The organism is Paraburkholderia sp. HP33-1, assembly GCF_021390595.1.
Classification (GTDB): domain Bacteria; phylum Pseudomonadota; class Gammaproteobacteria; order Burkholderiales; family Burkholderiaceae; genus Paraburkholderia.
The window spans coordinates 1,316,490-1,373,042 of record NZ_JAJEJR010000002.1 but is presented as its reverse complement, the minus strand read 5'-3'; the positions used below and the strand labels follow the sequence as shown (position 1 = coordinate 1,373,042).

50 protein-coding genes (1 of these 50 cut by a window edge) are annotated in these 56,553 nt (G+C 63.0%); 26 read left to right on the top strand and 24 right to left on the bottom strand.

The genetic code is table 11. The annotated features are described in order from the left end of the window. Positions 1-496: the 5' portion of a phosphoribosyltransferase gene (locus tag L0U81_RS22205; RefSeq protein WP_233805653.1), read on the bottom strand. Its footprint begins 452 nt before the window's first position; only the first 496 of its 948 coding nucleotides appear in the window; the start codon lies at positions 494-496; the stop codon falls past the left edge of the window. Positions 497-765: 269 nt separating this feature from the next. Here L0U81_RS22205 and L0U81_RS22200 point away from each other — a divergent pair, with 269 nt between their 5' ends. Further along, positions 766-1,335, top strand: a complete 570-nt coding sequence (locus tag L0U81_RS22200; RefSeq protein WP_233805652.1) for a molybdopterin-dependent oxidoreductase — start codon at positions 766-768, stop codon at positions 1,333-1,335. Further along, positions 1,305-3,143, top strand: coding sequence for an ATP-binding response regulator (locus L0U81_RS22195; protein WP_233805651.1), 1,839 nt, complete (start codon positions 1,305-1,307; stop codon positions 3,141-3,143). The genes L0U81_RS22200 and L0U81_RS22195 overlap by 31 nt, the downstream gene beginning before the upstream one ends. 42 nt (positions 3,144-3,185) lie before the next feature. On the opposite strand, the gene L0U81_RS22190 is transcribed toward L0U81_RS22195, so the two are convergent. From L0U81_RS22190 to L0U81_RS22180, 3 genes are all read right to left on the bottom strand, one after another. Further along, positions 3,186-4,040 carry a helix-turn-helix domain-containing protein gene (locus L0U81_RS22190; RefSeq protein ID WP_233805650.1) on the bottom strand — a complete coding sequence of 285 codons (855 nt, stop codon included), beginning with the start codon at positions 4,038-4,040 and terminating at the stop codon, positions 3,186-3,188. A gap of 331 nt (positions 4,041-4,371) precedes the next feature. After that, complete coding sequence (locus tag L0U81_RS22185) at positions 4,372-5,715, bottom strand: type II toxin-antitoxin system HipA family toxin (protein WP_233805649.1); 1,344 nt, start codon at positions 5,713-5,715, stop codon at positions 4,372-4,374. A gap of 1 nt (position 5,716) precedes the next feature. Further along, positions 5,717-5,971, bottom strand: a complete 255-nt coding sequence (locus tag L0U81_RS22180) for a helix-turn-helix domain-containing protein (protein ID WP_233805648.1) — start codon at positions 5,969-5,971, stop codon at positions 5,717-5,719. Positions 5,972-6,195: 224 nt separating this feature from the next. On the opposite strand from L0U81_RS22180, the gene L0U81_RS22175 reads away from it, so the two are divergent. The 4 genes from L0U81_RS22175 to L0U81_RS22160 all read left to right on the top strand — a co-directional run bounded on the left by L0U81_RS22175 (position 6,196) and on the right by L0U81_RS22160 (position 10,894). After that, a complete protein-coding gene (locus L0U81_RS22175) occupies positions 6,196-6,828 on the top strand; it encodes a C39 family peptidase (protein ID WP_233805647.1) in 633 nt (210 codons plus the stop codon). Between the two features lie 81 nt (positions 6,829-6,909). Continuing rightward, a complete protein-coding gene (lhpI, locus tag L0U81_RS22170) occupies positions 6,910-7,857 on the top strand; it encodes a bifunctional Delta(1)-pyrroline-2-carboxylate/Delta(1)-piperideine-2-carboxylate reductase (protein ID WP_233805646.1) in 948 nt (315 codons plus the stop codon). A gap of 236 nt (positions 7,858-8,093) precedes the next feature. Continuing rightward, on the top strand, positions 8,094-9,575 hold the full coding sequence (gene zwf / locus L0U81_RS22165; protein ID WP_233805645.1) for a glucose-6-phosphate dehydrogenase: 1,482 nt from the start codon (positions 8,094-8,096) through the stop codon (positions 9,573-9,575). A 170-nt stretch (positions 9,576-9,745) separates the two neighbouring features. Continuing rightward, positions 9,746-10,894 carry a nucleoside hydrolase gene (locus tag L0U81_RS22160; RefSeq protein WP_233805644.1) on the top strand — a complete coding sequence of 383 codons (1,149 nt, stop codon included), beginning with the start codon at positions 9,746-9,748 and terminating at the stop codon, positions 10,892-10,894. Positions 10,895-10,913: 19 nt separating this feature from the next. On the opposite strand, the gene L0U81_RS22155 is transcribed toward L0U81_RS22160, so the two are convergent. Together L0U81_RS22155 and L0U81_RS22145 are read right to left on the bottom strand one after the other, a co-directional pair. Beyond that, on the bottom strand, positions 10,914-11,870 hold the full coding sequence (locus L0U81_RS22155; RefSeq protein WP_326489849.1) for a LysR family transcriptional regulator: 957 nt from the start codon (positions 11,868-11,870) through the stop codon (positions 10,914-10,916). Between the two features lie 733 nt (positions 11,871-12,603). After that, complete coding sequence (locus L0U81_RS22145) at positions 12,604-13,656, bottom strand: NAD(P)-dependent alcohol dehydrogenase (RefSeq protein WP_233805643.1); 1,053 nt, start codon at positions 13,654-13,656, stop codon at positions 12,604-12,606. A 336-nt stretch (positions 13,657-13,992) separates the two neighbouring features. On the opposite strand from L0U81_RS22145, the gene L0U81_RS22140 reads away from it, so the two are divergent. Then, positions 13,993-14,961: an AraC family transcriptional regulator gene (locus tag L0U81_RS22140; protein WP_233805642.1), complete on the top strand. Its 969-nt coding sequence runs from the start codon at positions 13,993-13,995 to the stop codon at positions 14,959-14,961. Here the strand turns inward: L0U81_RS22140 and L0U81_RS22135 are convergent. From L0U81_RS22135 to L0U81_RS22125, 3 genes are read right to left on the bottom strand one after another with little or no spacing between them, the layout of a single operon-like run. Then, positions 14,958-15,710, bottom strand: coding sequence for a molybdopterin-dependent oxidoreductase (locus L0U81_RS22135; RefSeq protein WP_233805641.1), 753 nt, complete (start codon positions 15,708-15,710; stop codon positions 14,958-14,960). The genes L0U81_RS22140 and L0U81_RS22135 overlap by 4 nt on opposite strands. After that, entirely contained in the window at positions 15,707-16,357 is a 651-nt protein-coding gene (locus L0U81_RS22130; protein WP_233805640.1) for a cytochrome b/b6 domain-containing protein, read from the bottom strand. The genes L0U81_RS22135 and L0U81_RS22130 overlap by 4 nt, the downstream gene beginning before the upstream one ends. 43 nt (positions 16,358-16,400) lie before the next feature. Beyond that, positions 16,401-17,030 (bottom strand): DUF5666 domain-containing protein, encoded by a 630-nt coding sequence (locus tag L0U81_RS22125; RefSeq protein ID WP_233805639.1) that lies wholly within the window; start codon positions 17,028-17,030, stop codon positions 16,401-16,403. 232 nt (positions 17,031-17,262) lie between these two features. Between L0U81_RS22125 and L0U81_RS22120 the strand changes: the two genes are divergently transcribed. From L0U81_RS22120 to L0U81_RS22110, 3 genes are all read left to right on the top strand, one after another. Next, positions 17,263-17,934 carry a heavy metal response regulator transcription factor gene (locus L0U81_RS22120; RefSeq protein WP_233805638.1) on the top strand — a complete coding sequence of 224 codons (672 nt, stop codon included), beginning with the start codon at positions 17,263-17,265 and terminating at the stop codon, positions 17,932-17,934. Next, on the top strand, positions 17,931-19,331 hold the full coding sequence (locus L0U81_RS22115; RefSeq protein WP_233805637.1) for a heavy metal sensor histidine kinase: 1,401 nt from the start codon (positions 17,931-17,933) through the stop codon (positions 19,329-19,331). The genes L0U81_RS22120 and L0U81_RS22115 overlap by 4 nt, the downstream gene beginning before the upstream one ends. Before the next feature lie 104 nt (positions 19,332-19,435). Beyond that, the gene (locus tag L0U81_RS22110) at positions 19,436-19,738 is read left to right on the top strand and encodes a putative quinol monooxygenase (protein ID WP_233805636.1); all 303 of its coding nucleotides are present in this window, start codon (positions 19,436-19,438) and stop codon (positions 19,736-19,738) included. Between the two features lie 13 nt (positions 19,739-19,751). Here the strand turns inward: L0U81_RS22110 and L0U81_RS22105 are convergent, their stop codons facing one another. Both L0U81_RS22105 and L0U81_RS22100 read right to left on the bottom strand, forming a co-directional pair. After that, positions 19,752-21,230: a sensor domain-containing diguanylate cyclase gene (locus L0U81_RS22105; protein WP_233805635.1), complete on the bottom strand. Its 1,479-nt coding sequence runs from the start codon at positions 21,228-21,230 to the stop codon at positions 19,752-19,754. A 163-nt stretch (positions 21,231-21,393) separates the two neighbouring features. Further along, a complete protein-coding gene (locus tag L0U81_RS22100; RefSeq protein ID WP_233805634.1) occupies positions 21,394-22,152 on the bottom strand; it encodes a GntR family transcriptional regulator in 759 nt (252 codons plus the stop codon). A 270-nt stretch (positions 22,153-22,422) separates the two neighbouring features. Here L0U81_RS22100 and L0U81_RS22095 point away from each other — a divergent pair, with 270 nt between their 5' ends. The 6 genes from L0U81_RS22095 to L0U81_RS22070 all read left to right on the top strand — a co-directional run bounded on the left by L0U81_RS22095 (position 22,423) and on the right by L0U81_RS22070 (position 30,415). Beyond that, complete coding sequence (locus tag L0U81_RS22095) at positions 22,423-22,764, top strand: UxaA family hydrolase (RefSeq protein WP_233805633.1); 342 nt, start codon at positions 22,423-22,425, stop codon at positions 22,762-22,764. Positions 22,765-22,809: 45 nt separating this feature from the next. Continuing rightward, positions 22,810-23,985, top strand: a complete 1,176-nt coding sequence (locus tag L0U81_RS22090) for a UxaA family hydrolase (RefSeq protein ID WP_267957201.1) — start codon at positions 22,810-22,812, stop codon at positions 23,983-23,985. Positions 23,986-24,158: 173 nt separating this feature from the next. Continuing rightward, on the top strand, positions 24,159-25,508 hold the full coding sequence (gene dctA, locus L0U81_RS22085; protein WP_267957199.1) for a C4-dicarboxylate transporter DctA: 1,350 nt from the start codon (positions 24,159-24,161) through the stop codon (positions 25,506-25,508). A gap of 187 nt (positions 25,509-25,695) precedes the next feature. Continuing rightward, a complete protein-coding gene (locus L0U81_RS22080) occupies positions 25,696-28,647 on the top strand; it encodes a molybdopterin-dependent oxidoreductase (protein WP_233805632.1) in 2,952 nt (983 codons plus the stop codon). A 21-nt stretch (positions 28,648-28,668) separates the two neighbouring features. Beyond that, positions 28,669-29,439, top strand: coding sequence for a 4Fe-4S dicluster domain-containing protein (locus L0U81_RS22075; RefSeq protein ID WP_233805631.1), 771 nt, complete (start codon positions 28,669-28,671; stop codon positions 29,437-29,439). A gap of 19 nt (positions 29,440-29,458) precedes the next feature. Continuing rightward, positions 29,459-30,415 (top strand): dimethyl sulfoxide reductase anchor subunit family protein, encoded by a 957-nt coding sequence (locus L0U81_RS22070; RefSeq protein WP_233805630.1) that lies wholly within the window; start codon positions 29,459-29,461, stop codon positions 30,413-30,415. A 4-nt stretch (positions 30,416-30,419) separates the two neighbouring features. Here the strand turns inward: L0U81_RS22070 and L0U81_RS22065 are convergent, their stop codons facing one another. Next, positions 30,420-33,005: an adenosylcobalamin-dependent ribonucleoside-diphosphate reductase gene (locus tag L0U81_RS22065; RefSeq protein WP_233805629.1), complete on the bottom strand. Its 2,586-nt coding sequence runs from the start codon at positions 33,003-33,005 to the stop codon at positions 30,420-30,422. Positions 33,006-33,291: 286 nt separating this feature from the next. Beyond that, positions 33,292-33,579: a DUF3331 domain-containing protein gene (locus L0U81_RS22060; RefSeq protein ID WP_008918442.1), complete on the bottom strand. Its 288-nt coding sequence runs from the start codon at positions 33,577-33,579 to the stop codon at positions 33,292-33,294. Positions 33,580-33,918: 339 nt separating this feature from the next. Between L0U81_RS22060 and L0U81_RS22055 the strand changes: the two genes are divergently transcribed. Then, the gene (locus L0U81_RS22055) at positions 33,919-35,013 is read left to right on the top strand and encodes an AI-2E family transporter (protein ID WP_233805628.1); all 1,095 of its coding nucleotides are present in this window, start codon (positions 33,919-33,921) and stop codon (positions 35,011-35,013) included. 40 nt (positions 35,014-35,053) lie between these two features. Here L0U81_RS22055 and L0U81_RS22050 read toward each other — a convergent pair whose 3' ends face one another. Together L0U81_RS22050 and L0U81_RS22045 are read right to left on the bottom strand one after the other, a co-directional pair. Next, the gene (locus L0U81_RS22050; protein ID WP_233805627.1) at positions 35,054-35,926 is read right to left on the bottom strand and encodes an alpha/beta hydrolase; all 873 of its coding nucleotides are present in this window, start codon (positions 35,924-35,926) and stop codon (positions 35,054-35,056) included. Positions 35,927-36,079: 153 nt separating this feature from the next. Beyond that, positions 36,080-37,189 (bottom strand): OpgC domain-containing protein, encoded by a 1,110-nt coding sequence (locus tag L0U81_RS22045; protein ID WP_233805626.1) that lies wholly within the window; start codon positions 37,187-37,189, stop codon positions 36,080-36,082. Positions 37,190-37,404: 215 nt separating this feature from the next. On the opposite strand from L0U81_RS22045, the gene L0U81_RS22040 reads away from it, so the two are divergent. Together L0U81_RS22040 and L0U81_RS22035 are read left to right on the top strand one after the other, a co-directional pair. Further along, positions 37,405-37,575 carry a hypothetical protein gene (locus tag L0U81_RS22040; RefSeq protein WP_233805625.1) on the top strand — a complete coding sequence of 57 codons (171 nt, stop codon included), beginning with the start codon at positions 37,405-37,407 and terminating at the stop codon, positions 37,573-37,575. A gap of 140 nt (positions 37,576-37,715) precedes the next feature. Further along, a complete protein-coding gene (locus L0U81_RS22035) occupies positions 37,716-38,894 on the top strand; it encodes a porin (protein WP_233805624.1) in 1,179 nt (392 codons plus the stop codon). Between the two features lie 700 nt (positions 38,895-39,594). Here L0U81_RS22035 and L0U81_RS22030 read toward each other — a convergent pair. Next, a complete protein-coding gene (locus tag L0U81_RS22030) occupies positions 39,595-39,966 on the bottom strand; it encodes a DUF1493 family protein (protein ID WP_233805623.1) in 372 nt (123 codons plus the stop codon). Next, entirely contained in the window at positions 39,966-40,397 is a 432-nt protein-coding gene (locus tag L0U81_RS22025) for an STM2901 family protein (RefSeq protein WP_233805622.1), read from the bottom strand. The genes L0U81_RS22030 and L0U81_RS22025 overlap by 1 nt, the downstream gene beginning before the upstream one ends. Positions 40,398-41,164: 767 nt before the next feature. On the opposite strand from L0U81_RS22025, the gene L0U81_RS22020 reads away from it, so the two are divergent. After that, positions 41,165-42,112 (top strand): peptidoglycan DD-metalloendopeptidase family protein, encoded by a 948-nt coding sequence (locus L0U81_RS22020; RefSeq protein ID WP_233805621.1) that lies wholly within the window; start codon positions 41,165-41,167, stop codon positions 42,110-42,112. Positions 42,113-42,276: 164 nt separating this feature from the next. On the opposite strand, the gene L0U81_RS22015 is transcribed toward L0U81_RS22020, so the two are convergent. Beyond that, entirely contained in the window at positions 42,277-42,675 is a 399-nt protein-coding gene (locus L0U81_RS22015) for a hypothetical protein (RefSeq protein WP_233805620.1), read from the bottom strand. 354 nt (positions 42,676-43,029) lie between these two features. On the opposite strand from L0U81_RS22015, the gene L0U81_RS22010 reads away from it, so the two are divergent. The 3 genes from L0U81_RS22010 to L0U81_RS22000 are packed head-to-tail and all read left to right on the top strand — an operon-like array spanning position 43,030 to position 47,061. Continuing rightward, the gene (locus L0U81_RS22010) at positions 43,030-43,485 is read left to right on the top strand and encodes a (2Fe-2S)-binding protein (RefSeq protein WP_233805619.1); all 456 of its coding nucleotides are present in this window, start codon (positions 43,030-43,032) and stop codon (positions 43,483-43,485) included. Between the two features lies 1 nt (position 43,486). Further along, positions 43,487-45,739 (top strand): xanthine dehydrogenase family protein molybdopterin-binding subunit, encoded by a 2,253-nt coding sequence (locus L0U81_RS22005; RefSeq protein ID WP_233805618.1) that lies wholly within the window; start codon positions 43,487-43,489, stop codon positions 45,737-45,739. A gap of 17 nt (positions 45,740-45,756) precedes the next feature. Continuing rightward, positions 45,757-47,061: a c-type cytochrome gene (locus L0U81_RS22000; RefSeq protein WP_233805617.1), complete on the top strand. Its 1,305-nt coding sequence runs from the start codon at positions 45,757-45,759 to the stop codon at positions 47,059-47,061. A 125-nt stretch (positions 47,062-47,186) separates the two neighbouring features. On the opposite strand, the gene L0U81_RS21995 is transcribed toward L0U81_RS22000, so the two are convergent. Next, positions 47,187-48,140 (bottom strand): LysR family transcriptional regulator, encoded by a 954-nt coding sequence (locus L0U81_RS21995; RefSeq protein WP_233805616.1) that lies wholly within the window; start codon positions 48,138-48,140, stop codon positions 47,187-47,189. 117 nt (positions 48,141-48,257) lie between these two features. On the opposite strand from L0U81_RS21995, the gene L0U81_RS21990 reads away from it, so the two are divergent. Beyond that, positions 48,258-49,115: an oxidoreductase gene (locus L0U81_RS21990; RefSeq protein ID WP_233805615.1), complete on the top strand. Its 858-nt coding sequence runs from the start codon at positions 48,258-48,260 to the stop codon at positions 49,113-49,115. A 104-nt stretch (positions 49,116-49,219) separates the two neighbouring features. On the opposite strand, the gene L0U81_RS21985 is transcribed toward L0U81_RS21990, so the two are convergent. The 5 genes from L0U81_RS21985 to L0U81_RS21965 form a co-directional block, all read right to left on the bottom strand. Continuing rightward, positions 49,220-49,768, bottom strand: coding sequence for a DUF2515 family protein (locus tag L0U81_RS21985; RefSeq protein WP_442793459.1), 549 nt, complete (start codon positions 49,766-49,768; stop codon positions 49,220-49,222). Between the two features lie 124 nt (positions 49,769-49,892). Further along, the gene (locus tag L0U81_RS21980; RefSeq protein ID WP_233805613.1) at positions 49,893-50,579 is read right to left on the bottom strand and encodes a hypothetical protein; all 687 of its coding nucleotides are present in this window, start codon (positions 50,577-50,579) and stop codon (positions 49,893-49,895) included. 497 nt (positions 50,580-51,076) lie between these two features. Next, positions 51,077-51,430, bottom strand: a complete 354-nt coding sequence (locus L0U81_RS21975; protein WP_233805612.1) for a DUF1428 domain-containing protein — start codon at positions 51,428-51,430, stop codon at positions 51,077-51,079. Between the two features lie 515 nt (positions 51,431-51,945). Then, positions 51,946-53,361, bottom strand: coding sequence for an IS1182 family transposase (locus tag L0U81_RS21970; protein ID WP_233805282.1), 1,416 nt, complete (start codon positions 53,359-53,361; stop codon positions 51,946-51,948). A gap of 244 nt (positions 53,362-53,605) precedes the next feature. Continuing rightward, complete coding sequence (locus tag L0U81_RS21965; protein ID WP_233805611.1) at positions 53,606-54,613, bottom strand: hypothetical protein; 1,008 nt, start codon at positions 54,611-54,613, stop codon at positions 53,606-53,608. A gap of 443 nt (positions 54,614-55,056) precedes the next feature. Between L0U81_RS21965 and L0U81_RS21960 the strand changes: the two genes are divergently transcribed. Next, positions 55,057-55,251, top strand: a complete 195-nt coding sequence (locus L0U81_RS21960) for a Fe-Mn family superoxide dismutase (protein ID WP_233805610.1) — start codon at positions 55,057-55,059, stop codon at positions 55,249-55,251. Between the two features lie 60 nt (positions 55,252-55,311). Next, on the top strand, positions 55,312-56,553 hold the full coding sequence (locus L0U81_RS21955; protein ID WP_233805609.1) for an MFS transporter: 1,242 nt from the start codon (positions 55,312-55,314) through the stop codon (positions 56,551-56,553).

Here is a 56,553-nt window from a genome sequence, read left to right as displayed (position 1 = left end):
GATCGTTGGCCATCGCGGGCGCGGCGCCGGCTTCGACGCGTGCCCAGTCGTCGCGGTAGCGCTCGGTGTACGCCTGGCGCTCCCACGGAAAGAGGGCGAAGTAGCCGCGCGCATCGATCGCGTAGTCGGGCTGCGCACGGCTCAGATCATCGACCGCGCCGGTCAGCGTTTTGACTTCGAGCCCGTGCGCTTGCAGAAACGCGATGCAATCGACGAGCGTAAAACCACGCCCGGCGATGTCCTCGCACAGCAGCACTTTCGAGCCCGCGGGCGGGACCGGCAGCGTCGAATCCCATGCGACCGCGCGGGTCTGGCGGTCGTAGCGCAGGAACGCGACCGGCGTGCCGACTGCGTGCGACACCATCAGCGCGAGCGGCGCGCCGCCACGCAGAATCCCGAGCGCCATCGTGAAACGCTCGGCGAGCAAAGCGGGTTGCAGCGATTCGATCCAGTGATCGAGCTGTTCGTACGTCAGAGGCAGGACCGGCTTGTTCATGGCTCTCGAGGCGCAGCGCGGCGCGATGGAAGGCGAAGGTCCGCGGGGACGCAAGCGCGGTGCGCTGACGCGCCGGCGCGACGCCCCGGGGTTCCCCGTTTTTGAGATCACGGATTTTGGCGATATTATGCATGCGGGTCAAAGGTCGCGTGTCGGGGTGATGCGCGTTTGACGGCACGGCACGGCGTAATACTTCGCGTAATGAGATCGGCAGGCCCTGCCGCCGCCCGCAGTCCGGCGCATCAACCGAAAAACGGATAAAAAAGGTAATGGCCAACGTGATTGCAACGCTGCGTAATGCTACCGGGGCAACCTCTGTTCGCTGGCGGACGCGCTGGCTGATGGGACTGACCGGGCTGATCGTTGGGCTGACTGTCTGTTGCGCGTCCGCACAGCCGGCCGGGCAGCAGTCGCCGACGCTGTCGCTCGACGTGCAAGGCAAGATCGCCAAGACCAACGACGCCGCGCATCACGTCTATCACTTCAGCGAGGCCCAGTTGCTCGCGCTGCCCGTCCATGCGATCACGACCTCGACCACCTGGACGCCACGCTCGACGTTCACCGGGCCCAGGCTCGCCGACATCCTGAAGATCGTCGGCTCGTACGGCACCCAGATCGAGTTCCACACGTTCGACGACTACACGTACACCGTGCCGGTGGCGGACTGCGCACGCTACGGCATGATCGTCGCGTACAGCATGAACGGCCAGCGCCTGAAACTCAGCGACTTCGGGCCGCTGTTCCTGATCTACCCGCGCGATGCTTTCCCGGATGAACTGACGGGCGCGGTCGGCGACTCGAAATTCGTATGGCAGATCAAGGCCCTCATCGTCAAATAGCGCGCCGTCCATGGCGGCACGTCCTGTATGTGCTGATCTGGCTGATGGCGCTCGCGGCGCCCGCCGGCGCGATCGGCTATCTGCTCTACGCGGGCCTGCTGAACCCGCGCGCGACCGAGCAGCTGACCGGCACCTACGACGGTTTCTACTGGGACGCGGCGCAACTGCAGATCGCCTACACGCGCTTCGAAAACCAGCTGCTGCTGTATGAATCCGGTGCCGACGACGACTATCAGCGGCTGCTGCTGCGCTTCCAGCTGTTGCAATCGAAGCTGCGCGTGCTGGCCGGCTCGACGCAGCGGCTCTCCGCGCAGCTCGCGCTGCTGCAACGGCAGTTCGACGAAATCAAGGTGCTCGAGCATGTGCTCGACGAGATTCAGCCAGAGATCGACGTGCTGCCGCACGACCGCGCCCGTGCCGCGCGAATCGACGAGCAGCTGCGCCAGCACTGGAACGAGGTCAACGATCTCGCGCTGTCGCGCCGTTTCGCCGATGTCGCCGACCGCGAGGCGATGAACCGCGATTTCATCGACAAGCGCCGCATGCTGTTCGCGGGCGGTCTGGTGCTGCTGTTGCTGTCCTCGGCTGCGACGCTGCTGCTCGTGCTCAACGGACGGCGCCGCACGCGGCTCATGCATCAGCAGCGCGCGGCGCTGGAAGCCGAGCATCAGGCGAGCCGCGCGGCGCGCGAAGCGAGCCTCGCGAAGGATGCGTTTCTCGGCATGATCAGCCATGAGCTGCGCACGCCGTTGCACGCGATCGTGTCGTCGATCGAACTGCTCGGCTTCAACTATCACACGGAGGCCGACCGCAAGGTGATCCAGCGGCTCGAAACCGCGGCGCGCCATCTCGAAGCGCAGATGAAGGATCTGACCGATTACGCGCGCCTCGGCGCCGGCAAGCTCGAATTGCGGCATGAGCATTTCGAGCCGCGCGAGCTGCTGGCGTCGATCGTCGACGAACACACGATGTCCGCCGAGGGGCGCGGACTCAAGCTCGAAAGCGAGGCGAGCGGCGCGAGCGGGCTCGTCGAGTCGGACCCGCACCGGATCCGGCAGATCGTGAACAACCTCGTCACCAACGCGATCCGCTACACCGAAACCGGCACCGTGCGCGTCGAGCTGCGGCAGCAGCCGGGGCTGCTGGTTTTCGTCGTCAGCGATACGGGGCCGGGCGTGCCGTCTGCGCAGATTCCGCGGATCTTCGAGGAGTTCACGCAGCTCGACGCGTCACGCACGCGCCGCTTCGAAGGCGCGGGCATGGGGCTCACGATCGTGCAGGGGCTCGTGAAACTGTTCGGCGGCACGGTCGATGTCGCGAGCACGGTCGGCGAGGGCACCACCTTCACGGTGACGATTCCGGTCGTCCCGGTGGCGACCGTCGAGCCTTCCGGCGTCGAGGCGCAAACCGAGCCGGGCGGCGCGCGGCCGTGCGTGCTGATCGTCGATGACAACCGGCTGATCCGCGAATCGCTCAGCGAAATGGTCGCGCACATGGACTACGACTCGCACGCACTCGGCAATGCCAACGACGCGCTCGCGTGGCTGGATACGCATCGCTGCGACGTGGTGCTGCTCGATCTGTACATGCCGGAGCGCGACGGCTACACGTTTCTCGAGGACTTCGCGTCGCGCGGCGGACCGTCGGCGGGCGTGCCGGTGATCGTGGTCAGCGCGTATGCGCCGGAGGTCGTGCGGGGTGGCGAGAACGGCGCCTCGTCGGTCTTCGAGGCGTTGTTAAAGCCAGTACATTACGAGGATCTGAAGCACGCGCTGCAGCGGGCGCTGACGGCGCGGCATCCCGGGTGAGGGAGCGGTGCGGCGCGCAGCGCGCGCGTCGGCACCCGTGGTTCAGGGCCGGTTGAGCCGCTTCGACAGATCGGCGACGAGAATCGCCATGCGTGCGGGTTTCTCGTAGCACGCGACGTCGTAATCGCGGATCACCTGGCTGATCTCCGATTCGCTGGCCTTGCCGGTCAACAGCTCGCCGGTCAGCACGAAGATCGGCGCGTCCGGGTTCTCCGATGCGCGCACTGCGCGAATCGCCGCGGCTGAGGTCTGTGCGCCGAACAGCCAGTCGATCACCACGCCGTCGAACACCTGCGTCTGCAATTGCTCGCTGAAGGCCGCGAGCCCATAGATCGCGACCGCCGTGAAGCCGCTGCGCTCCAGATAGTCGCGCAGGTTGTCGGCGCTCGCCTGATCGTCGTCGACGACCGCGATGGTCGGCTTGTCCGCTTCGGCGCGGCGCGGATAGATCTCGATCTTGTGGACTTCGTAGGCGCTCTGATACAGCGCACCATCGTGACGCGCGACGCGCCATTGACCGAGCCGCGAATAGGCGACGAACTCCGGGCGGCTACCTGGTTCGAGGGCGGCACCGACCCAGGCGGTGCAGGCGATTTCGGTCGCGCCGATGCAGAACACCGCCTCCTGGGCGATCGCGCCGACGACGCCCGGATCGAGCGACTGCGCGCCGAACAGTTGCGCCGCGGGTTCGTCGAATACCTCGGCGACTTTCTTGATCTGCGACAGGGTCCACGGACTATTGCCGCGAAGTTTGCGGTGCCCCTGTGAAAAACTCAGATCGAGGATGCGGCACAGCTCTGTGGTTTGCTGCCGCTTGCCGATTCCATGCCGGCTCATCAACTCGCGCACGCGCTCGGCAACCGCGATGGAGTCGGGTGAGTGTGTTTCGTTGGCCATGCTGCGTGAGAATCCGCCGGGTTAATAGGTACAAGAGGAACGCTTTCGACAGGCGCAAGCCTACCTTGCGCATGCAACGCGCATGAATCGGCCACGCGGGGACAGCCAATGTACCGCAAAAATATTCGCGATTTATGATTTTGTCTGACCGCTCGCCGAGGTCGTTGATGCAAGCGACGCAACGGCCGTACCGGCGACTTTTGATGCATTGAGCATCAAAAGCATTCTACCGGTGAAACGACGACGAAACCCTGGGGAATGCGCGAATGAAGCAGTGCGCGGGGGCAAACCCGTCTGCGGACGGTCGCAGGCGCGCTCGCGCGGCGCGCGGTCAGCTTGCCGGCATGGTGTCGAGCCGGGCCGCCGAGTTTTGAAGTCCTTTAAAAATCCGCTCCGCGACCTTGCCCGGAAAGCGCTCGGGCAACTCCGCCGATACCCGCTCAATCACGCCGGGCGTCTGTTCGATCAATCGCTGGATCAGCGGCTCGGCGTCGGCGCCGTACGAGCACTTCAACGCCATCGCGTTGAAGTGGCGCCGCTGCACATCGCGAAACGCATCGTGCTTGCTGCGCGACCACAGACCCATCGCAAGCCGCGCCTTGTACCACGACCACTGGTTCGGGCCATTGCCTTCGACCGGCCAGATCGACATCACGTCGTAGAGAGGCGTCATACGGTACTGGCCGCCCGCGAGCAGACGGATGCTGAAGTTCTTCGCGTGCCCGTCCGGCGCGGCAAGCATCCAGAACAGGATCTGGCTCGCCAGCAGCGTCTCGATGTCGTGCCTCGCGTCGACCGATTGCTGCAGGATCCGCGCAAGGTCGAGCACGCCGGGGCCGCCCTCGTTCTCGTATTTGCGGTGCGACGGCACGCCGTACACCTGGCAGAAGTCTTCCTGCGGCAGACGCAGCAGCCATGTGCCGCTCGAATGCATCTGCCGGTCGAAGCGTTCCACGGCGAGCACCCGCTGCTTGCCGAACCTGAGCACCTCGGCGTTGGCGGCCGGCAGGCCGAACGCGCGCAGAATCCGCAGACACAGCCACTCGTTTTCAACCGACGTGCTGAGATCGGCAAGCCGGTTGCCGACCAGCCCGAGCGGCAGCTTGAAGATATGCGTGGTCGGCGTCGCGCCGTGCGGCCGCTGCCATTGGCCGTCGTGCCACAGCAGCGCGGTTTTTTCCTGCGCGCCAGCCAGCGAGATGCGGAAGTCGTCGCTTTCGTCGGGCGCGCCAAGCGACGGTTTGCCGACCGTTTGCGCGAGCAGCGCCTCGATGTCGCCGTCGGAGAGCGGCGTGCCTTCGATCCGCTGGACCCCGGCCGGTGCGTCGTCTTCGGCAAGCAGCTGGACCGCGCCGACGCAGTCGCGGCCGATCGCCTGCAGCAGGTCGAACGCGTCGAGCGTTTCGGTCCGATAGCGCTGCGCGATGCGTTTGCGGATGACGTCGCTGTCGGGCAGCAGGTTGTCGAAAAAGTTGAGCACCCGCGGCCCTTTGTGCGTCATGTTGCCGGGCGTAAACGGCAGCGACAGCGACAGCGGACGACCCGCGGGCGAGGCGATCCACGCGGCGTCGTAAGCGAATTCCATCGGGCCGCGCGCGGGCAGGCGCCAGACGCCGACGCGCTCATTGTTCGCCCACACCGACAAGGCCTTCGAAGAAGAGGTTTGCCGTGCCATCTCACCACTCGACGATCGGCGCCGGCCCGGGGCTCGGCTCGTGCTTGTCGCGCAACTGCAACTGCAGGCCGTAGGCGCCGCACAGTGCCAGCAACTGTGTGAGGGTGAGCGCGCTCGCGTCGGTTTCGAGCGCGGAAATGCGACTTTGGCTCACGCCAATGCGTGCGGCCGCCTCGGTCTGCGTGAGGCCGGCCTGGCGGCGGCTGGCCGCAAGCAGCTGGGCGAGCTGGTCAGATGTGGCGATCGGGTGGAGCATGGCGGACTATCTGTGAGACAAATAAATGCAATTTATGCGCCACACGAATATTTGTCAAATATTCGTGTGGCAGATAATTGACGAATATTCGTGTGGCGGATAATTGGAAAGTTTCGCTGGGGCCGGCGGCTTCGGCTTCGCGATGAGCATGGGTGGCGTCATTACCGCGCGGCATGCTGTAATCCCGCCCGATACCACTGAACCCGACCCAACCGATGCCACTGATGACCGAACCCGCTGTCCGCCACGCCGACGTCCCGTACTACAGGCAATGGGGCAGCCCCGAGTGGGTGCGCGACATCGTCGAACAGCAGCGCGACCCGTGCGACGATCCGCACTGGCAGCGCAGCGGTTTCGTCGACCGCGAGCGCTATCGTTTCTGGGCGCAGCGCCTGTGCGGGCTCACGTGCCTCGAATCGGCGCTCGACTACTGGCGCATCGAGCACGCGCCGCGCGCCGCATTGCTCGACGACGCGTTGCGGCACGGCGTGTATCGGCTGCGCGATGATGGCGGCGTCGACGGCCTGATCTACCGGCCGTTCGCCGATTGGGCGGGCGCTGCGTTCGGTCTGGCCATCGATGTGCTGCCGCAGGCGCCGCTCGAGGAGATCGCGGCGCGGCTCGACGCCGAGACGCTCGCGATCGTGTCCGTGAGTCCCGAGATTCGCTATCCCGAGCGGCCGAACCAGCAGCAGGGCGGTCATCTGATCCTGCTGCACGGGCGGGATCGCGACGGCGTGTGGTTTCACAACCCGTCGGGTGTCGCGCCGCATCAGGCCGACGCGTACCTGCCGTTCGCGACGATGTCGCGTTTCTATGCGGGGCGGGGGATGACGCTGAGCCGCCGCACAAGCTAGCGGGCCGTGACTGGTCAATTTTTTTGCGCTCGGTTACGGTGACGCCATGCCCACTCCATCCGGCATTGGACCGTTCCGCCCATGACCCGCCCGACCACGCAGATCTTCGACGCCGCCGCCACCGCGCGTCTGATGCCTTACGCAGCGCTTGTCGACGCGTTGCGGCGCGCAAGCGTCGATTACGCGCAACAGCGCATCGTGAGCCCCGAGCGGCTCGTCGTGCCGCTGAACGCGGGCGGCATCATGCTGTCGATGCCCGCCACCGCGCCTGATCTCGCGATCCACAAGCTCGTCAACGTGTGCGCGAGCAACGGCGCGCGCCATCTGCCCACGATCCACGGCCAGGTGATGGCCTTCGATGCCGACACCGGCGAGACGCTGTTCGTCCTCGACGGCCCGACCGTGACGGGCCGCCGGACCGCAGCAATGTCGATGCTCGGCATCGCGACGTTCGCTCGACGCGCGCCCCGCGAAGGCGCGCCCCGCGAATTCCTGCTGATCGGCACCGGCACGCAGGCGCTCAATCATCTGGAGGCGATCGGCGAGCTGTTTCCCGACGCGCGCGTGTCGATCAAGGGCAGTGCGCCCGCGCGTGCCGAAGCATTCTGCGCGGCGCAGCGCGGCAAGGTGCGCGAGTTGCGTCCGCTCACACAAGCAGGGGCGACGATTCCCGCTTCGACCGACGTCGTGATTGCATTGACCACGAGCAGACAGCCGGTCTACGACGAGGCGGCGCGTGCCGGGCGGCTCGTGATCGGCGTCGGTGCTTTCACGCCGCAGATGGCCGAGATTGGCGCGACCACGCTCGCCGGCAGTGCGCTATTCGTCGACGATCCGGCCGGCGCGAGGCACGAGGCCGGTGATTTCATCCAGGCGGGTGTCGACTGGGCCCGCGTGGGCGGGATCGCCGCGGTGCTGGATCAGACGCAGCCGGTGCCGGCGGGGCCGGTGGTGTTCAAGAGCGTCGGCTGCGCAGCGTGGGATCTGGCCGCGTGCCGGGTCGCGCGCGACGCTTTGGAACGGGGCTGACCGTCACCGGCTCAACCCGCAAAAAATCGAGCAAAATATCCCTAAAAAACAGTCGTCTGCCGCGCAAGGTTGGCGCTTTGCGCTAACCTGAGGCAGATGTTGCCGTGCAAACTATCCCGAAACGTTGCACCATAGGCGTTCGCCGGAAAAGGCGCCATCGCCGACGGGAGCCGTAGCCCGTCCGCCGGCCGCCGATTCCTGATCGACGCCTTCTCCCTAGACGCTGCGACCGTGCCATGACGACCCAACAAGCTTCCGCCACACCCGACCTGCCGCTCGACATGATCATCTTCGGCGGCACCGGTGATCTGTCGTTCCGCAAGCTGCTGCCTGCGCTTTACATGGCGCATCTGCACTGCAACCTGCCGCCGGACACCCGCATTCTGACGATCGGCCGCAAACCCTGGTCGCGCGAGGAATACATCCGAGAATTCATGGAGCAGAAGGCGAAGCCCTTCATCGACAAGAAGGCGTTCGAAGCGTCCGCGTGGGACAAATTCCTCGCGCTGTTCGAATACGTAAGGATGGACGTCGACTCGTCCGAGGACTACCAGCGCCTGAAGGAAGCGTCGCGCGAGGGCGTGAACCGCGTGTTCTATCTGGCGACGTCGCCGGATCTGTTTACCCATATCTGCGACAACCTGTCGTCGGCCGGGCTCGTCGATGCCAATTCGCGTGTCGTGCTCGAAAAGCCGCTTGGTCACGATCTGGCCTCCGCAAAGGAAATCAACATCGCGGTCGGCAAGCATTTCGACGAAGCGCAGATCTACCGGATCGACCACTACCTCGGCAAGGAAACCGTCCAGAATCTGATGGTGCTGCGCTTTGGCAATCCGATTTTCGGACCGCTGTGGCAGGCGCCGTACATCAAGAGCGTGCAGATCACGGTGGCCGAAACGGTCGGCGTCGGCAGCCGCGCGGGGTTCTACGACAAGACCGGTGCGCTACGCGACATGGTGCAGAACCACCTGCTGCAACTGCTGTGCATCGTCGCAATGGAGCCGCCGGTGTCGCTCGATCCCGACGCGGTGCGCGACGAAAAGCTGAAGGTGCTGCGCTCGCTGCGGCCGATGACACCCGAGGACATCGCGCGCGACACGGTGCGCGGCCAGTACACGGCTGGCGCCGTCGACGGCGAGGCGGTCAAGGGCTACCTCGAGGAAGACAACGTGCCGGCGGGCAGCCGCGCCGAAACCTTCGTCGCGCTGCGCGCGCGGATCAACAACTGGCGCTGGGCCAACGTGCCGTTCTTCCTGCGCACCGGCAAGCGGATGCAGAAGAAGCTGTCGGAGATCGTGATCGAATTCTCCGAATTGCCGTTCTCGATCATTCCGGCCAATGGCCGCAGTTATGGCAATCGTCTCGTGATCCAGTTGCAGCCCGAAGAGTCGATCCAGTTGCAGGTGCTCGCGAAAGAGCCGGGCAGCGGAATGCACATGCTGCCGGTGAACCTGAACCTGGACCTGCAGCAGGCGTTCACCGAACGTCGCGCGGAAGCCTATGAGCGGCTGCTGATCGACGTGATCCGCGGACGTCTCACGCACTTCATGCGTCGCGACGAACTCGAAGCGGCATGGGCGTGGGCCGAGCCGATTCTCGACGGCTGGGCGAAGTCCGGCGAGCGGCCGCGCTCGTATTCGTCCGGCACGTTCGGGCCGGCCGCATCGACCGCGTTGATGACGCGGGAAAATGCGGTGTGGGCGGAGGAGTCGCAGTAACGGGCTTTCGATAGCGCGCGATTGACGCGGCTCGTGACGTTGCAGTGACGTCGCGAGCCGTTTTTGCATGCGCTGCTGTTTGTGCATTAATTGTTAGTCATGCGTATGGTTCGCGCCTATGACGGTTGCCTTGTCCGCATCACACAACGGTATTCCGGAGGACTGCATCGATGATGCGAATTCTCGTGACATTGACCTGGGCGGCAAGCGTGGCAACCACACTCAGTCTCACGGCTTGCGCCAGCAGCGGTCTCAATGCCCGGAGCGATCCGCCGAAGGTGATCATCGACAGCGACTACAACACGCTCGGCGACGACGGCCAGCTCGGAGTGATGGCTGCGCAATTGCAGGCGCAAGGTTCGCTGAACGTGCTTGGCATTACCGTGGTGTCCGGTAATCAATGGCTGAAGCAGGGCGTTGCCGACGCGCTGAAATCGGTCGAACGACTCGGCGTCGAAAATCAGATCGGCGTGTATGCGGGCGCCAATTACGCACTGTCGCACGACTTCAGAACCGTCCAGCGGGAACTGAAGGAATTTCCCGGCGGCGACGGCTATATCGGCGCATGGAACAAGGCCGAACCGAAATCGGAGAGTGACCTCGTCGCGCCGCCGGACGGCTTCGCGACGCACACCAAGGTGCGCAACCAGAGCGCGATCGACTTCATCGTCGAATCAGTGAAGCGTTATCCGGGCGAGGTGACGATTCTTGCGATCGGCCCGCTGACCAACATCGCGTTGGCCACGCGCGAGCATCCCGAGATCGTGCCGCTGATCGGGCAGATCATCTACATGGGCGGCGCGATCGACGTGCCGGGCAATACCACGCGAACCGCCGAGTTCAACTGGTGGTTCGATCCGCAGGCAGCGAAAACGGTCCTGCGTCTGCCGATCAAACAGACGGTGATTCCGCTTGACGTGACGAATACCGTGCAAATGAACAGGGCGGTTTACGATCGCATTGCGCACGATCCGGCGAAGCAGACCATCATTACGCAACTCTTCAAGACGCTGAACGGCTACGGTTTCGACGGCAAGAACGGCTTCGAGACCAATCCGGATTACACGACGAGCATCTGGGACACGTTGACGCTCGCGTACCTGATGCATCCGTCGTTCGCGACGCAGACCGTCGAGGAGTGGGTGGATGTGGATACGGGCTTCGGTGCCGACGATGGCAAGGCAAGGGGCTACACGAGTTCGCCGCCGCCTGGGTTGCAGAAAATGACGATCGTCAAACGATTCGATAATCCGGCGTTCTTTAATTTCTATGTCGATCTGTTGACGCGGCCGGTGCCGGTGCGGCAACCGGACAAGTGAACGCGCGAGCGCACCCGCTTCATGCGGGATGCAGGCCACGCAGCAACTGACGCACACGCGACAGATCCTGCTCGACGTCCCCGGCCTTTTCGAACAGCTCCGCGAGCCAATCGACGAACGCGCGGACGCGCGGCGACACGCGGCGGTTCTTCACATACGCGACCGAGACCGGCATCGGCACGGGTTTCCATTGCGGCAGCACTTCACGCAGCAGGCCCGAATCGAGGTAAGGCTGTGCGGCGATCCGCGCGGGCTGGATCATGCCGAGGCCTTGCAGACCGCAGGTCAGGTATGCCTGTTCGTCGCTGACCTGCACGAAGCCGTTGAGCTTGACCTTGCGGGCTGCGCCATCCACTTCAAAATCGAAATCGCATTCGCGGCCGCTATGCGGCGACACGCAGTTGACCGCGACGTGCGCGCGCAGCTCGTCGAGATCGGCGGGCGAGCCGTAGCGATCCAGATAGGCCGGACTCGCGCAGGTGATCTGATCCAGCGTGCCGAGTTGCCGCGCGACGAGATTGGAATCGGGCAATTCACCGAGCTGGATGCTGCAGTCGATTGCTTCGGAGACCATATCGACGATGCGGTTGCTGACGCCGATTGCGAGATCGAGGTTCGGGTAGCGGGTGTGGAAGTCGTCCAGGGACGGAAGCACGATTGCAGTTGCTACCGCGCTGGGCATTTCGATCCGTAGGCGGCCGGTAAGGTTGTCGGTCGAATTGCGGAGGCTGGCTTCCATTTCGTCGATGTCGGCGAGGATTTGCGCACAGCGCTCGTAGTAGGCTGCGCCTTCTGAGGTGACGCTCAGGCGGCGTGTTGTGCGGACCAGTAGCGCTGTGCCTAGCAGGGCTTCCAGGTTCTGGACGATCGTCGTTGCCGTTGCGCGTGGAATGTTTAATGATTCCGCTGCGCGGGTGAAGCTGTTGGTGTCCACAATTCGGATGAATGTGCGCATTGCAGTTATTCTGTCGATCACTTTCGTGCTCCAAATGGTTTCTTGTTCTTTGCCTGCGGTGTTTTGTTCTTTGTTCTTAGGGTGTTGGCCTTTCCTTGCTGTCTTATCGGTCTATTTGCGTAGCCCCTGTGCGGGGCGGCACCTACTTTCTTTGCTGCTGCAAAGAAAGTAGGCAAAGAAGACAGCTCAAACCGCTAATTCTTAAGTGGGTCCCCTGGCTTGGAGGGGGCAGTGGTGCATCTGGAATCCGTTCCCCCGCACACTCCGCGGCAGTGACAAAGCCGTCATCCGCACCCACTCCGCACTGCGTGCGTCGCGGACGGGTATGCAGGGGAAACCAGTGGTATTTTTTTGTTAGCGGGCCATCGGCTTCGCCTCGGCAACGCGCCGAAACGACCAATGGTTTTGGCCGGGGTTTCGGCGCGCGCAGCGCCGCCGGAGGTATGACTGCCTTGTCAATAACGCGGAATGTGCGAGAACACAGATTCCAGATGCACCACTACCTCATGCAGACCGAGGTGCCCGCTTATGAGCTAGCGGTTTAAAGCTGTCTTCTTTGCCTACTTTCTTTGCAGCAGCAAAGAAAGTAGGTGCCGCCCCGCACAGGGGCAACGCTAATAGACCGACAAGAAATCAAGGAAAGGCCAACACCCTAAGAACAAAGAAAAAAAGCGAAGGCAAAAAAACAACAACAAACAGAACCCGCGCCGCAGGCGCAAAAAAACGCACCCGCTGCGCGGCCAAAAAATCGCAATTACTTCTTCAACGAATCCATATCAATCACAAACCGGTATTTCACATCACTCTTGAGCATCCGCTCATAAGCCTCATTAATCTTCTGCATCGGAATAATTTCGATATCAGAAGTAATCCCATGCTCACTGCAAAAATCGAGCATCTCCTGCGTCTCGGCGATCCCGCCAATCAGCGAACCAGCAAGGCGCCGCCGCTTGAAGATCAGGTTGAAGACCTGCGGCGACGGATGGTCGTGCTCGGGAGCCCCAACCAACGTCATCGTCGCATCCCGCTTGAGCAGATTCAAAAACGGATTCAGATCATGCTGCGCAGCCACGGTATTGAGAATGAAATCGAAGCTATTCACATGCGCTTCCATCTCCTGCGGATTCCTCGAAACCACGACTTCATGCGCACCAAGCCGCTTCGCATCCTCAATCTTCGACGGCGACGTCGTAAACAGCACGACATGCGCACCCATCGCCCGCGCCAGCTTCACACCCATATGGCCGAGACCGCCGAGGCCGACAATCCCGACCTTCTTGCCCGGTCCCACGCCCCAGGTGCGCAGCGGCGAATACGTGGTAATGCCGGCGCACAGCAGCGGCGCGACACCCGCAGGGTCGAGATTCTCCGGCACGCGCAGCGTAAAGGCCTCGTCGACGACCAGTTGCGTCGAATAGCCACCGTAAGTGACCTGTCCGTCGACGCGATCGACACCGTTATACGTGCCCACCCAACCATTCTCGCAATACTGCTCGAGACCTTCCGCGCAACTCGCGCAAGTGCGGCACGAATCGACCAGACAGCCGACCGCGACGAGCTCGCCGACCTTGTACTTCGTCACGCTCGGGCCGACCGCGGTCACGCGGCCCACGATCTCGTGGCCCGGCACGACCGGGTAAATCGTGTTCTTCCATTCGTTGCGTGCCTGATGCAGGTCTGAATGGCACACGCCGCAGAACAACACTTCCATCTGCACGTCATGGGCGCGCGGTGCGCGGCGCTGGAATTCGAACGGGGCGAGCGGCGCTGTGGCGTCGGTCGCTGCATAGGCATATGTCGTGCTCATGGATAGCTCCAGCAAAGAGGGTGATGGCGCAACAGGCGACGCGCCGGCGATGCGCAACACGGGTTGCGGATGCGGCGGGCCGCAGCTTGAACCGGGATCAGGGCGCGAGCGCCGGTGGCCGCGATTCGCGAGCGCTCGGCTGATGGCGGCCAATCACCGCGCACGCTGCGCGCGATGAAAAAGGCGATCCGGCAGGGTTCCCATCTTAGGAGTCCGACGCCCCTCGCGGAATACCTGATTGTCTTGAAGATTTGCCTAAAACTCTGGAGGGGCAGCGCGATAGACTGTTTGGTGCTAGATTCCAAGCATTATTCTCCTGGTTGTCACCATATCGTCATGTCCACTCAAGCTGCCGGTTCCGTTACCGACAATCCCGCGCAACGCCGCTTGCGCGAACTGTTCGATCTGCTCGCACCGAATGCCGGCATGACGCGCTCGAGCCTCGAAGGCGTCAACCTGATGCGCGCGAATCGTCCGATGCCGCGCATGCCGGTGATGTACGAGCCGAGCATCGTGATCGTCTGCCAGGGACGCAAGCGCGGCTATCTCGGCGATCAGGTATTCCAGTATGACGCGCAGCAGTACCTGGTGCTGTCGGTGCCGTTGCCGTTCGAATGCGAGACCGAGGCAAGCGAGCAGGAGCCGTTTCTCGGCATTTCCGTGCGCGTCGATCTGACGATGGTCGCCGAGTTGCTGATGGCGCTCAATGAAACCCAGGGCATCGCGCAGCACGAGCCGGCCGGCATCTACTCGACACCGCTCGATCCCGCGCTGAGCAGCGCAGTGCAGCGGCTGATGGAAGCGCTCGCAGCACCGCTCGATGCGAGCATTCTTGCACCTGGAATCGTGCGGGAAATCTGCTATCGCGTGTTGACCGGCGAGCAGGGCGGCGCGATTCGCGCGGCGCTCACGCATCAGAATCACTTCGGCCGCATCGCGAAGGCGCTGCGGCGCATCCATGCGGACTATCACGCGTCGCTCGATGTCGATACGCTCGCGTCCGAAGCCGGCATGAGTCTCGCGGTGTTTCATGCGCAGTTCAAGGCCGTCACCGCGACCTCGCCGATGCAGTACGTGAAGACCACGCGTCTACATCACGCGCGTCTATTGATGGTGCAGGACGGTTTGAATGCGGGCGCGGCTGCCGCGCGCGTCGGTTACGAAAGCGCTTCGCAGTTCAGCCGCGAGTTCAAGCGGCTGTTCGGCCTGAGTCCTGTCGACGAAGTCAAACGGATGCGCGTGGCTCACGATGCGCCGCCGCCGCGCGTGCAGAAACCGGTGCCGCGTTATGTCACCGTCGTCTAAAGCCCGCTGAACCAGTTGTACCCCTGATCTTCCCAGTAGCCGCCCGGATTCGTGTTGGTCACGAAGATCGCGGCGATGTGCTTGGGATTCTTGAAGCCGAGCTTGGTCGGCACGCGCAGCTTAAGGGGATAGCCGTATCTGGCCGGCAGCGGCGCGTTGCGGAAATCGAGCGTCAATTGCGTTTGCGGATGCAGCGCGGTCGCCATGTCGAGGCTCGAATAGTAGCGGTCCGCGCATTTGAAACCCACATAGCGTGCGCTCAGATCGGCGCCGATCCGTTCAAGAAACGTGCGAAACGGCACGCCGCGCCATTGTCCGATCGCGCTCCAGCCTTCGATGCATACGTGACGCGTGATCTGCGAGACCTGCGGCAGCGCGCGCAACTGCTCGAGACTCCAGCTGCGTTTGTCAGCCACGAGCCCCGACACTTCCAGCCGATAGGTCGAGCCGTCGATGTCCGGCGCGTCGAACTCGGGATAGAACGCGTTGAATGGAAACGGATCGGTAATATCGCGCGCCGAATACGTCGGCGCGAGTTTGTTGCGATCGAACAGCCAGGCCTGCACTCGATCGTTCCAGCGCGACATCGCCCATAGCACCTTGTCGACGGAATCGTTGTCCTGCAGATTGCAGCCGGACAGCATCGCGAGCGCGCCGATCGATAGCGACGAGCGCAGGAATAATCGGCGTTGCAACCGCTCGATCTGCGGACGGTGCTCGGCCAGCACGATACGTTGCGGGTCGCTCATGCGCGAGTCCTCTCGTGTGCCTGATCGATGCGATGCGTGCTGCGCCGGGCGTGGCCGGTGACCATCGGCGGTAATGTGCGCGGCACCAGCAGCACCAGCAACAGATGCACGACGACAAAGCCGACCACGCCGGCCATCGCGACGAAATGAACGCGCCGCGCAAAATCGAAGCCTCCGAACAGCGCGGTCAGCCACGAAAATTGCACCGGCTTCCAGATCGACAGCCCCGAGGCGACGAGCAGCACGCCGAGCAGCAGCACCAGCAAATACAGTGCACGCTGCACGGCGTTGTACTTGCCGGTCTCGTGCGGCAGTCTGAAGCGCAACGCAAGCGCCGTATCGCGTGCCACGTCGCGGGGACGAACCGGCAACAGCTTGTGCCGCAAATGGCCGCTCGCCACGCCATACGCGAGATACAGCAGACCGTTCGCGCACAGCAGCCACATCGCCGCGAAGTGCCATGCGATCGAGCCGCCCAGCCATCCGCCGAGCGTCGCCCACGCGGGAAAGCGCAACGCAAAGATCGGCGACGCGTTGTAGATCGCCCAGCCACTCATCACCATGCAGACCATCGCGAACGCGTTGATCCAGTGCGTCACGCGAACGACGAGCGGATGGACGATCAGAAATGCGGGAGATTCGGGCATTGGCTTGAATGGCGAGAAAGAGGAGTGGAAACGACGCACCGCTTTACATCGGCGGCGTCACTCCATGCTCGCCGGCCGAAATGAAATTCGCCGCCATCGAGCCATCCGCATCCTTGTGCGCGAACAGCACGACCTTCGTGCCAGGCGTGAGCAACGCACGGTTGCCGGGTTCCAGACTGACGATCGGTACATCCTGCGGAATCACGATTTTCTTCTCGCCATCCTTGTACTTGACGGTAATCGTGCGGCCGTTGCTGACCACAAGCGAGCCAACCGTGCCGTTCGTCATCGTGCTGTTCGTGCCGAGATCCCACGGGCGATGACCCTCGCCCATGCCGCGCATGCTCGGCGGAAACACGTGCACTTCGAGTGCCTTCAGCGTGCCGTCGGACTGCGGAATCGCGGCGGTGCCGACGTAGCTGTCGGGCTTGATGTCGGTGACGTTGGCGAGCGTGACGCCGCGAATCGGCGTGTCGGCGGCGAGCTTGACGTCGACGTCCTGGCCGTCGCGCGTGTGGACTTTGAGCAGATCGCCCGACAGCGACGTCACCGTGCCGCGCACGCCGGTGGGCGCCGCGTTCTGGGCCGAAGCCGCGGACATCGTTGCGAACAGCGCGGCGGCGAGGGCGGGGACGGCGAGGGCGCGCAGCGCTCGCGCAGATAGGGTCTTCATGATGTAACTCCAGGAAGGGGATACAGCGTGGTGAACGGTGTGGTCAGACTATTCCCCGGATCGGCTCATCAGAGTGACGGGAGGATGACAAAAACGTCATGATCGTCCGACGGCGTCCACGTAGAATGGCCGCCGGGAGCGTTGCAGTCTTTTCAGGCGCTTTCATCAGGTGTTTTTTGTGCGCGTGGCGGCGGGCCTGCGGGTCGAATCGCGCGCAGGAGCAGCGAGCATCATGAGTATTCTCGTCATCGAAGACGACCCGAAGACCGGCGACTATCTGAAGAAGGGCTTACGCGAGAATGGCTACGCGGTCGATCTCGCGCGCACCGGCACGGACGGTCTGCATCTTGCGCTCGAGCACGACTACGAGCTCGTGGTGCTCGACGTGATGCTGCCGGGCATCGACGGTTGGGAGATCATGCGGGCGTTGCGGGCCCGACGCGATCTGCGGGTCATCTTCCTGACCGCGCGCGATCAGGTCAGCGACCGCATTCATGGTCTCGAACTGGGCGCCGACGACTATCTCGTCAAACCGTTTTCGTTCACCGAACTGGTGCTGCGAATTCGCACGCTGCTGCGCCGTGGCGTGATTCGCGAGAGCGACGTGTTCGAGGTCGCCGACCTCAGGCTCGACGTGTTGCGCCGCCGGGTCACGCGCGAGGGCGTCGACATTGCGCTGACCAACAAGGAGTTCATGCTGCTGCATCTGCTGGTGCGCCGCGAGGGCGAGGCGCTGTCGCGTTCGCAGATCGCGTCGGAAGTGTGGGACATGAACTTCGATAGCGACACCAACGTGGTCGACGTGGCGATCAAGCGGTTGCGCGCGAAGATCGATCACCCGTTCGAGAAGAAGCTGATTCACACGGTGCGCAGCATCGGCTACACGTTCGGCGACGGCGTATGAAACTCTGGACCGAACGCTCGCTGATCGCGCGCACCACGTTGCTGTTTGCGCTGATCGCCTGCGTGGTGATCGGCTCGCTCGGCGCGTATTTCTATCATTCCGCCGAAGTCTCGCTGCAACGCCGCGCCGACGTCGTGCTGAGCGGCCGCGTCGAGCATTTCAGCCGTATCGCGCACGACCTTTATTCGGTTAGCGAATTGAAAAAGCGTCCGCTGCTGTTCGAGACGATGCTCGGCGCGGAAGAGGATGTGCTGCAATTTCGCCGGCCGGGCGAGGCGCCGTTCATCGACGTGAATCCGGCCAGGCTCGCGGTGCCTGATCTGCAGGCCGCCGTGGCGGGCAACCGGCCGCGCACCGCCGACATCCGTCAGACGCGACTGCCCGACGGCGTACCGGTCCATTGGGCGATTGCGACCGCGACGGCGCGTGAGGACGGCACCGAAGTCGAGGTGATCGCCGGCCACCCGATGACCCAGGAAATGCGCATGCTCGCCGCGTACCGCAACCGTATCGTTCTGGCGACGCTGGCCGGCATGCTGGCCGCGACGCTGCTCGCTTACTGCGTACTGCGCCGCGCGCTGCGACCGGTGCGCGAGATCGCGACACGGGCCGCGCAGATCAGCCCGACGAATCTGGCGGTGCGGCTCGACAACGAGGCCGCGCCGGTGGAACTGCACCAACTCACGCACGCCTTCAATGCGATGCTCGACCGTCTCGCCGACGGCTATCAACGCCTGCAGCAGTTTTCCGCCGATCTCGCGCATGAGATTCGCACGCCGGTCGGCGCGCTGGTCGGCCAGACCCAGGTGGCGCTCGCGCAGCCGCGCGAGCCCGACGAATATCAGCAACTACTGGAATCGAATCTCGAGGAGTTGAACCGTCTCAGCCATATCGCGGAGAACATCCTCTTTCTCGCGCATGCGGATCATGCGGCGTTGTCGATCGAGCGGCAACCGGTCGATCTGCATGGCGAGCTCGTCAGAATCGCCGACTATTTCGAAGGCCTTGCCGACGAACGCGGCATGCGTTTCGAAGTCGACGCGTCGGGCGTGGTGTCGGCCAATCCGATGCTGTGCCGCCGCGCGATCAACAATCTGGTCGTCAACGCGGTGCGTTACGGTGCGGGCGATTCGATCGTGCGCCTGCGCGGCGCGCAGGACGAAGCGGGCGCGCTCGTGACGGTCGAAAACGAGGGCAATCCGATTCCCGCCGCGCAGCTGGACCGGCTATTCGATCGCTTCTATCGCGGCGACGCGGCGCGCAGTGCGTTCACCGAATCGAGTGGACTCGGGCTCGCGATCGTCAAGGCGATCATGCATCTGCATGGCGGCAGCGCACAGGTGGTGTGTCCGCTGCCGGGCGTCGTGCGTTTCGAACTGCGCTTTCCTGGCGCGTGACTTGCTCGCGGTCTCGATCCCGCGCCGCTTCAGCTAACGCCGCCTATACTTTTCAAGGCGCGTTAACAGGACCGCTGTCTGCCGCACTCATCAGGAGTCGCATCATGGTCAAGCTCGCTCTGTTTGTCCGTCTGGAAGCCAAGCCCGGCAAGGAACAGGAGGTGGAGGAGTTTCTGCTCGGCGGCTTGCCGCTCGTCGAGCAGGAACCGGCCACCGCCGCATGGTTCGGTCTGAAGCTTGGGCCCTCGACGTACGGCATTTTCGATGCATTCGACGACGAAGCCGGCCGCGACGCGCATCTGAACGGCAAGGTCGCGGCCGCGTTGATGGCGAAGGCGGGCGAGCTGTTCGCGTCGCCACCGAACATCGCCAAGCTGGACGTGCTCGCCGCCAAACTGCCGGGCTGATCGCAGCCCGCCGTTACCTGGCGGCCGCGTCGGTTGCCGGCTGCTCCTCGTAGTGCGCGCGCTTTTCCTCGTACATCAGCAGGTCAGCGCGCTGCACGCCCGCTTCGAGCCGGTCGCCGCGCTGGCAGGTCGCCGCGCCCATCGAGAAGCTCAGTGGCGAGCCCGGATAGAACTGGTTGTTCATCTCGACGAGCTGACGGATCGCATCGATCATCGCCGCGCCGCCGCGCTCGTCGGTATCGGGCATCAGGATCGCGAATTCGTCGCCGCCGATCCGCGCCGCGTGGAACGGCGACTCCATCGCCTTCGCGAGCACTTCGCCGGCACGCCGCAGCAGCGCGTCACCGGCCGCGTGACCGAGCTGATCGTTGACGCGCTTCAGGCCATTCAGGTCGGCCATGATGATCGTCACAGGCCACGGTCCCTTGCGTTCGAGCCGGTTCAGTTCATCGACGTAGAACGAGCGGTTGCGCAGCTTGGTCAGCACGTCGTGCTTGCCGAGGAATTCGAGGTACGCCTCGGCCTTCTTGCGCGCGGTGATGTCGGTCAGCGCGACCAGCACGAGGTCCCAGTTCTGCTCGTGGCCGGGCAGCACCGAGAATTGCAGATGCACGTGCACTTCGCTGCCGTCGAGCGAGTAGTTGAGCACTTCGCGCTGCTGGAACAGCTTGTTGTCCCACAGGTCGATCAACTGCTCGCGGAAATGCGGGCGCATGTCGTCGCGGAACACGTCGGCGAGGCGCGCGAGCAGCGTTTTCTTGTCCTTCGCGGCGAACATCCCGAGCGTGTGGTGGTTGACGTCGAGCACGTGAATTTCCGCCATGCAGCGTTCGACGAACTCCGGATGGACGTCGGTGAACACGCGGAAATCGTTGATGCCGGCCGCACGCGCACCGTCGAGCAGGCGTTTGACCGCGCTGAAATCCTCGACCCACAGCGAGACCGGCGAATATTCGAAGAGCCCGCGCGCGTACTGCTCCGCGAGCGCGACACCGCGCCGTGCGCCTTCGAGCTCGGTGATGTCTTCGGTCGATACCAGTACGCGGTCCCAGCGCTCCTCGTGACCGGGCAGCACCGCGCCCTTGAGCAGCACGTCGAGGCGCCGTCCGCCGAGCGTGTAGTTGACCGTGCGGCTCGTGAAGTTCAATTGCCCGGCCCAGAGCTGGCACAGCTCTTCGAGGTGCGTTTTCAGCATGTCGTCGCGGAACACCGACGCGAGCTTGCTTGTCAGCGTGTCGAAATCGGCGGCCTCGAACTGCGCGAGCGTCTGGCGATTGACCTTGATCACACGGATGCTGTGCGCGCATTCGGCGACGCGGCGCGGGTCTTCGGCGAAATGGGCGCGCAGATCGGTCACGCCCGCGGCTCGCCATTCATCGAATAGCGCGCGCACGCCACTAAAATCTTCGAGCCACAGCGACACGGGAGCGAGTTCGAACATCCCGGAGTCGTCGTTGATGGTTTCGGAGCCGCTCGGCAGGGTATCCAGCATGGGGTTCTCGGGGTCGGAGTTGCGGCTATTTTAGACGGGTTGGTGCCGGGCCGAAAATGGAAGACGATTGGCTTGTCGTTGTTGCGCGGCTGTGCCAGGTGAAATGACGGCCGCGCTCGCAACGCACGGCGCGGCGATCCGGGCGGTGCTGACCAACGGCAGGCTATTTCTGATCGTCGCGCGCCGTGCGGGTGCCGATGTACTCGTATTCCGCGGTATTGAGCCGCGAAATCCGCAGCTCGACCGCGCTGCGGTGATACGAGTAGGCGATGCGGCGAATCTCGAGCAGCGGCGCGCCGACTTCGACGCCAAGTTGCCCGCTTTCGAGTTCATTGGCGAGCGCCACGCTCACGCGCTCATCGGTCTCGACCACATTGATGCCGAAACCGTCCTGATAGAAGTTGTACAGCGTGTTCGGCCGGTTGCGCAGCTTGCTCTCCGTCAGGCCCGGAAACAGCGCTTCGGGCACGGTGATATGTTCGATCAGCACGGTCTTGCCGTGCAGCGAGAGTCCGTTGACGAACTGCAGCACGCGCGCGCCGGTGTCGATGCCAAGCGCGATTGCCGCCTCGCGCGACGCGCGCGCCTTCCTGAAGCCGATCAGCGTGACGACCGGGTAGGCCTTGTCGCCGTCGCGCCGCTCGATGCGAAAGAAGCGGAAGAAATGCCGGTCGCGCTGATGCATCGACACGAATGTGCCGAGCCCCTGATGACGGATCAGAATGTTCTCGGCGCACAGTTCGTCGATGGCTTTGCGCAGCGTGCCGATCGACACGCCGAAGCGTTCGGCGAGGCGCTTTTCCGAAGGAATGCATTCGCCGCCTTTCCATTCGCCGGCCGCGAGCGCGGCGAGAATCGCGCTCTTGACCTCCTTGTACCGCGTGGCGCCCAGCGCGGGCGCATTGATCGCGAGCGTGCTCATGAAAACCTCCCGGATACGCGAGTCGTACCGCTCGCTGGGGTTGAACCTGCCCTGATTCTAAACGACCAGCTCATCTAGTACACCTGGATGAATCGTATGTTTCCGTAAATCGCGGGAGCGGTTCGGGTTTTCTTAAGTCATCTAACACATATAGATGAGCTAGTTGACAGGCGGGAAGTCGGCGCCTAATATCGATTCACCGCGGCGCACCTGGCTGCGCTGCCCCGGCGGCACCCTCACACCGCATTCAACCGACGAATGGAGACGCTAATGAGCAATCCCACGACAGACATCAATGACACCGCAGCGAGCGCGTCGGCGCCGCGCAGAACGATCCACATCGTGCTGCACGAGGCGAAAGACACGGTCGGCGTGGCGGTGGTCGAGGGCATCAAGGCGGGCATGCTGCTCAACGCATGGATCATGGACGACGATGAAGTCGTCACCGTGCCGGCGAAGCAGGACATTCCGATCGGTCACAAGGTCGCCCTGAAGGACATGGCCGTCGGCGACACGGTGTTCAAGTACGGCGTCGATATCGGCAAGGTGGTCGCGCCTATCAAGGCCGGTGAGCACGCGCACGTGCACAACATCAAGACGAAGCGCTGGTAAGCAACGCCGCCCTTCACTGGCATCAACCCGAACGAGAGAGACACCATGAGCGTGATTGACCTGGATACGACTTTCCGCGGCTATCGTCGCGACAACGGCCGCGTGGGCGTACGCAACCACGTGATCATCCTGCCGGTCGACGATCTGTCCAATGCCGCGGCGCAGGCAGTCGAACACAACATCAAGGGCACCATGGCGCTGCCACATCCGTATGGGCGGCTGCAGTTCGGTGCCGACCTCGAACTGCATTTCCGCACGCTGATCGGCGCGGGCAGCAACCCGAACGTCGCGGCGGTCGTCGTGATCGGCATCGAGGAGGGCTGGACGAAGCGCGTCGTCGACGGCATCGCGAAAACCGGCAAGCCGGTGATGGGCTTTGGCATCGAGCTGCATGGCGATCACGACACGATCATGCGGGCCTCGAAAGCCGCGAAGGACATGGTGCAGTACGCGACGTCGCTCGATCGCGAGCAATGCCCGATCTCTGAGTTGTGGGTATCGACAAAGTGCGGCGAGTCGGACACCACGTCGGGCTGCGGCGCGAATCCGACCGTCGGCAACGCCTTCGACAAACTCTATGGCCTCGGCACCACGCTCGTGTTCGGTGAGACCTCGGAACTCACGGGCGGCGAGCAGATCGTCGCCGCGCGCTGCGCGAACGACAGCGTGCGCGAGCGCTTCCAGTTTATGTTCGACCGCTACCAGGACATGATCAACCGCTGGAAGACCGACGACCTGTCCGAGTCGCAGCCGACCAAGGGCAATATCGCGGGCGGCCTGACGACGATTGAGGAAAAAGCGCTCGGCAATATCCAGAAGATCGGCAAGAAGTGCATGGTCGACGGCGTGCTCGACAAAGCCGAGGAGCCGACGCACTCGGGCTTGTGGTTCATGGACTCGTCGTCCGCGGCCGCCGAGATGGTGACCTTGTGCGCGGCATCGGGCTTCGTCGTGCATTTCTTTCCGACCGGGCAGGGCAACGTGATCGGCAATCCGATCGTGCCGGTCATCAAGATCTGCGCGAATCCGCGCACCGTCCGCACGATGGGCGAGCATATCGACGTGGACGTGACCGGCGTTCTGCAGCGCGAGCAGAATCTCGACCAGAGCGGCGACAAACTGCTCCAGTGCATGATGGCCACGATCAACGGCCGTTTCACGGCGGCCGAAGCACTCGGTCATCGCGAGTTCGTATTGACGCGTCTGTTCGAAAGCGCCTGACGCGGGCGGCCTCGCCGCCGCGGCGGGCCGCATGGCTCGCGCGCAGCGGTCCCCACCTTCCCGGCGCGCCGGCACGCCGAAGTGGCCAACGGCGCCGCCGCCTGTGACCGGCAGTTCATGCTGCAGAGGCGCCGGCTCGACATCTGGCAGCAGCGAGTGGAGGAGACACCATCTTGCGCGTGCTCAAACATCTCTACGTGCAGGTCCTGATCGGACTTGCGGCTGGCATTCTCGTCGGTTATTTCGCACCCGCGTTCGGCGTGCAGATGAAACCGCTCGGCGACACCTTCATCCGCCTCATCAAGATGCTGATCACGCTGGTGATCTTTTGCACGGTTTCCGTGGGCATCGCGCGCATGGAAAGCCTGAAGCAGGTGGGCCGCGTCGGCTTCAAGACGCTGCTGTATTTCGAGGTCGTCACGAGCATCGCGCTCGTGCTGGGCCTCGTCGTCGCGAACGTGCTGCGTCCGGGCGCGGGGCTCAATATCGATCCCGCTTCGCTCGATCCTCATGCGGTTACGCACTACGTCGCCGATGCGCACGCGGCGTCGTCGAGCTTCATAGACATGATCGTGCCGAACTCGGTGGTCGGCGCGTTCGCGCGCGGCGATCTGTTGCAGGTGCTGCTGTTCTCGGTGCTGTTCGGCATCGCGCTGTCGATCATGTCGCAGCGCAGCCGGCTACTGATGCGTGGCATCGAGCAGTTCGGCGACACGCTGATGCGCATCGTCGAAATGATCATGCGGCTCGCGCCGCTGGGCGCGTTCGGCGCGATCGCGTTCACGATCGGCAAATACGGCATCGGCACGTTGCAGCAACTCGGCCTGCTGATCCTGTGCTTCTACATCACGAGCATCCTGTTCATCGCGATCGTGCTGGGCGCGGCCGCGCGCTGGGCCGGCGTGGGCCTGTGGCCGCTCCTGAAGTACTTCCGCGAGGAACTGTTGATCGTGCTCGGCACCTCGACCACGGAGTCGGTGCTGCCGCGCCTGATGGAAAAGCTCGAGCGCATGGGCTGTCCACGCGCGATCGTCGGGCTCGTGCTGCCGACCGGCTACTCGTTCAATCTCGACGGCGCCGCGATCTATCTGACGATGACGTCGCTGTTCATCGCGCAGGCCACCAACACGCACCTGACGCTGATGCAGCAGCTGGGATTGCTGGCGATCCTGATGCTGACGTCGAAGGGCGGCGCGGGTGTGGCAGGGGCGGCGCTCGTGGCGTTGACCGCGACGCTGTCGACACACAACATCATTCCGGTCGCGGGCATCACGCTGATTCTCGGCGTCGACCGCGTGCTCAACGAGATCCGTGCGCTGACCAATATGATCGGCAACGTCGTCGCGACGCTGGTGGTCGCGCGCTGGGAACGCGCATTCGATGCGCGTGCCGCGCGCGAATTCCTCGCAGCGCCGCGCGAGGTGCAGGCACCAGCATCGGCGCAGCCGGTGCGCAAGCCGCAGGCGGCGCCAGCGGGGCAGTCGGGACAGGCGCGCGAGATCCAGCGCACGCAATCGATCTAAAGCAACTGGACACGCGGACGAAATAAGCGCATAGGTGAAGCCAAACCGAAACTATCGGTGGGCCAGATAGTTTCAGTCGCAAATCGCGATTTTCCTTGCGAGGCCGACGCGAATACGATCTCGGTATCGTATGAGCAGCGCGCTTGACCCGCGCTTCGGTCCACCAGGCACAGCGACGGAGACGGCCATGGAGCACCACGCCCGCACGCAGAACGAACGGCTCGAGATCAAGACCACCACCTGCTACATGTGCGCGTGCCGTTGTGGCATCCGTGTGCATCTGCGTGACGGCGAGGTGCGCTATATCGACGGCAATCCGGAGCATCCGCTGAATCAGGGCGTCATCTGCGCGAAGGGTGCCTCCGGCATCATGAAGCAGTACTCGCCGGCGCGTCTCACCCAACCTTTGATGCGCAAGGCGGGCGCCGAGCGCGGCAGCGCGCAGTTCGAGCCGGTCTCGTGGGAGGTCGCGTTCGACGTGCTCGAAGAACGTCTCGCCGCGATTCGCTCGACCGATCCGAAGAAGTTCGCGCTGTTCACGGGCCGCGACCAGATGCAGGCGCTGACCGGTCTGTTCGCCAAACAGTTCGGTACGCCTAACTATGCGGCGCACGGCGGATTCTGCTCGGCGAACATGGCCGCCGGCATGATCTATACGATCGGCGGCTCGTTCTGGGAATTCGGCGGACCTGATCTCGACAGCGCGAAGCTGTTCTTCATGATCGGCACAGCGGAAGATCATCATTCGAATCCGCTGAAGATCGCGATCTCGAAGTTCAAGCGCGCGGGCGGCCGCTTTATCGCGATCAATCCGATCCGCACCGGCTATGCGGCGATCGCCGACGAATGGGTGCCGATCAGGCCGGGCACCGACGGCGCGCTGTTCATGGCGTTCCTGCACGAACTGATTGCCGCCGACGCATGGGATCACGAGTTCGTGCAGCGTTACACGAACGCGGCGGAGCTGATCGATCTCGACGAAGCGAGCGAAACCTTCGGCCTGTTCGTGCGAGATCCCGAGCGGCCGGAAGGCAATCCGCTGTTTCCGCAGAATCATCTGTGGTGGGACCCGGCCACGCGGCGCGCGGTGCCCCATCATGCGAGCGGCGTGACGCCAGCCCTGGTAGGGCGCTATACGCTCGATGACGGCAAGCCGGTCACGCCATCGTTCGCGTTGCTGCGCGAGCGCGTCGCCGATTGCACGCCCGAATGGGCGGCGGCCATCACCGGCATCGCCGCCGATACGATCCGGCGGCTGGCCGGCGAGATGATCGAGACGGGGCGCCGGCATCGCATCACGCTGCCGATCGGCTGGACCGACGCATGGGGCGAATCGCACGAATCGGTCACGGGCAACCCGGTCGCTTTTCACGCGATGCGCGGGCTCGCCGCACATTCGAACGGCTTTCAGTCGATCCGTGCGCTCGCCGTGCTGATGTCGCTGCTCGGCACGATCGACCGTCCCGGCGGCTTTCGCCACAAGTCGCCGTTTCCGCGCGCGGTGCCCCCGTCGGCGAAACCGCCGAACAGCCCCGCCGCGGTGAAGCCCAATACGCCGCTCGCAACGGGCCCGCTCGGCTGGCCCGCCGCGCCGGAGGATCTGTTCATCGACGAACACGGCGGCCCGGTGCGCATCGACAAGGCGTTCTCGTGGGAATATCCGCTCGCGGTCCACGGTGTCATGCACAGCGTGATCACCAACGCGTGGCGCGGCGACCCGTATCCGATCGACACGCTGATGATTTTCATGGCCAACATGGCGTGGAATTCGTCGATGAACACGATGAAGGTGCGCGAGATGCTCGCGGACAAGCATCCGAACGGCGACTACAAGATTCCGTTTCTTGTCGTGTGCGATGCGTTCCAGTCGGAGATGACCGCGTTCGCCGATCTGATTCTGCCCGACACGACTTACCTCGAACGGTACGACGCGATGTCGATGCTCGACCGGCCGATCTCCGAGTTCGACGGCCCAGTTGATTCGGTGCGCGTACCGGTCGTGCCGCCGACCGGGGAATGTAAGCCGTTCCAGGAAGTGCTGATCGAACTGGCGTCGCGCCTGAAGTTTCCCGCGTTCACCAAGGCGGATGGCGGCCGGCGCTTTCGCGACTATCCGGAGTTCATCGTCAATCACACGACCTCGCCCGAATCCGGTGTCGGTTTTCTGATCGGCTGGCGCGGCAAGGATGGCGACAAGGCGCTCGTCGGTGAGCCGAATCCCAATCAATGGGAGCAGTACGCGAAGAATAACTGCGTGTTCCATTACCGCTTGCCCGAGACCTTGCAGTACATGCGCAACTGCAACGGACCGTATCTCGACTGGGCCGTCAAGAACGGCTTCCGCAAATTCCGCGAGCCGATTTTGATCCAGCTTTACTCGGACGTGATGCAGAAATTCAGGCTCGCCGCGCAAGGGCGCAGCAGCGGCCGACAGCCGCCCGAACATCTGCGCGCGCGCGTCGAGAAGTACTTCGACCCGCTGCCGTTCTGGTATGCGCCGCTCGAAAGCGCGGCGACGGATCTCGCGCAATTCCCACTCGCCGCGGTAACGCAGCGGCCGATGGCGATGTATCACTCGTGGGATTCGCAGAACGCGTGGCTGCGGCAGATTCATGGGGAGAACTACCTCTACGTGAATCCGCGCGCGGCCGCGGAGAACGGCATCGCCGATGGCGGCTGGATCTACGTCGAATCGCAATGGGGCCGCGTGCGCTGCATGGCGCGCTACAGCGAGACCGTCGAGCCGGGCACCGTATGGACGTGGAACGCGATAGGCAAGGCCGCCGGCGCATGGAATCTCGGCCCGAATGCAAACGAATCGCAGCGCGGCTTCCTGCTCAATCACCTGATCACCGACGAGCTGCCAGGCCGCGATGAAGCGCCCGCGCGCATGTCGAACTCCGATCCGGTGACGGGCCAGGCCGCATGGTATGACGTGCGCGTGCGCGTCTATCCGGCCGAAGCCGACGCGCGGCATACGTTGCCGCAGTTCGATGCGATGCCCGGATTGCCCGGTGTGGTTGCACAGAAGAGTGTGGTGTCGCGCATCGTCCAAACCTATTTCGCGGGACGCGGCGAGTTCGCGGCGCGCCTGCGCGGAGCGGCACGTCGCGTCGAAAATAATGGCGACGATCGCTGAAGCAACGACAAGGAGCTTCTAATGACCCAGATGGCACTGGTGATCGATCTGAACGTCTGCGTGGGATGTCAGGCGTGCGTGACGAGCTGCAAGGAGTGGAACACGTCGGGCGAATCGGGGAGCCTCGCCGATTTCAATCCGTACGACGCGGACCCGTCCGGCACGTTTTTCAATCGCGTGCAGAGTTTCGAAGCGGGCAGCTTCCCCGACACGGAGATGATCCATTTTCCGAAGTCGTGCCTGCATTGCGAAGACCCGCCGTGCGTGCCGGTGTGTCCGACCGGCGCGAGCTACAAGCGCAAGGAAGACGGCCTCGTGCTGGTCGATTTCGATCGCTGCATCGGCTGCAAGTATTGCGCATGGGCGTGCCCGTACGGCGCGCGTGAGCTCGACGAAGCGCGCAAGGAGATGACCAAGTGCACGCTGTGCGTCGATCGTATCCATGACGAGCATCTGTCCGAGCGCGATCGCAAGCCGGCCTGCGTCCTCGCGTGCCCGACATCCGCGCGACTGTTCGGCGATATACACGATCCGCAGTCGGTGGTGTCGCAAGCGATTCGCGAGCGCGGCGGCTATCAGTTGATGCCCGAGTGGGGCACGCGTCCCGCGAATCACTATTTGCCGCGCGTGCCCACCACGGCCGCCGGTTGCGGCAGCGACGCGTGTTCGTGCAAATCGGCCGGATCGGCGGCCGATGAGGCGAGCCAGGCAGCGGGCTCGTCCGACTCGCAACTGGCGGCGCAGCTCGAACGCGGCGAACTGCATCTCGCGTCGATCGCGACGCGCATTTGAACGACAACGAGGCCACACGATGAATCCGGCTTTTTCCGTCGTATTTCTGACGACGCTGAGCGGCGCGGCGCAGGGGCTGTTGATCGCGCTCGTCGGCATTGAGAGTGCAGCGTGGTTGGGCGTTGTTGCGCAACCCGCCGCGGCTAGTGCGTTTTACGTGAGCGGCGCGGTGCTCGCGGTGCTGCTGGGCGGACTCGGTCTGATAGCGTCGTTCTTCCATCTCGGCCATCCGGAACGTGCGTGGCGCGCGATTGCGATGTGGCGCACTTCGTGGCTGTCGCGCGAATGCCTGTGCCTGCCGGCGTTTCTGGCGTGCGCGTTCCTGTATGGTGTCGCGCACTGGCTCGGCTCGCCGTGGTCTCTGGCGCTCGGCTGGCTCGGCGTGCTCGCGAGCGCCGCGCTGTTCGTCTGCACCGCGATGATCTATGCGTGCCTGCGCTTTCTGCAGGAGTGGGCGACACCACTGACGCTGGTGAACTTCGTGTTGCTCGGCTGCGCGTCGGGCTTGACGCTCGCGACCGCATTGAGCGCATGGTTTGCCCCCACGCTGACGGTGGGGCTGGCGATCTGCGCATGCGTGCTGACGCTCGCCGGCTGCACGAGCCGCTCGGCGTCGCTGCTGCGCAATGCGCGCTTGCGGCCGAAGTCAACGGTGCAGAGCGCGACGGGCATTCGCAATCCGAAGCTCGTGCAGGTGTCGCGAGGCTTCACCGCCGGCGCATTCAATCTGCGCGAGTTCTTTCACGGCAAATCGGCGCGGACGTTGCGTGGCGTTAAATGGGGTTTTCTTGCGGGCGCGTTTGTCGTTCCGATTGGGTTGATCGCGCTCGGCGCCGGGCTGCATTCGATCGGCGCGTCGTTCGGCTTGCTGGCTGCGGCGTGTCTCGTGCAGTATGCGGGGCTCGTGGCGGAGCGCTGGTTTTTCTTCGCTGAGGCGAAGCATCCGCAGAATCTTTATTACGCGAAGGTGGGGTGAGGCCCTACCCGCAGGCCCCTACCTCCCCACATGCGGTACAAAAATCGCACCCATCCTTGCGAATCACCGCGTTCGCGCCACACGAACCGCATTTGCGTCCGAGCATCGTGTGCAGTCCCCGCGTGCCGTTTGGCTGCAGCAACGTGTCCGTGCTATCCGCGGGATCCGGACGAATGCCGAAATCGGCGGACAGCGCGGCGTCGGTTTTCATTTGCCCGCGCGGCAGATGCGCGAGCATCCGCGACGGCACCTGATTGCCCTCGGCGTCGAGAAAGCCGCGTCGATACAGAATCTGCTGGATCGCGAACGCAAGCGCGGCCACTTCCGAGTCGTGCCAGCGCGGCGCACGATGACCGTCGAGACGCTGCACGTCGCCAAGCCGGACCTGACCGCGATCCCACGATACCTTGCGCATGTCCTGCAGATTGCGCGCGACAAACCCGCCGCGTGCGGCCAGCGACAGTGAACGCATCGTCGCGGTGATCCACTGCTGTGACTCGTCGCGTTGACCGGCCGGAATGAAGAACTCGATCGGCCTCTCGATCGTCACGTCCTCGCCGCCGATCCGACCCGTCACCTCGATGAACGACGCCGCGACATACAGCGATTTCTTGCCCGCCTGGGTCAGATATTCGACCTTCTCGATGATCGCCGGCAACTCGCCTTTGGGCCGATGATCGATCGCGATACGCAGCGGATCCTGATCCACCTCGGCGAGCATGTCGTCAGTCTGCGCGGGCGTCACGCTCAGCACCGCGCCGAGCGTGTCGTTCGGGCGATAGGTGGCCAGGCCCTTCAGGCCGCTTTTCCATGCGTCGAAGTAGAGACTTTCGAACGCATCGAACGGATAGTCGGCGGGCACGTTGACGGTCTTCGAGATCGACGTATCAACGTACGGCTGCACGGCCGCCATCATGTCGAGATGGTCGCGCGCCGACATCTCCAACGCGCTGACGAAATAGTCGGGCAGCCGTGTCACGTCGCCGCCGAGTTCGCGATAGAGCCGGTACGCGTAGTCCTCGACGTCGAACGATTCGCGGCCGCCGTCGGCCATCACCTTCATGCGCGTGTAGGTCCACGAGAACGCCGGCTCGATGCCGTTCGACGCGTTGTCCGCGAACGCGAGGCTCACAGTGCCGGTCGGCGCGACCGACAACAGATGGCTGTTGCGGATGCCGTCGCGGCGGATCGCCTGCTGGATATCGTCGGGCAGGCGCGAGGCGAACGTACCGGCTTCCAGATAGCGCGCGGCGTCGAACAGCGCAAACGCGCCGCGCTCCTTCGCGAGCTCGACCGACGCGCGGTACGCCTCGTCGCGCATCAGCCGCGCGATACGCACCGCGAAATCGCGGCCTTCCTGCGAGTTGTAGCGCAGACCGAGCATCACGAGCGTATCGCCGAGGCCGGTGAAGCCGACACCGATGCGCCGCTTCGCGCGCGATTCGTCGTACTGCTGCGGCAGCGGCCACAGCGTGACGTCGAGCACGTCGTCGAGAAAACGCACCTGCGTGCGGGTGCGTTGCGCGAGGCCGTCCCAGTCGAACGACGGCTGGCGGCCCTGCAACTGCGCGAACGGATCGACGACGAAGCGCGTCAGATTGAGCGGCCCGAGGTTGCAGCAGCCGTACGCGGGCAGCGGCTGCTCGCCGCACGGATTGGTCGCGCGGATCGTTTCGACGGCGCGCAGATTGTTGTCCTCGTTCATCCGTGAGATGAACACGATGCCGGGCTCGGCGACGTCGTACGTCGAGCGCATGATGCGGTCCCAGATCGCGCGCGCCGGCTGCTCGCTGTAGACCCACAGACCGTCCTCGCGCTCCCGCACGTCGCCGGCCGCGCGCAGCGCCGGCGACGGCTCGGCGCGGTGGACCAGCTGCCACGGTTCGTCGTTTTCGACCGCGCGCATGAATTCGTCGGTGACGCCGACCGACACGTTGAAGTTGTTCCAGCGTCCCTTCGAATGCTTGGCCTCGATGAATTCGAGCAGGTCGGGGTGGTTGCAGTCGAGCACCGCCATCTGCGCGCCGCGTCGCGAGCCCGCGCTTTCGACGGTGCGGCACGACGCGTCGAACACGTCCATGTAGCTGCACGGACCTGAGGCGGCCGAACTGGTCGTGTGAACCCGCGCGCCTTTGGGCCGGATCGCGGAGAAGTTGTAGCCGACGCCGCCGCCGCGGCGCATCGTTTCGGCCGCCTGCAGCAGGGCCACGTAGATGCCCGGCAAGCCTTGATCGTCGACGCCCTGGATCGAATCGCCGACCGGCTGCACGAAGCAGTTGATCAGCGTCGCGGCGATACCGCTGCCCGCCGCACTCATGATGCGGCCCGCGCCGAGCGCGCCATGCTGCAGGTTGTCGACGAACAGCGCTTCGACCGATGCGCGCAATTCGGGCGGCTCGGCCTCGGCGACACCGCGCGCGACGCGGCGGTACACGTCGTCGGCAGATTGCTCGTCGCCTTTCGCGTACTTTTCGAGCAGCACGTCGAGCGAGAACTGCTGCGGCGGAATCAGCGGAACGGGAGGAGCGGAGGAAGCGGGAGGCGTGGAAGCGGCGGTGGCTGCGCGGGTTTGCGGCGTGTCTTCTGCCATGATCGGCCCTCAAACGGCGTCGCGGCGGGCGCGGCGCGGTGGTAGACGGCGCGCCGCCGGCGCCGGAGAGCGAGCCGGCGGTTCAGCGGGCGCAACGAATCCACCTTAACGCACGAGGGGCGGGGCGGCAACCGGGAGCGGGGCCGACGGTCTGGCGCGTCGTTCGATGCCGCGCCGGCTGGGCACGCGGGCGCTAAGGACGCGTAGCAAGTAGGGAGATCAAGCTGGGAGCAGCGGGGTCAAATCCCGCTTGGTGCGTGTACGGGACGGGGCGGCGTTGCGCGCGTCAGGCCGCTTCCAGCAGTGGTTCGAGGATTTCCGCGCAGATCATCGCGGAGGCATTCGACGGTGCCGGGCGCTCGGCCGGCTTGAACACCGGGTCGCCGCGACGGATCTTGCGGCGCGACACGGCGCAGGTGCCGGACGAATGCGCCGAGCGGCGGCGCCAGCGCTGCTCACCGTAGTGGCAGCGTCCCGGCTCGACCCAGCGGATTACCAGCGTCGTGTCGGAGCTCTCGAGAATTTCGATGCGTACGCCATTGGTACCGTCGAGGGGGATGGACTCCAGGGTCATCATCGACTCCATATTGTGGAGTGCCGAATTTAGTCCCGCGCGGGCCGGATAGCCATTGTGTCACGGTTGAAATACTATTGCGGAATTGGCAATAATTAGACTTGACAGTCACAACCGGCCGAAATGACAGGCGTTACAAGCATTTTTATGTAATTTTTTAACATTGCGCATTTTTGCAACGCTCTGTTGCTTGTGGCGCGACGAGGAAGGCGTTCGGGAAAGGGCGCTGACGCTTCCTTTAAGATGTGACGGTCAGGCGGCGAACTGAGCCGTCAGTGTAGCGGGTTTGATTTTTTCAGGTCGGCTCGCGCGCACACGTTCAAAAACGTTAGAGATCACATGATTCCAAGCCCTCCCGCAGTCCCTCCCAATTCTCCCGAATCGTCGTCCGTCACCGCCGAGCGCCTGAAAAAGCAGAAGACCGCATCGGTCGTGCTCTATATCGGGCTCGTGCTGCTCGCATTGTGGGTGGTGCGCGATTTCATCGTGGTGATGGCGTGGACGGGGGTCGTCGCGATTGCGCTGTGGCCGCTGCTGCACAAGGTGGCGGGTTGGCGCTGGTTCAAGGGGCGCACAACCTTGCTCGCGACGGTCTTCACGCTGGTCATCGCGCTGCTCGTCCTGCTACCGGTCGGACTCGGCCTCGTCCAGGCGCTGCGAGAGGCGCATGACCTGAATGAGTGGTTACGCGACGCGCAGGAGAACGGCATCGCGCTGCCGGACTTCATCAACCGTCTGCCGTTCGGCGTGCAGCAGATCACGACGTGGTGGCAGGCCAATCTCGCGCAGCCGCTGCGCGACTCCGCCGCGATGAAAGGCTTGCACAGCGAGACGGTGATGACGCTCGGCCGAAACGTCGGCGCGCGCGTCGCGCATGCGGCGATGGTGTTCGCGTTCATGCTGGTCACGCTGTTCGTGATTTTTCAGGCGGGGCCGCGTCTGTCCGGCTCGCTGCTGAAGGCCGCGCGACGCGGTTTCGGCGATAGCGGCGCGGACCTCGTCGAGCATATGGCGACCGCGGTGCGCGGAACCGTGTCGGGCTTGATCGTGGTCGGCGCCGGCGAGGGCGCGCTGCTCGGCGTCGCCTATTTTGCGACTGGCGTGCCGCACGCGGCACTGCTCGGCTTCGTCACGGCGATCGCCGCGATGCTGCCGTTCTGCGCACCGATCGCGTTCGGTCTCGCGGCGCTGTGGCTGCTCGTGCAGGGCTCGGTGGCCCCGGCGGTCGGGCTCGTGGTGTTCGGCGCGATTGTCGCGTTCGTGGCCGAGCACTTCGTGCGGCCGGTGCTGATCGGAAACTCGACGCGTCTGCCGTTCCTGCTCGTGCTGTTCGGCATTCTCGGCGGCGCGGAAACGTTCGGGCTGCTCGGGATTTTCATCGGCCCGGCGTTGATGACGGTGCTGATGGTGCTGTGGACCGATCTCGTGCAGTAGCGCGGGCGTCGCTGGGCGCGTGGCTGGAGGCCTCGCCGGCTCAAGGCCGCTGATAAGACGGATGCTCCTGCGCCGGCGGCTTCACGCAGCCAAGCGTGTATTTGAGCGCGGCGGGCAGCAGCGCGCTCCACACGTCCCACGTGTGGCCGCCGTCGATGATCCGCAGCGTCGCCGGATTGCCCGCGAGGCGCAGATGCGTGTACAGCAGCGACGCGTCGGCCTGGATGTCGAGGTCGTCGTCGCCGGACGCGATGAACATCGGCAGGCGATACGGCCGGCTCATGTAGCGGTCCCACTGCGCCGGATAGTTGAGCTCGTGCCACACGCGCGGGTCGAACTGGTGCTCGCCGAACACGCCGACCCGCCGCGCCGCCGACGCGCGCGGCGGCTCGTTCACATAGATCGCGGGACTCAGCAGCAGCGCGCCGCAAAACAATTCGGGCTGTGTCAGCGCATAGCGCAGCGCGCCGAAGCCGCCCATCGACACGCCGCCGATCATCCGGCCGCCGCGCTGGGTCGCAACCGCGTAGTGCGTTTCGATCTCGGGCAGCAGATCATCGAAGAACGCGGTCTCCATCTTCTCCTTACGATCGACGTACCAGTCCGTGCCGCCCTGCGGCATCACGATCACGACGGGCGGGATCTCCTTGCGCTCGATCAGCGTGTCCGCGGCGCTTTGCAGATGACCTTGCGTGAGCCAGTCATTGGCGTCGCCGTTATTGCCGTGCAACAGGTAGAGCACCGGCAGGCGCGGACCGTCCGCACGATAGCCGCCCGGCAGATAGATCGTGTAGTTCCAGTCGCGGCCGAGCGCATCGGAATGAAAGCTGCGGCTCGCGACCGTGCTCGCGAACGCGGGCGCGCCGACGGCGAAGACGAGCAGTGCGAGGGCGAAGGAGAGGAATCGACGCATGTCAGTGTGGAAGGCTGGCGCGGGACTCGCGCGCGGCCGTCATGCTATCAGCATTGGCGCCAGATTTGAGATGGGAAGCGGTGGGGGGCTTTATGCGCGCAAAGTTTTGCAATCGCCCCTAAGTGCTCAGGAATGTCTATGGACCCGAAACGCTCACGGCGAAGTCTCGAGTAGCCCCGTCACGATGCGCCCGACGAACCGCTTCAGCGGCTCCGCGCCCAACGCGACCGTGAACAGCGCGCCGACCGCGACCGCATCTGCGAGCAATCCGAGCGGATAGTCCAGGTAACCATCGGTCGCATCGTAGAGCACCGAGTCGACGACCAGCGAGATCACCGCGCCGGCGATGAAGCACAACAAACCCTGCCGGCCGATCACGCCGATCCACGGCAGCCGGCGCGCAACCTTTCTGGCCCAGCCGAGCTCGACCAGATTCGCGACGAGCCACGCGATCGCGAGGAAGTTGCCCGCGCGCAGGTATGACAGGTTCTCCTTGAGGCTGGCGGCAAGCGGCGCGTGCAGCAGAAAGAGCTTGCAGTAGGCGGCGCCCGCGACCACCGCGAACGCCAGCACGCTGACGAGCCAGCCGCACCGATGCGCGCTGATCCGTTGATACACCGGCTGGCAGCGCGCGAGCACACCGAGCACGAACATCAACTGCCACGCGAACGGGTTGAAGTCCCAGTGCATGTCGGGCGCGGCGGGCAGGTACTTGCTGATCGCCGGCGCGCCGGCCCACAGCGCGACGCTGCCGACGAGCAGCAGCCACGGCTTGCTGCGCGCGAGCGGCAGGATCGTTGGGACCAGCAGCGCGAAGAACGCGTACATCGGCAGCACCGACGCGAGATACGGCTGGCGGCGCAGCAGCAGGATGTCGCGCAGCGCGGCAAGCGGCGTGTCGAGCAGGTCGTCGAGATCGGTCGTGGCGAGATTGGGCCCGTCGATGCTGAACTCAGTGAGCACCGCGCTGACCAGCAGCATGAGCCCGGCGGTGACGAGAAACGCGCGATAGATCTCGAACGAGCGGCGCAGGAAGCGGCCGCGCGCAATCGTCTCGTTGCGCCGCTCGGCGAGCGTCGCATAGGCGGTGGCGGTCGCGAAGCCGCCGAGGAACACGAACACTTCGGCGGCATCGCAGAGCGCGTACGCATGCAGCGTCACGCGCGACAGAATGCTGCCGCCGATGTGATCGACGACGATGATCAGCAGAACCAGTCCGCGGAAAAAGTCGAGTTCGATCAGACGGGAGGATGACTTGGACATTGTTTGCGTCAAAAGCAGCCCCGTGCGACGGCGCGCGGATCCAGCGCGGCGGGCGTCTCACAAGGCTTTTTAATATGGGATTGGGTGTTACGGCGGGAAGGCGATCCGTGCTGGCCTCGCCTGTGACCCACGTCGCCGCTTTCGGCCGCCTTCGCAAGGCAGCCGTGTCAGCAGGGTGTAAAGATGACCCTGGCAGCTGCGCTGAGTTCCGTTGCATGGCAGCAAAGGCGGCCGATTATATTTCTTTTCGTGCCAATGACGCAGCGAGCGAGGCAGCCGCTGCCGTTTACCTGAAGCGGCGTTTCGAAAAAAGAGGCAGCAACGCCCAGTGGAGAATTAGCAACATTCTTGAAGATCGGCGCATCCTCTCATGGACGGCTCGCTGATGTCGTGTGACGATTTCCGGACAGAGCAGCCACCTGGAGCAGTCTTCAGAACTGCTAGGCAAGTGACGAAAAGAAAGGAAGGTTGAGAACAAAGCGGCCGGATCGAGTTGTCTAATCACTCGAGGTGCAGGGAGATCATCATGAACAAGCAAGTGTTCGCGCTGGCTGTCTCCATTACTGCGTCCGCCGTTTTTGTCGCGCCCGCCGCCGCGCAGACTAGCGTCATGCTGTATGGCGTGATCGACGAAGGCGTCAACTACACGAACAATGTCGGCCACGGCCATGTTTATGAACTGGCGAGCGGTTTTGCCCAAGGCAGCCGCTGGGGTCTGAAGGGCGCCGAGGATCTGGGCGGCGGTCTCAAGGCGGTCTTCCAGCTCGAGAACGGTTTCGATCTGAATTCCGGGCGGCTCGGGCAGGGCGGGCGATTGTTCGGCCGGCAGGCTTTCGTCGGACTCAGCTCGGAATCCTACGGCACGCTGACCTTCGGTCGGCAATACGATTCGGTCGTCGATTATCTGGCGCAGACAACGGCCAACGGCAGTTGGGGCGGCGAGCTGTTCTCGCATCCGTACGATAACGACAACACCGACAACACGTTCCGCCTCAACAACACGGTCAAGTACACGAGCCCGTCGATTTCGGGCTTCCAGTTCGGCGGCACCTACAGCTTCAGCAACGACACGAGCTTCGCCAACAATCGGGCGTACAGCTTTGGTGGCCAGTACACGTACGGCGGGCTGCTGGTCACCGCGGCTTACCTGCAGGCCAACAATCCGGGCAGCAGCGCGAACGGCGCGGTCGCCACGAACGACGCCGGCTTCGTCGCGAAGCGCATGCGCGTGTTCGGCGGCGGCATCAACTATACGTTCGGACCGGCGACGGCGGGCTTCGTCTATAGCAACTCGAACTATCTGGAGCCGACCGCGAACGGCTTTCTCGGCATCGAGCCACTGGTGCCGCTCGTGCCCGTCACGCCGCCGGGCGTGCTGCTGAACTCGCTGAAGTACCAGAACTTCGAGATCAACGGCAAGTATCAGATTTCGCCGGCTCTGTTCGTCGGCGCGCAGTACGTGTACACGATGCAAACCTACGACGCGTCGAACGGCGGCGTGAAACCGCACATCCATACGTTCGGGCTGATGGCGGACTACAACCTGTCCAAGCGCACCGACGTCTATCTGCAGGGCGCATATCAGCAGGTCACCGGCGATTCCACGCTGTCGGTCTTCGATTTCGCATTCATCCCCGGCACGCAGTCGCCGTCGTCGACGTCGAAGCAGGTCGTCGTGCGGGCGGCGATACGGCATAAGTTCTAGAGTGAAGTCATCCGCATCAAGACGTTTGGCCCTGAAGTGCGATACATCTTTATGAATGCCCCGATCGGATGCAATCAAGGTTGCGGCGCAGCCTGATCGCATCGCCTCCCGACTGGGAGCGCTCGCACCACACGCCATAGAGCTGATGCAGAAAGAATAGCCAGCGAGAGAGCCGCGACGTGGAGAACCAGCAGGAGGCAGTATACGTTCATGGGGGTGATCACAATGCCGAGCTCGCTGCTGACCCGCCTTGCCCCCATGTACATGGGGTGAACGTCCCAAAGCTGAGCATAGTCCAGCATAGGAAGTAGGTACCACGCTAGTGCAATCACGCCGACTGCCCGGAATATTGACGCTCCACGGCGACCCGGAGCGCCACTCACGTGGCGACGGTCGATTCGCTTACGGCGAGTTATCCTGAAGGTTGCCAGGAACACCCGGATGCAAGCCCAGGTAGCGACTGCGCACACGAACAAGCAAAAGGACAGCAACCAGAGGAACTGCACGTCCTCTTCAAGGCCGTTTGGCAGTTCGTCACCGACACCCAAAAGTTTCGACCAAAAGTACACCGTCGTGCCTAGGAAAAACGGGGTTCCGCACATGCACCAATAGTCATCTGCAAACAGGAACAAGCGCGCGCCACCCACCAACGACGCGGCACAAATAACTACTGCCTGGATACAACCACCAAGCGTGATCCTCATGAATCTGCGGACAAGTTGCCCCTCACCGACAATGCTCCGGAATTCCATTTCCCGTTAATAATGGCCCTATGAAGCATTTCTATTGTTAGCGGCTCTCTTTTTATCGAGTGATTTTTTCTCATGATATGCTTGAGAATGAGGTGATACAAAAAGCCTTCGCCTTCCATCAAGAAATACCGGTGAAAATCATAGTCGCCTCGATCTATGCAGAAAACCTCAAAAAATCGCTCCATGAAAATATCGGCGTCATCGCCTTGCTGACCTAGATCATCGACGATGGTCATTTCCGGAGCAATCGATTTTTTTGAAGATATACAAGCCTCTTTTCTAACGAACGATTCCAGATTTGCCCATGAACGATTTTCCATCAAAACACCCTGTCTTCTGGCTTGACGCTTCGATTGTATTTAGAAACAGTATGATACGTGATTTGATAGGCGTCACTTGCCAGTAGCACCCAACCAACGCCGGGTATGGTTCTGCCGACGAATACTCCTAGCCGATGTGTCAGAATCCACTTGAATCGCTTGATGCTTCCCCATGTAAATGTCGGCAGGACTTTTTTCTTCAGTTCGTACCTGAACAATGATCTGGACATGGCAGAAGCGACGGACGTGACTTTTGTTGATCCTGCTGGTTTTGATCTTGTGGGTAAAAACGGAAGCCCCGATAGTATGAGAAGTACCGCTTCGACATCATCAATGCCGAGCTGAGAACATGTTTCATCGGCCGCGATAAATAAAAATAGTTCTGCGGGAGTGAGACTCGTATGTGTTCGGTAGTTGTACGTGTTGCTCATTCGATTATCGATCTTCCCAAGCGTTGGCAAATTTGATGTTGCCATCGGCGTAGTGCGAGGTGATGCGCTCGTACACTTTGATATCTGCTTCACCGTCGTCCTTAAGCCGCATGTGTGCAGGAATAGGCGTGCTGGGTTGCGCCCTCGTTGAATGGTTGATTAACGATTCCCTAAGGGAGAAAGGCGTATACAAACACAGAAAATGAAAGCTGAATGTCAGTAATGGTCAAGGATCGCTTCGTCTGTTGATGGCGTGCGAGGAGAGTATGCCCAGTGCATCAAACGGAGGACGGCGAGTGAAGTTGAACCAGACTTTGATAAAGCCGATCCGCGAGGGTCGGCTTCATCGTTTATGCGGAGTCGGTTCGGCCACCTCTCATCTGCCCCTGTCGCGCGAACCCAGAAAGCGCAGCACCGCCCGACGACGAGTGTGCGGAACCTCAAGGTAAGTCCTTGATTCGTATGGCCGCAAAAAGCATCTGCTGGCAGGAGGACTCTGGTCAAAAAAAGAATCTATCTACTTGACCCTAAAGAGAAAAGCGTTTCATGCCGTTATATCTGTATCAGAGTGTGTGGGGCGGGGCGTTTTTATTAAATGTGACTTTACAATTCCGCCAGATCATTGATCGACAAGCAGTACACGGAATGAGCGCCAAACGAGGCGGCCTCGCCGTGTCACTGGGAAGGCCGCGCGGCACAGACCGCGCGCATGGCGAGCGGCATTGCGGCAGCCGGCTCGCATCTCCACACAGCAGGAGTCGAACAAATTGAGAACACGTTTCGACAGAACGGTATTGGCCAGTCTCGTCGGCGCATGGGTTGCGCTGGCCGTCAGTGGTTGTGCGAACGTCGCGCAACCGGATCCACAGAACGACATGGCAGCCGGCGCCCCCGCGGCGTCCGGCGTGCCGGCGGCGAACGCGGTGGCAACGGCGCCTGACGATCCCTCGGCCGCCGCGCCGCAGTCGATCGATGCTAGCGATACCGCACCGCTGAAAAAATCGCCGCCGCTTGTGTATCGCGTCAGACGCGGCGACACGCTGGCGCGGGTGGCGCAGCATCATCACGTGAGCGTCAAGCAGTTGCAGGCGTGGAATGGGCTGAAGGCGTCGGCGCGGTTGAAGCCGGGGCAGGTGCTGCACGTCGCTTCGCCGGAGACGGTGCGGGCAGTGAAACAGGCCAATGCGGCGGCGGCGGCGAAGGCCGCGGCGCAATCCGCGGTGCAGACATCTTCACAAGCTTCAGCGCAGACGTCGCCGCAAGCTTCGGCTCAATCCGCTGAACCGGCTCCCGATGCCGCCGAAGTTCGCGAAGTCACGAAGGAAACCCGCCGGCATGCGAGCAGCGTGACGCTCGCGTGGCCCGCCGCGGGCAGCGTCGTCGAAGCGTTCCAGCCGGGCGAAACGCGCGGCATCGAGATCGGTGGCAAAGCGGGTGATCCGGTGCGAGCCGCCGCCGACGGCAAGGTGATGTACGCGGGCACCGGACTGAACAGCTACGGCAGCCTGATCATCGTGCAGCACAACAAGGATTTTCTGACCGCGTACTCGCATAACCGCAAGCTGCTGGTCAAGATGGGCGACATCGTCCGCAAAGGACAGCAGATCGCGGAGATGGGCGACGAGAGCAACTCGCGTGTCTCGGTCGGCTTCGAAGTGCGGCGCGACGGCAAGCCAGTCGATCCGCTGGCTTATCTGCCACGGGGGCGCGGCTGAGCTTCGGCCTTCCCGCAAAAGCTCACCTTGAATTTAGTCAGCAAAGCCAGGTAATTTGATCGACCGCGCATCATCGACCCGCAGCCGTTTTGCAACGGTGAGGAAATAGAGGAGCCGGCGCTGCGGCGCACGCCGCCGCCGCCGTGCTCCCGGCGAATCGCCCTTTACGTCGATTGCACACTGCGCAGCAGACGCGCTACCTCACCGTGGTAATGAAGGATTGCCGGGTCGGCCTGCAATAGCGGCAAATAACGCGGCAGGAAGCCGTTGTTCGGCTGATCGGGCGAGAACAGGCCGACCACGGCCTCGGCGGTCGCGCGACGGTCGCCGGGCTCGGCTTCCGCGTCGTCGAGAATTTCGTCGACGCTCGCGATCACCGTCGATAGCGGCGTCAGCCAGCGAAACCCCGAGCCGTTGATCAGCACCTGCAGGAATGCCGCCGGCGTCACCGGGCCGAACTCCTTTTCGTACGCGGCGCGTTCGTGATCGAGAATCGCCTTGTGCAGCGCAAGCAACGGTCGGCGAATGTCCGAGAGGAATTGAGTGCATTGCGGGTCGTTCATCGGCTGCTCCTGCGGCTGAGGTAACTCACAGTATCGCGCATCGCAACCGGACACAGTGCGATGCAGCGCTCACGCGATCACGCTAACGGGTTGCTCCGTCGATGGTAACGCATCGGTTCTATCGAGACATGCGATGCAGCACGCATTGCGCTCCACGTGCCGCCGGGCGGCTCCAAAGCGAACTTCTTTCGCCACGACTACAATCAGCCGAATTTCTGACGACGCCCGCTCGACCACAGGCCGCTTTTCATTGCGTATTAGCGCGACATGCCGAACAAAACCGGCAAGTGTTCGCGCTCTGGTGCGGCGTCGTGATCTAAACCGCGTGACCACAACACGCCACCGGAGCCGCTCATGACAACGTTCAATATCAACGGCGAAACCCATACCGTCGATGCCCCGCCCGACATACCCCTGCTGTGGGTGCTGCGCGATCTCGTCGGGTTGACCGGCACCAAGTTCGGCTGCGGCATCGCGCAATGCGGCGCCTGCACCGTGCATCTCGATGGCGTCGCGGTGCGCTCGTGCGTATTGCCGGCCGCGGCGGTCGGCGAGCGCAAGATCGTCACGATCGAAGCGGTCGGCGCCACGCCCACGGGCCAGAAAGTGCAGCAGGCCTGGCGTGAGCTCGACGTCGTGCAATGCGGCTACTGTCAGTCGGGGCAGGTGATGTCGGCGGCCTCGCTGCTCGCGAGCAATCCCAATCCGAGCGACGCGGACATCGACGCGGCGATGGCCGGCAACATCTGCCGCTGCGGGACCTACAACCGCGTGCGCGCGGCGATCAAGCACGCCGCAAAGGGGGCCTGACATGTCCCAGGGATTGCTCGATGCACAGAACGGCGCGCAGCCGTCGGACACCCACACACAGCATGCGCGCGGCATCTCGCGGCGCAGCTTCCTCAAATTCGGCGTGACGGTCGGCGCCGCGGCCGGCGGCGGTCTGCTGCTCGGCTTCAGCATGCCAGCCGCGAGCCAGGATCAGAAGGCGGGAAAGAGCGTGATCGGCGGCGATGCCAACGAGTCGCCGCAAAGCGGCGTGTTCGCGCCGAACGCGTTCATCCAGATCGACACCGCCGGCAAGGTCACGCTCGTGATCCCGAAGGTCGAGATGGGGCAGGGAGTCTACACGTCGATTCCGATGCTGATCGCCGAGGAGCTCGAAGTGCCGCTCGACGCGGTCACGATCGATCACGCTCCACCGAACGAAAAGCTCTTCATGGACCCGCTGCTCGGCGGCCAGCTGACGGGCGGCTCGACCTCGATCCGCTTCGCGTGGGAGCCGATGCGCCGCGCGGGCGCGACCGCGCGGGTGATGCTGATCAACGCGGCCGCGCAGCAATGGCAGGTCGATCCAGCGAGTTGTCATGCGCAGGCCGGTCAGGTGTTTCACGCGGCCAGCAATCGCAGCGCGAGCTATGGTCAGCTTGCGCAGGCCGCCTCCGCGCTGCCCGCGCCGCAGAACGTGCCGCTGAAAGACCCGAAGGATTTCAAGCTGATCGGCACGCCGGCGAAGCGTCTCGACTCGCCCGAGAAAGTCGACGGCACCGCGATGTTCGGGCTCGACGTGCGCGTGCCCGACATGGTCTATGCGGCGATCGCGAACTGCCCGGTGTTCGGCGGCACGCTCGCGAGCGTCGACGACACGCATGCGAAGACGATCCCCGGCGTGCGCAAGGTCATCAAGCTCGACAACGCGGTCGCGGTGATCGGCGACCATACGTGGGCGGCGAAGCGCGGCCTGCAGGCGCTCGACATCAAATGGAACGAAGGCGCGGGCGCGCAGGTGTCGATGAAGCGCATCGTCGACGATCTGGCGGCGGCCTCGCAACACGGCGGCGCGGTCGCGCGCAAGGATGGCGACGTCGGTCGCGCGTTCGGCGTTGCGAAGTCGCGCGTCGACGCGGTTTATCAGCAGCCGTTCCTCGCGCACGCGACGATGGAGCCGGTCAACTGCACGGTCCACGTGCGCGCCGACGCGTGCGAAATCTGGCTCGGCTCGCAGGTGCCGACGCGCGTCGTCGATACGGCGGTCGCGCTCACGGGTCTGTCGGCCGACAAGATCATCGTGCACAACCATCTGATCGGCGGCGGCTTCGGGCGGCGGCTCGAAACCGACATGGTCAGGCAGGCCGTGAAGGTCGGCAAACAGGTGTCGACGCCGGTCAAGGTGCTGTGGACGCGCGAGGAAGACATCCAGCACGACATGTACCGCCCGTACTACTACGACACGATCTCGGCCGGCCTCGACGCGAACGGCAAGCCGGTCGCGTGGCAGCACCGCATTGCGGGTTCGTCGATCCTGGCGCGCTTCGCGCCGCCTGCGGTCAAAAATGGTGTCGACCCCGACGCGGTGGAAGTCGCCGCCGATCTGCCGTACGACCTGCCGAACCAACTGATCGATTACGTGCGCGTGGAGCCGCACGCGGTGCCCACCGCGTTCTGGCGCGGCGTCGGACCGACGCGCGGCACGTTCGTGGTCGAGAGCTTTATCGACGAACTCGCCGCGCACGCGAAGATCGATCCGGTGCAGTACCGGCGCGACCTGCTCGGCAAATCGCCGCGTGCGCTGAACGTGCTGAACGTGGCCGCGCAAGCCGGCAACTGGGGCAGCGCGCTGCCCAAGGGGCGAGGGCGCGGCATCTCGGTGATGCACGCGTTCGGCAGCTTCTTCGCGATCGTCGTCGAGGTCGCCGTCGAGCAGGGCGAGGTGACGGTCAAGCACGTCAACTGCGCGGTCGATTGCGGGATGTTCGTCAATCCGAACACGATCGAGGCGCAGGTGCAGGGCGGCATCATCTTCGGTATCACGGCGGCGCTCTATAGCGAGATCACGATCAAGGACGGCCGCGTCGAGCAGAACAACTTCACCGACTACCGGATGCTGCGCATCAACCAGACGCCGCCGATAGATGTGCATATCGTGAAGAGCGGCGAGGCGCCCGGCGGCATCGGCGAGCCGGGGACCGCGGCGCTCGCGCCCGCGCTGACCAACGCGATCTATGCGGCTACCGGCACGCGGCTGCGGCAATTGCCCGTCGGCCGTCAACTGCACAACGCGTGATGAGAAAGGAGCCCGACATGAAAAACATGCTGAAGGGTCTTGGCGCGGCGTTGTGCGTCGCCTTACCGTTTCTCGCGCAGGTGCCTGCCGGGGCGGCAACTCCGGCAACCCGCTCCGCCGCCGACCAGGCGCTCGCGCAACGCGGCGCCTATCTCGCTCAACTCGGCGATTGCGCGGCCTGCCACACCGCGCCGAAAGGCAAGCCGTTCGCCGGCGGCCTGCCGATGAGCACGCCGATGGGCCGCATCTACGTGACCAACATCACGCCCGACGCGCAGACCGGCATCGGCGGCTACACGGAAGCGGACTTTGCGCGAGCGCTGCGTGAGGGCGTCGCGAAAGACGGCCACAACCTGTATCCGGCGATGCCCTATCCGTCCTACGCGAAGGTCAACGACGACGACGTGAAGGCGCTGTACGCGTTCTTCATGCACGGCGTCGCACCGGTGCAGCAGGCCAATCGCGAGTCCGACATCAGATGGCCGTTGAACATGCGCTGGCCGCTGATGTTCTGGAACATGGCGTTTCTCGACAAAGGCGCGTATCGCGACAGGCCGGGCAAGGACGCCGCGTGGAATCGCGGCGCGTATCTGGTGCAAGGGCTTGGGCATTGCGGGTCGTGCCATACGCCGCGCGGCGTCGCGTTCCAGGAAATCGCGCTCGACGAAAGCGGCAACGCGTTCCTGAGCGGCGCGCTGCTCGATGACTGGTTCGCGTCGAATCTGACCGGCGAGCACAACGCAGGGCTCGGCCGCTGGAGCGACGCGGATCTGCGCACGTTTCTGAAGACCGGCGCGAATCGACATGCGTCGGCGTTCGGCTCGATGACGAGCGTGATCAACAACAGCACGCAAGCCATGAGCGACGAGGATGTCGCGGCGATTTCGACGTATCTGAAGTCGCTACCGCCGGCGGGCGGCAACGCCGCGCCGCCCTATACGTACGATCCGCAGGCGACGAAGGTGTCGCTCGACCGCCCCGCGAACGATGCCGGCGCGCGCGTCTATACGGCGTATTGCATGCACTGTCACGGCGTCGACGGACGCGGCTTCGCGCCGATGCTCGCGCCGCTCGCGGGTAATCCGAACGTGCTCGCGAAGGACGCGTCGTCGCTGATCAACGTGACGTTGAACGGCACCGGCGATCTCGTGATCAACGGCGTGCCGTCGCCGTTCCCGATGCCGGGCTTCGCGGCGGTGCTCGACGACCAGCAGATCGCCGACGTGCTGAGCTTCGTGCGCGCGGGCTGGAACAACGGCGCGCCGGCGGTCGGTGTGGCGGAGGTGGCGAAGCTGCGTCAATCGACGCAGGCGGCGCGTTGAGCGTCGGATAGGTGGTGCGAAATGCAAGGGAGATGGCACCCCGTACGACTCACTCGCCACAGCAGATACGGCGCACGGCCGGCAATTACTGTGAAAAACGGGCTCGTGCCGCATGCCGACAGCTTTTAGCCCGGTCGCTTGGCGCCCGGTGTAGTGCGCAGATCAGACGCGTTGAGGAAGAATTCACTGTTGTCCGCGAGCCGCGCGATCATGAAGTCGATGAAGGTTCTCACGCGCAGCGGTTGCTCCTTTCGATGACGGTAGTAGATGTAGATCGACTCGCGCGCGGTCATATGTTGCGTGAGTAGCGGTACTAGCCGCCCAGCGCGGATATGGGAAACAGCCGAAAAGCTGCCAAGCTGACCGATCGCGAGACCGGCCACGACTGCTTCCGTTTCCGCGTCGATGTCGTTTGCGCACAGCGATGCGGCGATCTCGCGATATACGATTTCGCTGCCGATCAGAAACTCCCACGGTGCCTGCTTGCCGGTGTTCGCGCGCCGGTAACTCGTGCAACGATGAGCGTCGAGATCGTCGATAGTTTTCGGCACCCCGCACCGCTCGATGTAGGCCGGCGACGCGCATACGACCAGTTGAATGGGCAGCAGACGCCGGGCAATCGCGCCCTCGGAAGGGGGTGATCCTCCGCGGAAGCCGACATCCGCGCGATCGCTGATGAGGTCGGTGAAGTGATCGTCGAATCGGACGTCCAGCTGAACGTCGGGATAGAGCGCCGCGAATTCGAGGATGGACGGCCAAAGCACCGCTCGCCCGAGCGCCGTTGGCGCGCTAACCCGCAGCGGGCCCGCGACTTCCTCCTTGGAGCGGCGAGCGTCGTCGATCGCCGCCGACAGCATGGTCAGCGCCGGCTCGACGCCTTGCAGCAGTCGTTGTCCCTCTTCCGTCAGACTCAGCTTGCGAGTTGTCCGGTGAAACAGCCGCACCCCCAGTGACTTTTCCAACTGCATGACCGCGTGACTGGCCGCCTGCGGCGAGATGCCCTGGTCAACGGCGGCCTTGCGCAGATTGCCGAGCGCCGCAGCACGGGCAAAGATCGAAATCGCTCGAACCTCGTTCATCGGCAGCTTCCGATTCGCAAATAAAAGTTGATTATCAGTCTAGCAAACGACGGCTAGTGCGAACGAATCTCCCGCCATATGCTTCGTTCACCTTCACCACAAACGTAGGAGCACATCATGAGCAACGTCACGAAACAGCAATTCAAGCGCGTCTGGTTCATTACTGGCGCATCGCGCGGTCTTGGCGCGCTGATCGCACAAGCCGCACTGGCAGACGGCAATGCAGTCGTCGCCGCGGGACGCAACGTCGCCGCGATCATCGAGCGTCTTGGCGCGTCGCCCGCGCTGCTGCCAGTCGCGCTCGACGTAACCGACGAGGCGCAGGCCAGAGCGTCGGTCGCCGCAGCCATCGAGAAATTCGGCCGCATTGACGTGCTGGTCAACAACGCGGGGTTCGGCCTGCTTGCGGCAGTGGAGGAATCGAGCGACGCGGACGTGCGCCGCATGTACGACACCAATGTCTTTGGTCTGCTGAACGTAACGCGGGCAGTGTTGCCGGTCATGCGCAAGCAGCGCTCTGGGCACGTGATCAACATGTCGTCGATTGGCGGTTATCGCGCGGCAGCGGGGTTCGGCGTGTACAGCTCGACGAAGTTCGCTGTCGAAGGCATTACGGAAGCACTCCACGCAGAGCTTAAGCCGCTTGGCATTCATGCGACCGTCATCGAACCGGGCTACTTCCGCACTGATTTTCTCGATGCGTCGTCGCTCGTCGTCGGCAAGGACATCATCGACGACTATGACGAGACCTCGGGTAAGGTACGCCGCCTGGCCGTCGGGCTAAATCACAATCAGCCCGGAAATCCGGAGAAACTCGCGACGGCCCTCGTCACCCTCGCTGACGCGCAGAAGCCGCCGCTGCGTCTCCCGCTCGGAAGCGACACGCTGAAGGCGATCGCGGACAAGAGCGCTTACGTGATGGCGGAAACGGAAACGTGGAAAGAGTTGTCAGCGTCGACGGACTTTGCTGTTTGAGTCGCGTATCGGGTCCTTGTCCGCCAACGTTTCCTCCGTTCACGCGTGAATCCGCCATCCAGAAGTCCAGCACGATTGCCAGCGCCTGGTCGAGCGGCACGGTTTCAACTTGCGGTGACAAAGATCGCTCGCCGTAGGACATTGAGCTGCTCATGTTCGGCCAGGAATTTGACACCGCCAGCCGTGTTCCCCGCGTCAATCGCCTCAAACGCCTGCATGACTCTGGGCTGGACCGCACCGAACGGAACGGCTGCTTCTATTGGCCACACGACCGAGCCTCGCAACGACTGCCGCTCCGGCAGACATCGCTTGAACCGCTCAAGGCCAAAGCGTTTGTAGAACATATGCAGCGGCCAGACGTCCAGGAACAGGGCCATGTTCTTTTTAGCCAACATCTGATAGACCTTGGTTGCGCCTTCTCCCACGGCCTGGTCCGGTACCGGCATCCGCGGCGAGGCATAAGGCGATAGGCGTTCAAGCGGCGAACTGGTGTTGTTCCATTGCTGATAGGTATTCCGTTGCCGGTTCGACCTGGAGATCATTTCTGCGGCGTTGAGCAGGCCGCAGCCGACCTGTTTTGATGCGAAGGCCGCGAGCCCAGCCCATTGAAAACGGCGATCATCCAGCCACAGGTTCGCATAGGCTGCATTGATGCGGCGGTATCGAACAACGGTCGTTCGTCAAACGCAACCAGCGACCTGCTTGGCCAGGTCCATAAAGGCACTGCAATATTTGTGAAAGTTAATAAATAGATTTTTACTACGGAGTCCCAACACATCAAGGCACAAGTGTAAACGCGGCTAATTCGATATTATGAGTCTGCGCCTGGCGATTGAGGTACAACGCGTAATCCTCCTTAATGATTTTCTTTACACTGGGAGCATACCAATAGGTTGCTCTGAATGGCGCACTGTACAAGCGCTCAAGCTGCTTTGCATTCGTCCCCCGGCTCTCTATTTTGAAGGCGTCAAATGATCCAGCAGATACCTGGACGCGCTCGAATGCAACAACTTCGGCGTGTCCGCTCACCTCAAGGGTCCCGGACGTGAAACGCCGAACATGATGAAAGTCCCAACCTTTTCCGACCGTCATTGGAAAGCTAAGGTATCCATTGCTTGGCTCATACGTTGTCCCGTTACCATCTCGCGTCATGTTTGCCTGATTGTCGTAATCTACTTCTTTTGGGGGGGCGCCGTTCCACGAAGACGACAACGTCGTCTGCTTCTCCGTTACTGCTACTACCGTCAGAACGAGGGGAGTTCCGGGCTTAGCGTCGGTTCTCCCCCATAGAAGTGTCCACGTGTCCCCAACCTTGTAGATCGGGGCAGTAGTGGTGGGCGCATTTGGCGCACTTGCTGGCTCTTGGGCCACGACGGGTCTTGTCAGGCAACCGACCAACATTGCGGCATAGCAAAACTGCCTCGCAAACATCGACAGGTATGCCGCCACGACAAGCGTTTTCATGGGGAAACCTCTCGGCTGCGATAACACGCGAACATCCAAAAATGGCGATGCCATGGAGCATAGGCCTAGCATCCGACTATGTTCCTTCGTACGTCAGTGCAGTTTGGTACTCTACCGAACATACTCAAAGTGTTCGCGAATGGCCAGCAACGCGTGCTCGTGTGCCTGTTTCGGCTGCTGCTTCTGGAGCGACTGCGCAAAATTGTGAACAATCTGGAGACCCGTGTTGACCGTCCTGTCCTGGCCGGGTACAGCCTGATGCAATCCGCATGCGCAGCCCGAGCCTCGTAATGCTGCGATCGGCGGCACGCGACCCGTTGGAGTCACTTATACGTCACGCGCGACCGTGCGCTGCTAACCAGATACCTGACTTCACAGCTTGCCCTGAGCAGCGTAAGTCCGACAGGAGATTCACGCGTTGCATCGCGGATGTTCAATGCCAAGGCTGCGGCGTCGGCTAGCGTCTCAACGCGAACCGGCGCCATGTTTTTCTGCCATCACGCGTCGACAATCACTTCGAAACCGCCATAGATTAGCCGCTGGCCGTCAAAAGGCATCGGATCTTTATCTGGTTGCAGCCGCGGGTCGGCCATTACCGCTTTCATTCCTTCGTCTCGCGACTGGCGCGACGGCCAGACAACCCAGGAGAACACCACCGTCTCATCATCCTTGCGCTTGATCGCCATTGGAAACGACGTCACCTTGCCCTCCGGCACGTCATCTCCCCAGCATTCGACCACCTTCAACGCGCCGTGCTCCTTGAAGACGGCCGCCGCTCTTTCTGCGAACTGTCTGTAAACTTCGCGGTTGGCTGTAGGCACGGGGACAACAAATCCATCGACGTAAGTCATTCGCAATCTCCTTTTTCCCATACGGACTATAGGTGCCGATCGGCAGCGCATCGCAACACGACCGCCCATACGCACGACGAGCGGGGAGTCAAGAAATCGACAATAGTCGATTCCCTTGCACCGATAGCCTGCTTTGACCCTAAGCGGCGCTTTGAGGTATGGCGTCGGCCTGCTCACGTAAGCGTTTGCCCAATGCCGAGGAGGTTGCCCTCGCTATCTCGGAACCGAACCTTCCTTTGAATCACGTTGAACGACATTCGGTACCACGTGGTCCACAACCACGAACATGGTTCCGAACCGAGGCTCAAGTGCTCAAGGACGCGCCACGCCTGGTGGGCCCTGGAGTGGGTCAGCGACGGGTCATCAGTCGCCGCGCCTCGAAGGTCCGCTCGCCGCGGGATTGTGTTGAAAAAGTCTTGTTTTGGTCGGAGACGCAGGAGTTCGCAGCACGTTTTCGAGTTGTGGCGATCGGCGAAGCGGCGACCTTGAACGAGGCAACGGTCCCCCGTTGCTCGTCATGCAACGGTCTGGTTCATCTGCTTGCTTCCAGGCATGAACCGCTTGGCCATTCTTCGCAGGTTTTGCGCAGTCGCTGCCATCAGGAACTCATCATGAGCACCGCTTGGACCTCGCAGTCGCAAACGGTCCAGTTTCAGGATGCGTTTGAGATGCGCAAAGAGCATTTCCACCTTCTTTCGCTCACGGCAAGATCGCTTGTATTCAGGCGTCTTCGCAATACGCCTGGCCTCGTCGCGTGCAGCTTCATGGATGCTGCGGGCAATCTTGCGGAATGGTGTATTCGGGCAGCAGCGCTCCTTCATCGAACAGCTCCCGCAGTCGAGCGGGCTTGCCCGATAGATGATCGTGTCTGCCTTCGTGATGCGCGAGCGCGGATTCCTGAATTTGCGCCGATCACTGCGTAGTGCGTGCCCGGTAGGACAGCGATATTCATTAGCGAGTTCATCCCATCGGAACTCGCTGCTGGACAATGTATTGTCCTTGCGCGTCGTTTTATCCCAGACCGGAACATGTGGTGCAATTTCCTTCTCTTCGATCATCCAGGCAAGCATCGCTGCTGAGCCATACGCGGTGTCGCCTGCAAGACGTCGAGGTTTGAGATCGCGCCGCTGCTCAACGCGATCAATCATCGTCCTGGTTGATTCCACTTCGTGGGAACGGTTCGCGGGCGTCGCCTCGACGTCAACGATGATCCCTGCTTGCAGGTCAATCAGATAATTGGTCGAGTAGGCGAAGAACGGCAAGCCACCCTTGGCGGCTGTCCAGCTCGCAGCGGGATCCGTCAGGGATATCCTCTTTGGAGGCGTCGATGACTCTGTCATCTCCGCCGCTTCGGTGCCTGCTGGATTCGCTTCTTCCAACGCTTCCAGATACTCCCGCACGGCACGGCTTTGGCCCTTGACACAACCCCAGTCGATGGGTTCAGAACCCGGAACACCGCGTACAGAACTCGCGTCGGCTCTGATGATGCTCGCGTCAATCGCGAATCCTTCACCCTTTACGAGCCCTTCGGACATGCACCGACCCAGTACCGACTCGAACACATGGCGCAGCACATCGCTATCGCGGAAGCGACCGTGGCGGTTCTTGGAGAATGTCGAGTGTTCGGGTACGGCGTCCTCCAGGCCCAGGCGGCAGAACCATCGATACGCCAGATTCAGATGCACTTCTTCGCATAGCCTGCGCTCGGACCGGATGCCGAAACAGTAGCCCACAATCAACATGCGGATCATGAGCTCCGGATCAATCGATGGCCGTCCCATGGGACTGTAGAACGGCGCAAGATGCTGGCGTAGATCACGCAGATCAAGAAAGTGATCGATGCCTCTCAACAGGTGCTCGCGAGGGACGTGACTATCGAGGTTGAACGAGTAGAAGAGTTTGTCCTGTCCGCTGCCCAGTTGACCCATCATGACGAATCACTCCCGTCGATCGATGGCTTCCAGGATACCCAACAATCCGCATGCCGGGCGACTTTTTCAACACAATCCGCGGGCAAGCGGACGCTCGCGACCTGATTGGGAAGGACCGCTCCTGGCCGCTACCGCCTGTCCGCAAGTGGCCTCCCCGGAAATCAGCCATTCGTATAGCCCACTGCGATCTGGAAGATCGGCGCGCGGTAGTCGCGATGTCCCGCGCGAGCGACGAAGCACCCCTTTACCAGTTCCTGGACGCGAGGAACGACTTCACCTGCCCGGCGACGATCGTATAGCCGGCGTCGTTGAGATGCACCGTGTCGGAACGCAGCGAAGTCGGTGGGATGTTGTTGTTGTGATCCATGACGTCCTGAGGAAGGCTCGGATCGTACGAATTGACTAGTGTCGTCTCGACGTCGATGAAATTGTCCGGATACGCCGCTTTCAAGGACGCGTTGATATCGTCGATGTCCTGCGCGCCCTGTGCGCCGGCATATTCATAGCTGTACTCGCCCTTGATGACCGACAGCACCGCGAAGTGCGCACCAGCTGGCTTGAGCCACTGCACGATGGATTTGACGTCCGCGATGACAGTCGAAGGGTCAGCGTAATTGTTACGACCGACCCAAATGATCGCGGTCCACATGTCATAACCTTCCGTGTCGGCAAGGAATGCCGATCCAGCGGCACACGGCACAGCCGACCCGGCGCTGTCACGCGTGAAGGTATAGCTTTCGGTCGTCGACGGCGGGCCGCCAGCCGCTGTCCGCTGGAGCGCGCCATGAACCGAACAGAGCGTTCCTGACTCGCTGCGAGCGGTGTCATCGGCCGGTGTCGACAACAGTTCGATCGACAAATTCGACAAACCGACTGCAGTGGTGCTTGCCGGCACTGCGTCGCCAACGAGCGTCACTGCGGATGGCAACGCTCCGACCCGCGCTGCGATTTGCGTCGATGTTTGACCTCCGACGCCGAGATTCGCATAGGGTCTATTACTCAGCATTCCGGACAATATTGCCGGATAACCGCCGTTCGCCGATCCGACTCCCTGCGTCAAACTATCGCCGATGGCAACGAGGTTCGTCGACGAACTCGTGGCTGTGGGAGTGGAAGCGGCGGTGGGAGCAGAAGCGGCTGCAGGAGTGGTAGCGGTACTTTCAACGTTTGAAGAAGAATTGCCGCCACCGCCGCAAGCAGTCAGCACCAGGCTGGCGACCATTACCGTCAAAAGTGCTTGAGTCCGATTCATGGCTCCTCTCTGTCGAGTGATTGAGTCCATCAACCTGCACGCATCGCCGGCCTTGAAGCAAGCGGGATATCTGAGGTTTCTCCCTGTTTCAGGGAGGAAACTCAGTCAGCGTGCTTCCTCTGCGATTTGCACTTTGCCCGGGTTCACAGCATGGATTCGCAAGATCGGATCGGACATGCCGGTCGAACCTGGAGATCACGCCGTTGGACTGAATCAAGACAGCCTGCATCGGATACAAGAGACGTGCGAGCGACGAATTGTCGGAGCCCTGCATCCTCACAACGCTCGCCCTCACATGCAGTACGCGACTGTTGCTGTTTCGCGATGTGCGCAGGATGGCGTCGGCATCGATGGCACTGAGCGAGCGCTGTCTGCAAGCGTACTTTCATGGGAACGGACGCGTGCCCCTCGGACGGAAATCGCCAAGACCTTGTCGGTTTCGCATGAGATATCCGTCGAGAAGAAGGGAACCACGACTGTCCCAGCCGATCCTGGTCCTCGACCTCTTCGAGCATACCTATTACCTGAAGTATCAGCATCGCCACAACGAGCACGTCAACCAGCTGTTCAGCATCATCAACTGGGATAACGCTGCAATGAGCCTTCAGGAGGCGATGCCGTCGCGCGCGTCGGCCTGAAGCACGCGGGCAGCATGCATGCGCGTGGTGTAACGTCGAGGCGAAAACCTGGGTACTGTCATGAATCCTGCCAGGGCGCGACTTTCAATCCTGCTTCCGCCTGCGGGCGTGGACGGGAGTGCGTGGGTGCTGCTTGCAGCCAGGAGCCTGCGCGGGATTTGCGATGGCTTCGTCGCCGTACTGCTGCCAGCGTATCTTCTCGCGCTCGGTTTCGGGAAGCTCACGGTCGGCCTGATCGGCACGGCCACACTGCTCGGCTCGGCTGTTGCGACGATTGTTGTCGGCCTGCTGGGTAGCCGTTACCCGCAGCGTGCGCTGCTGCTCTTCGCTGCCGCCCTGATGACAGCAACCGGTCTTGCGTTTGGATTCCTCTCGTCACTATGGCCGCTGCTCCTTGTAGCGTTTGTCGGCACGCTCAATCCAGGCTCGGGTGACGTCAGCCTGTTTCTGCCGCTTGAGCACGCACGCCTTGCCGAATCTGCGAACAGCGACGCCCGAACTGCGCTCTTCGCCCGCTACAGCCTCGTGGGTGGGCTGTCCGCAGCACTGGGCGCTCTGCTCGCCGCACTTCCGGACTGGATTGCGGCACATTCCAGGGTTTCCGCGCTCCTCGCGATGCGCGGGATGTTCAACGCATACGCGATCACGGGCTTCGCTGTATTCCTGCTATACCTCCGCCTGCCGAAGCGTGAGCCACACACAGCGGCAGCCAGAGCGCCGCTCGGACCGTCGCGCGGGATCGTCATACGCCTCGCGCTGCTGTTTAGCGTCGACGCGTTTGCAGGTGGACTGCTGGTGAACTCGCTGCTGACGCTGTGGCTTATCCAGCGCTTTGGTTTTTCTCTCGCTGCGGCAGGGCAGTTCTTTTTCTGGTCGGGGCTGCTCAGTGCCGGGTCGCAACTGGCGGCTGCACCGATTGCTCGAAGGATCGGCCTGCTCAACACGATGGTGTTCACCCACATTCCATCGAGCGTGTGCCTCATCGCTGCCGCCTTCACGTCCTCGCTGCCGCTGACCCTGGTGTTGCTGCTTGCGCGCAGTGCGTTGTCGCAGCTCGATGTGCCGACCCGTAGCGCTTACGTGATGGCTGTCGTGACACCGCCCGAACGACCGGCCGCTGCGAGCTTTACGGCGGTACCACGTAGCCTTGCGGCGGCTATCGCGCCAACGATCGCCGGCGGGCTGCTCGGAGCCGGATGGCTCGGCGCACCCCTGGTAGCGTGCGGCACGCTCAAGATTGCCTACGATCTCGCGGTGCTCGCGGCGTTCCGTCGTATCAGGCCGGACGGAGGATCATCGTGA

Excerpts from the sequence above, each read along its gene's own strand:
- L0U81_RS22055 (WP_233805628.1), top strand. The coding sequence starts at position 33,919 with ATGATTCCAAGCCCTCCCGCAGTCCCTCCCAATTCTCCCGAATCGTCG.
- L0U81_RS22145 (WP_233805643.1), bottom strand. The coding sequence starts at position 13,656 with ATGAGCACGACATATGCCTATGCAGCGACCGACGCCACAGCGCCGCTC.
- L0U81_RS22080 (WP_233805632.1), top strand. The coding sequence starts at position 25,696 with ATGGAGCACCACGCCCGCACGCAGAACGAACGGCTCGAGATCAAGACC.
- lhpI (WP_233805646.1), top strand. The coding sequence starts at position 6,910 with ATGACCCGCCCGACCACGCAGATCTTCGACGCCGCCGCCACCGCGCGT.
- L0U81_RS21995 (WP_233805616.1), bottom strand. The coding sequence starts at position 48,140 with ATGAACGAGGTTCGAGCGATTTCGATCTTTGCCCGTGCTGCGGCGCTC.
- L0U81_RS22125 (WP_233805639.1), bottom strand. The coding sequence starts at position 17,030 with ATGAAGACCCTATCTGCGCGAGCGCTGCGCGCCCTCGCCGTCCCCGCC.
- L0U81_RS22115 (WP_233805637.1), top strand. The coding sequence starts at position 17,931 with ATGAAACTCTGGACCGAACGCTCGCTGATCGCGCGCACCACGTTGCTG.
- L0U81_RS22195 (WP_233805651.1), top strand. The coding sequence starts at position 1,305 with ATGGCAGATCAAGGCCCTCATCGTCAAATAGCGCGCCGTCCATGGCGG.
- L0U81_RS22130 (WP_233805640.1), bottom strand. The coding sequence starts at position 16,357 with ATGCCCGAATCTCCCGCATTTCTGATCGTCCATCCGCTCGTCGTTCGC.
- L0U81_RS22045 (WP_233805626.1), bottom strand. The coding sequence starts at position 37,189 with ATGTCCAAGTCATCCTCCCGTCTGATCGAACTCGACTTTTTCCGCGGA.
- L0U81_RS22040 (WP_233805625.1), top strand. The coding sequence starts at position 37,405 with ATGGCAGCAAAGGCGGCCGATTATATTTCTTTTCGTGCCAATGACGCA.
- L0U81_RS22015 (WP_233805620.1), bottom strand. The coding sequence starts at position 42,675 with ATGAACGACCCGCAATGCACTCAATTCCTCTCGGACATTCGCCGACCG.
- L0U81_RS22060 (WP_008918442.1), bottom strand. The coding sequence starts at position 33,579 with ATGACCCTGGAGTCCATCCCCCTCGACGGTACCAATGGCGTACGCATC.
- L0U81_RS22025 (WP_233805622.1), bottom strand. The coding sequence starts at position 40,397 with ATGAGCAACACGTACAACTACCGAACACATACGAGTCTCACTCCCGCA.
- L0U81_RS22030 (WP_233805623.1), bottom strand. The coding sequence starts at position 39,966 with ATGGAAAATCGTTCATGGGCAAATCTGGAATCGTTCGTTAGAAAAGAG.
- L0U81_RS22140 (WP_233805642.1), top strand. The coding sequence starts at position 13,993 with ATGTCCACTCAAGCTGCCGGTTCCGTTACCGACAATCCCGCGCAACGC.
- L0U81_RS21970 (WP_233805282.1), bottom strand. The coding sequence starts at position 53,361 with ATGATGGGTCAACTGGGCAGCGGACAGGACAAACTCTTCTACTCGTTC.
- L0U81_RS22070 (WP_233805630.1), top strand. The coding sequence starts at position 29,459 with ATGAATCCGGCTTTTTCCGTCGTATTTCTGACGACGCTGAGCGGCGCG.
- L0U81_RS22110 (WP_233805636.1), top strand. The coding sequence starts at position 19,436 with ATGGTCAAGCTCGCTCTGTTTGTCCGTCTGGAAGCCAAGCCCGGCAAG.
- L0U81_RS22120 (WP_233805638.1), top strand. The coding sequence starts at position 17,263 with ATGAGTATTCTCGTCATCGAAGACGACCCGAAGACCGGCGACTATCTG.
- L0U81_RS21975 (WP_233805612.1), bottom strand. The coding sequence starts at position 51,430 with ATGACTTACGTCGATGGATTTGTTGTCCCCGTGCCTACAGCCAACCGC.
- L0U81_RS22050 (WP_233805627.1), bottom strand. The coding sequence starts at position 35,926 with ATGCGTCGATTCCTCTCCTTCGCCCTCGCACTGCTCGTCTTCGCCGTC.
- L0U81_RS22095 (WP_233805633.1), top strand. The coding sequence starts at position 22,423 with ATGAGCAATCCCACGACAGACATCAATGACACCGCAGCGAGCGCGTCG.
- zwf (WP_233805645.1), top strand. The coding sequence starts at position 8,094 with ATGACGACCCAACAAGCTTCCGCCACACCCGACCTGCCGCTCGACATG.
- L0U81_RS22065 (WP_233805629.1), bottom strand. The coding sequence starts at position 33,005 with ATGGCAGAAGACACGCCGCAAACCCGCGCAGCCACCGCCGCTTCCACG.
- L0U81_RS21980 (WP_233805613.1), bottom strand. The coding sequence starts at position 50,579 with ATGAAAACGCTTGTCGTGGCGGCATACCTGTCGATGTTTGCGAGGCAG.
- L0U81_RS21990 (WP_233805615.1), top strand. The coding sequence starts at position 48,258 with ATGAGCAACGTCACGAAACAGCAATTCAAGCGCGTCTGGTTCATTACT.
- L0U81_RS22105 (WP_233805635.1), bottom strand. The coding sequence starts at position 21,230 with ATGCTGGATACCCTGCCGAGCGGCTCCGAAACCATCAACGACGACTCC.
- L0U81_RS22135 (WP_233805641.1), bottom strand. The coding sequence starts at position 15,710 with ATGAGCGACCCGCAACGTATCGTGCTGGCCGAGCACCGTCCGCAGATC.
- L0U81_RS22035 (WP_233805624.1), top strand. The coding sequence starts at position 37,716 with ATGAACAAGCAAGTGTTCGCGCTGGCTGTCTCCATTACTGCGTCCGCC.
- L0U81_RS21955 (WP_233805609.1), top strand. The coding sequence starts at position 55,312 with ATGAATCCTGCCAGGGCGCGACTTTCAATCCTGCTTCCGCCTGCGGGC.
- L0U81_RS22160 (WP_233805644.1), top strand. The coding sequence starts at position 9,746 with ATGATGCGAATTCTCGTGACATTGACCTGGGCGGCAAGCGTGGCAACC.
- L0U81_RS22090 (WP_267957201.1), top strand. The coding sequence starts at position 22,810 with ATGAGCGTGATTGACCTGGATACGACTTTCCGCGGCTATCGTCGCGAC.
- L0U81_RS22180 (WP_233805648.1), bottom strand. The coding sequence starts at position 5,971 with ATGCTCCACCCGATCGCCACATCTGACCAGCTCGCCCAGCTGCTTGCG.
- L0U81_RS22005 (WP_233805618.1), top strand. The coding sequence starts at position 43,487 with ATGTCCCAGGGATTGCTCGATGCACAGAACGGCGCGCAGCCGTCGGAC.
- L0U81_RS22175 (WP_233805647.1), top strand. The coding sequence starts at position 6,196 with ATGACCGAACCCGCTGTCCGCCACGCCGACGTCCCGTACTACAGGCAA.
- L0U81_RS21965 (WP_233805611.1), bottom strand. The coding sequence starts at position 54,613 with ATGAATCGGACTCAAGCACTTTTGACGGTAATGGTCGCCAGCCTGGTG.
- L0U81_RS22100 (WP_233805634.1), bottom strand. The coding sequence starts at position 22,152 with ATGAGCACGCTCGCGATCAATGCGCCCGCGCTGGGCGCCACGCGGTAC.
- L0U81_RS22075 (WP_233805631.1), top strand. The coding sequence starts at position 28,669 with ATGACCCAGATGGCACTGGTGATCGATCTGAACGTCTGCGTGGGATGT.
- L0U81_RS22010 (WP_233805619.1), top strand. The coding sequence starts at position 43,030 with ATGACAACGTTCAATATCAACGGCGAAACCCATACCGTCGATGCCCCG.
- L0U81_RS22185 (WP_233805649.1), bottom strand. The coding sequence starts at position 5,715 with ATGGCACGGCAAACCTCTTCTTCGAAGGCCTTGTCGGTGTGGGCGAAC.
- L0U81_RS22000 (WP_233805617.1), top strand. The coding sequence starts at position 45,757 with ATGAAAAACATGCTGAAGGGTCTTGGCGCGGCGTTGTGCGTCGCCTTA.
- L0U81_RS21960 (WP_233805610.1), top strand. The coding sequence starts at position 55,057 with ATGAGATATCCGTCGAGAAGAAGGGAACCACGACTGTCCCAGCCGATC.
- L0U81_RS22190 (WP_233805650.1), bottom strand. The coding sequence starts at position 4,040 with ATGGCCAACGAAACACACTCACCCGACTCCATCGCGGTTGCCGAGCGC.
- L0U81_RS22200 (WP_233805652.1), top strand. The coding sequence starts at position 766 with ATGGCCAACGTGATTGCAACGCTGCGTAATGCTACCGGGGCAACCTCT.